At 64.9% G+C, this 55,035-nt stretch carries 59 protein-coding genes and 2 tRNA genes (2 of these 61 running past the window's edge); 31 read left to right on the top strand and 30 right to left on the bottom strand.

Annotated elements, in window-relative coordinates; all coding sequences use genetic code 11:
- Together FHS75_RS00845 and FHS75_RS00840 are read right to left on the bottom strand one after the other, a co-directional pair.
- Positions 1 to 1,367, bottom strand: the 5' portion of a protein-coding gene (locus FHS75_RS00845) for a M2 family metallopeptidase (protein ID WP_179405832.1). It extends 481 nt beyond the left edge of the window; the window shows 1,367 of its 1,848 coding nt (coding positions 1–1,367); the start codon lies at positions 1,365 to 1,367; the stop codon falls past the left edge of the window.
- Between the two features lie 64 nt (positions 1,368 to 1,431).
- Positions 1,432 to 2,187 carry an alpha/beta fold hydrolase gene (locus FHS75_RS00840; protein WP_179405831.1) on the bottom strand — a complete coding sequence of 252 codons (756 nt, stop codon included), beginning with the start codon at positions 2,185 to 2,187 and terminating at the stop codon, positions 1,432 to 1,434.
- Positions 2,188 to 2,303: 116 nt separating this feature from the next.
- On the opposite strand from FHS75_RS00840, the gene FHS75_RS00835 reads away from it, so the two are divergent.
- From FHS75_RS00835 to FHS75_RS00825, 3 genes are read left to right on the top strand one after another with little or no spacing between them, the layout of a single operon-like run.
- Positions 2,304 to 2,747 carry a MarR family winged helix-turn-helix transcriptional regulator gene (locus FHS75_RS00835; RefSeq protein ID WP_179405830.1) on the top strand — a complete coding sequence of 148 codons (444 nt, stop codon included), beginning with the start codon at positions 2,304 to 2,306 and terminating at the stop codon, positions 2,745 to 2,747.
- Positions 2,740 to 3,828, top strand: coding sequence for an HlyD family secretion protein (locus FHS75_RS00830; protein ID WP_179405829.1), 1,089 nt, complete (start codon positions 2,740 to 2,742; stop codon positions 3,826 to 3,828). The genes FHS75_RS00835 and FHS75_RS00830 overlap by 8 nt, the downstream gene beginning before the upstream one ends.
- Position 3,829: 1 nt before the next feature.
- Positions 3,830 to 5,398, top strand: a complete 1,569-nt coding sequence (locus tag FHS75_RS00825) for an MDR family MFS transporter (protein WP_179405828.1) — start codon at positions 3,830 to 3,832, stop codon at positions 5,396 to 5,398.
- Between the two features lie 13 nt (positions 5,399 to 5,411).
- Here the strand turns inward: FHS75_RS00825 and FHS75_RS00820 are convergent, their stop codons facing one another.
- From FHS75_RS00820 to FHS75_RS00765, 12 genes are all read right to left on the bottom strand, one after another.
- Positions 5,412 to 5,780 (bottom strand): carboxymuconolactone decarboxylase family protein, encoded by a 369-nt coding sequence (locus FHS75_RS00820; RefSeq protein WP_179405827.1) that lies wholly within the window; start codon positions 5,778 to 5,780, stop codon positions 5,412 to 5,414.
- A 65-nt stretch (positions 5,781 to 5,845) separates the two neighbouring features.
- On the bottom strand, positions 5,846 to 6,871 hold the full coding sequence (locus tag FHS75_RS00815) for an aspartate-semialdehyde dehydrogenase (protein WP_179405826.1): 1,026 nt from the start codon (positions 6,869 to 6,871) through the stop codon (positions 5,846 to 5,848).
- A gap of 195 nt (positions 6,872 to 7,066) precedes the next feature.
- The gene (gene rplS / locus FHS75_RS00810; RefSeq protein WP_179405825.1) at positions 7,067 to 7,441 is read right to left on the bottom strand and encodes a 50S ribosomal protein L19; all 375 of its coding nucleotides are present in this window, start codon (positions 7,439 to 7,441) and stop codon (positions 7,067 to 7,069) included.
- Complete coding sequence (gene trmD / locus FHS75_RS00805; protein WP_179405824.1) at positions 7,438 to 8,184, bottom strand: tRNA (guanosine(37)-N1)-methyltransferase TrmD; 747 nt, start codon at positions 8,182 to 8,184, stop codon at positions 7,438 to 7,440. Before trmD ends, rplS begins: the two co-directional genes overlap by 4 nt.
- Before the next feature lie 52 nt (positions 8,185 to 8,236).
- Positions 8,237 to 8,683 (bottom strand): hypothetical protein, encoded by a 447-nt coding sequence (locus FHS75_RS00800; protein ID WP_179405823.1) that lies wholly within the window; start codon positions 8,681 to 8,683, stop codon positions 8,237 to 8,239.
- A gap of 49 nt (positions 8,684 to 8,732) precedes the next feature.
- Complete coding sequence (locus tag FHS75_RS00795) at positions 8,733 to 9,170, bottom strand: hypothetical protein (RefSeq protein ID WP_179405822.1); 438 nt, start codon at positions 9,168 to 9,170, stop codon at positions 8,733 to 8,735.
- A 175-nt stretch (positions 9,171 to 9,345) separates the two neighbouring features.
- Positions 9,346 to 10,056, bottom strand: a complete 711-nt coding sequence (locus FHS75_RS00790) for a DUF5818 domain-containing protein (protein WP_179405821.1) — start codon at positions 10,054 to 10,056, stop codon at positions 9,346 to 9,348.
- Positions 10,057 to 10,111: 55 nt separating this feature from the next.
- Complete coding sequence (rimM, locus tag FHS75_RS00785; protein WP_179405820.1) at positions 10,112 to 10,603, bottom strand: ribosome maturation factor RimM; 492 nt, start codon at positions 10,601 to 10,603, stop codon at positions 10,112 to 10,114.
- A gap of 6 nt (positions 10,604 to 10,609) precedes the next feature.
- Positions 10,610 to 11,146: a 30S ribosomal protein S16 gene (rpsP, locus tag FHS75_RS00780; protein ID WP_179405819.1), complete on the bottom strand. Its 537-nt coding sequence runs from the start codon at positions 11,144 to 11,146 to the stop codon at positions 10,610 to 10,612.
- 34 nt (positions 11,147 to 11,180) lie between these two features.
- Positions 11,181 to 12,632 (bottom strand): signal recognition particle protein, encoded by a 1,452-nt coding sequence (gene ffh / locus FHS75_RS00775; RefSeq protein ID WP_179405818.1) that lies wholly within the window; start codon positions 12,630 to 12,632, stop codon positions 11,181 to 11,183.
- A gap of 132 nt (positions 12,633 to 12,764) precedes the next feature.
- Positions 12,765 to 12,840 (bottom strand) — tRNA-Ala (locus FHS75_RS00770).
- Positions 12,841 to 12,960: 120 nt separating this feature from the next.
- Positions 12,961 to 13,284 carry a TIGR02300 family protein gene (locus tag FHS75_RS00765; protein WP_179405817.1) on the bottom strand — a complete coding sequence of 108 codons (324 nt, stop codon included), beginning with the start codon at positions 13,282 to 13,284 and terminating at the stop codon, positions 12,961 to 12,963.
- A gap of 178 nt (positions 13,285 to 13,462) precedes the next feature.
- On the opposite strand from FHS75_RS00765, the gene aroA reads away from it, so the two are divergent.
- From aroA to gloB, 7 genes are all read left to right on the top strand, one after another.
- Entirely contained in the window at positions 13,463 to 14,806 is a 1,344-nt protein-coding gene (gene aroA, locus FHS75_RS00760) for a 3-phosphoshikimate 1-carboxyvinyltransferase (protein ID WP_179405816.1), read from the top strand.
- On the top strand, positions 14,803 to 15,063 hold the full coding sequence (locus FHS75_RS00755) for a CBU_0592 family membrane protein (protein WP_179405815.1): 261 nt from the start codon (positions 14,803 to 14,805) through the stop codon (positions 15,061 to 15,063). Before aroA ends, FHS75_RS00755 begins: the two co-directional genes overlap by 4 nt.
- Entirely contained in the window at positions 15,060 to 15,686 is a 627-nt protein-coding gene (gene cmk / locus FHS75_RS00750; RefSeq protein WP_179405814.1) for a (d)CMP kinase, read from the top strand. Before FHS75_RS00755 ends, cmk begins: the two co-directional genes overlap by 4 nt.
- A 7-nt stretch (positions 15,687 to 15,693) precedes the next feature.
- The gene (locus tag FHS75_RS00745) at positions 15,694 to 16,476 is read left to right on the top strand and encodes an SDR family NAD(P)-dependent oxidoreductase (protein ID WP_244958960.1); all 783 of its coding nucleotides are present in this window, start codon (positions 15,694 to 15,696) and stop codon (positions 16,474 to 16,476) included.
- 87 nt (positions 16,477 to 16,563) lie between these two features.
- Positions 16,564 to 17,292 carry a Crp/Fnr family transcriptional regulator gene (locus FHS75_RS00740; protein ID WP_179405812.1) on the top strand — a complete coding sequence of 243 codons (729 nt, stop codon included), beginning with the start codon at positions 16,564 to 16,566 and terminating at the stop codon, positions 17,290 to 17,292.
- Positions 17,293 to 17,571: 279 nt separating this feature from the next.
- On the top strand, positions 17,572 to 19,275 hold the full coding sequence (gene rpsA, locus FHS75_RS00735) for a 30S ribosomal protein S1 (protein WP_179405811.1): 1,704 nt from the start codon (positions 17,572 to 17,574) through the stop codon (positions 19,273 to 19,275).
- 122 nt (positions 19,276 to 19,397) lie between these two features.
- Entirely contained in the window at positions 19,398 to 20,156 is a 759-nt protein-coding gene (gloB, locus tag FHS75_RS00730; protein WP_179405810.1) for a hydroxyacylglutathione hydrolase, read from the top strand.
- 55 nt (positions 20,157 to 20,211) lie between these two features.
- Here gloB and FHS75_RS00725 read toward each other — a convergent pair whose 3' ends face one another.
- The 6 genes from FHS75_RS00725 to FHS75_RS00700 form a co-directional block, all read right to left on the bottom strand.
- Entirely contained in the window at positions 20,212 to 20,673 is a 462-nt protein-coding gene (locus tag FHS75_RS00725) for a nuclear transport factor 2 family protein (protein WP_179405809.1), read from the bottom strand.
- 152 nt (positions 20,674 to 20,825) lie between these two features.
- The gene (locus tag FHS75_RS00720) at positions 20,826 to 21,383 is read right to left on the bottom strand and encodes a F0F1 ATP synthase subunit B family protein (protein WP_229735450.1); all 558 of its coding nucleotides are present in this window, start codon (positions 21,381 to 21,383) and stop codon (positions 20,826 to 20,828) included.
- Entirely contained in the window at positions 21,376 to 21,867 is a 492-nt protein-coding gene (locus FHS75_RS00715; protein ID WP_179405808.1) for a F0F1 ATP synthase subunit B family protein, read from the bottom strand. Before FHS75_RS00715 ends, FHS75_RS00720 begins: the two co-directional genes overlap by 8 nt.
- A 98-nt stretch (positions 21,868 to 21,965) precedes the next feature.
- On the bottom strand, positions 21,966 to 22,193 hold the full coding sequence (locus tag FHS75_RS00710) for a F0F1 ATP synthase subunit C (RefSeq protein WP_021689211.1): 228 nt from the start codon (positions 22,191 to 22,193) through the stop codon (positions 21,966 to 21,968).
- Between the two features lie 46 nt (positions 22,194 to 22,239).
- Positions 22,240 to 23,028: a F0F1 ATP synthase subunit A gene (locus tag FHS75_RS00705; protein ID WP_179405807.1), complete on the bottom strand. Its 789-nt coding sequence runs from the start codon at positions 23,026 to 23,028 to the stop codon at positions 22,240 to 22,242.
- Between the two features lie 65 nt (positions 23,029 to 23,093).
- Positions 23,094 to 23,411 (bottom strand): AtpZ/AtpI family protein, encoded by a 318-nt coding sequence (locus FHS75_RS00700; protein WP_179405806.1) that lies wholly within the window; start codon positions 23,409 to 23,411, stop codon positions 23,094 to 23,096.
- A gap of 256 nt (positions 23,412 to 23,667) precedes the next feature.
- Here FHS75_RS00700 and FHS75_RS00695 point away from each other — a divergent pair, with 256 nt between their 5' ends.
- Complete coding sequence (locus tag FHS75_RS00695) at positions 23,668 to 24,711, top strand: acyltransferase family protein (RefSeq protein WP_179405805.1); 1,044 nt, start codon at positions 23,668 to 23,670, stop codon at positions 24,709 to 24,711.
- A gap of 10 nt (positions 24,712 to 24,721) precedes the next feature.
- Here the strand turns inward: FHS75_RS00695 and FHS75_RS00690 are convergent, their stop codons facing one another.
- The 3 genes from FHS75_RS00690 to FHS75_RS00680 are packed head-to-tail and all read right to left on the bottom strand — an operon-like array spanning position 24,722 to position 28,595.
- A complete protein-coding gene (locus tag FHS75_RS00690; protein WP_179405804.1) occupies positions 24,722 to 25,126 on the bottom strand; it encodes a YdbL family probable chaperone protein in 405 nt (134 codons plus the stop codon).
- Positions 25,126 to 25,347: a YnbE family lipoprotein gene (locus FHS75_RS00685; RefSeq protein ID WP_229735448.1), complete on the bottom strand. Its 222-nt coding sequence runs from the start codon at positions 25,345 to 25,347 to the stop codon at positions 25,126 to 25,128. Before FHS75_RS00685 ends, FHS75_RS00690 begins: the two co-directional genes overlap by 1 nt.
- 47 nt (positions 25,348 to 25,394) lie before the next feature.
- A complete protein-coding gene (locus FHS75_RS00680) occupies positions 25,395 to 28,595 on the bottom strand; it encodes an intermembrane phospholipid transport YdbH family protein (RefSeq protein ID WP_179405802.1) in 3,201 nt (1,066 codons plus the stop codon).
- Positions 28,596 to 28,646: 51 nt separating this feature from the next.
- Between FHS75_RS00680 and radC the strand changes: the two genes are divergently transcribed.
- From radC to FHS75_RS00625, 11 genes are all read left to right on the top strand, one after another.
- The gene (gene radC / locus FHS75_RS00675) at positions 28,647 to 29,366 is read left to right on the top strand and encodes a RadC family protein (protein WP_179405801.1); all 720 of its coding nucleotides are present in this window, start codon (positions 28,647 to 28,649) and stop codon (positions 29,364 to 29,366) included.
- Positions 29,366 to 30,106: an NRDE family protein gene (locus tag FHS75_RS00670; protein ID WP_179405800.1), complete on the top strand. Its 741-nt coding sequence runs from the start codon at positions 29,366 to 29,368 to the stop codon at positions 30,104 to 30,106. The genes radC and FHS75_RS00670 overlap by 1 nt, the downstream gene beginning before the upstream one ends.
- Positions 30,107 to 30,184: 78 nt before the next feature.
- The gene (locus FHS75_RS00665) at positions 30,185 to 30,925 is read left to right on the top strand and encodes a ParA family protein (protein ID WP_179405799.1); all 741 of its coding nucleotides are present in this window, start codon (positions 30,185 to 30,187) and stop codon (positions 30,923 to 30,925) included.
- A gap of 84 nt (positions 30,926 to 31,009) precedes the next feature.
- Entirely contained in the window at positions 31,010 to 32,326 is a 1,317-nt protein-coding gene (gene purB / locus FHS75_RS00660) for an adenylosuccinate lyase (protein WP_179405798.1), read from the top strand.
- A gap of 95 nt (positions 32,327 to 32,421) precedes the next feature.
- The gene (locus FHS75_RS00655; protein ID WP_179405797.1) at positions 32,422 to 32,748 is read left to right on the top strand and encodes a LapA family protein; all 327 of its coding nucleotides are present in this window, start codon (positions 32,422 to 32,424) and stop codon (positions 32,746 to 32,748) included.
- A gap of 1 nt (position 32,749) precedes the next feature.
- Positions 32,750 to 33,427: an orotidine-5'-phosphate decarboxylase gene (gene pyrF / locus FHS75_RS00650; RefSeq protein WP_179405796.1), complete on the top strand. Its 678-nt coding sequence runs from the start codon at positions 32,750 to 32,752 to the stop codon at positions 33,425 to 33,427.
- Positions 33,428 to 33,507: 80 nt separating this feature from the next.
- Positions 33,508 to 34,269 (top strand): SIMPL domain-containing protein, encoded by a 762-nt coding sequence (locus tag FHS75_RS00645; RefSeq protein ID WP_179405795.1) that lies wholly within the window; start codon positions 33,508 to 33,510, stop codon positions 34,267 to 34,269.
- 31 nt (positions 34,270 to 34,300) lie between these two features.
- Complete coding sequence (locus tag FHS75_RS00640; RefSeq protein WP_179405794.1) at positions 34,301 to 34,954, top strand: phosphoribosylanthranilate isomerase; 654 nt, start codon at positions 34,301 to 34,303, stop codon at positions 34,952 to 34,954.
- Positions 34,951 to 36,165 (top strand): tryptophan synthase subunit beta, encoded by a 1,215-nt coding sequence (gene trpB, locus FHS75_RS00635; protein ID WP_179405793.1) that lies wholly within the window; start codon positions 34,951 to 34,953, stop codon positions 36,163 to 36,165. The genes FHS75_RS00640 and trpB overlap by 4 nt, the downstream gene beginning before the upstream one ends.
- On the top strand, positions 36,162 to 36,950 hold the full coding sequence (gene trpA / locus FHS75_RS00630; RefSeq protein ID WP_179405792.1) for a tryptophan synthase subunit alpha: 789 nt from the start codon (positions 36,162 to 36,164) through the stop codon (positions 36,948 to 36,950). Before trpB ends, trpA begins: the two co-directional genes overlap by 4 nt.
- Before the next feature lie 3 nt (positions 36,951 to 36,953).
- Complete coding sequence (locus FHS75_RS00625) at positions 36,954 to 38,249, top strand: bifunctional folylpolyglutamate synthase/dihydrofolate synthase (protein ID WP_179405791.1); 1,296 nt, start codon at positions 36,954 to 36,956, stop codon at positions 38,247 to 38,249.
- Here the strand turns inward: FHS75_RS00625 and FHS75_RS00620 are convergent.
- On the bottom strand, positions 38,246 to 39,958 hold the full coding sequence (locus FHS75_RS00620) for an AmpG family muropeptide MFS transporter (protein WP_179405790.1): 1,713 nt from the start codon (positions 39,956 to 39,958) through the stop codon (positions 38,246 to 38,248). The two genes, FHS75_RS00625 and FHS75_RS00620, sit on opposite strands and share 4 nt — an antisense overlap.
- A gap of 103 nt (positions 39,959 to 40,061) precedes the next feature.
- On the opposite strand from FHS75_RS00620, the gene FHS75_RS00615 reads away from it, so the two are divergent.
- Together FHS75_RS00615 and rsmD are read left to right on the top strand one after the other, a co-directional pair.
- Complete coding sequence (locus FHS75_RS00615) at positions 40,062 to 40,838, top strand: pseudouridine synthase (protein WP_179405789.1); 777 nt, start codon at positions 40,062 to 40,064, stop codon at positions 40,836 to 40,838.
- Positions 40,835 to 41,386: a 16S rRNA (guanine(966)-N(2))-methyltransferase RsmD gene (gene rsmD, locus FHS75_RS00610; RefSeq protein WP_179405788.1), complete on the top strand. Its 552-nt coding sequence runs from the start codon at positions 40,835 to 40,837 to the stop codon at positions 41,384 to 41,386. Before FHS75_RS00615 ends, rsmD begins: the two co-directional genes overlap by 4 nt.
- A gap of 6 nt (positions 41,387 to 41,392) precedes the next feature.
- Here the strand turns inward: rsmD and FHS75_RS00605 are convergent, their stop codons facing one another.
- From FHS75_RS00605 to FHS75_RS00595, 3 genes are all read right to left on the bottom strand, one after another.
- Positions 41,393 to 41,671, bottom strand: a complete 279-nt coding sequence (locus FHS75_RS00605; RefSeq protein ID WP_179405787.1) for a hypothetical protein — start codon at positions 41,669 to 41,671, stop codon at positions 41,393 to 41,395.
- A gap of 16 nt (positions 41,672 to 41,687) precedes the next feature.
- Positions 41,688 to 42,950 carry an MFS transporter gene (locus FHS75_RS00600; protein ID WP_229735447.1) on the bottom strand — a complete coding sequence of 421 codons (1,263 nt, stop codon included), beginning with the start codon at positions 42,948 to 42,950 and terminating at the stop codon, positions 41,688 to 41,690.
- Between the two features lie 146 nt (positions 42,951 to 43,096).
- On the bottom strand, positions 43,097 to 43,720 hold the full coding sequence (locus FHS75_RS00595; RefSeq protein ID WP_179405785.1) for a hypothetical protein: 624 nt from the start codon (positions 43,718 to 43,720) through the stop codon (positions 43,097 to 43,099).
- Positions 43,721 to 43,833: 113 nt separating this feature from the next.
- Between FHS75_RS00595 and FHS75_RS00590 the strand changes: the two genes are divergently transcribed.
- Complete coding sequence (locus FHS75_RS00590) at positions 43,834 to 46,131, top strand: ATP-dependent helicase (protein WP_229735446.1); 2,298 nt, start codon at positions 43,834 to 43,836, stop codon at positions 46,129 to 46,131.
- Positions 46,132 to 46,149: 18 nt separating this feature from the next.
- Here FHS75_RS00590 and FHS75_RS00585 read toward each other — a convergent pair whose 3' ends face one another.
- Positions 46,150 to 47,505 carry a DEAD/DEAH box helicase gene (locus FHS75_RS00585; RefSeq protein WP_179405784.1) on the bottom strand — a complete coding sequence of 452 codons (1,356 nt, stop codon included), beginning with the start codon at positions 47,503 to 47,505 and terminating at the stop codon, positions 46,150 to 46,152.
- Between the two features lie 166 nt (positions 47,506 to 47,671).
- Positions 47,672 to 48,244 (bottom strand): hypothetical protein, encoded by a 573-nt coding sequence (locus FHS75_RS00580; RefSeq protein WP_179405783.1) that lies wholly within the window; start codon positions 48,242 to 48,244, stop codon positions 47,672 to 47,674.
- Positions 48,245 to 48,380: 136 nt separating this feature from the next.
- Between FHS75_RS00580 and FHS75_RS00575 the strand changes: the two genes are divergently transcribed.
- Positions 48,381 to 49,802, top strand: coding sequence for an FAD-binding oxidoreductase (locus FHS75_RS00575; protein ID WP_179405782.1), 1,422 nt, complete (start codon positions 48,381 to 48,383; stop codon positions 49,800 to 49,802).
- Positions 49,803 to 49,900: 98 nt separating this feature from the next.
- Positions 49,901 to 50,689: a SapC family protein gene (locus FHS75_RS00570; RefSeq protein ID WP_179405781.1), complete on the top strand. Its 789-nt coding sequence runs from the start codon at positions 49,901 to 49,903 to the stop codon at positions 50,687 to 50,689.
- Between the two features lie 222 nt (positions 50,690 to 50,911).
- Here FHS75_RS00570 and FHS75_RS00565 read toward each other — a convergent pair whose 3' ends face one another.
- Complete coding sequence (locus FHS75_RS00565; protein WP_308420067.1) at positions 50,912 to 51,814, bottom strand: N-formylglutamate amidohydrolase; 903 nt, start codon at positions 51,812 to 51,814, stop codon at positions 50,912 to 50,914.
- A gap of 198 nt (positions 51,815 to 52,012) precedes the next feature.
- On the opposite strand from FHS75_RS00565, the gene cpdR reads away from it, so the two are divergent.
- The 4 genes from cpdR to FHS75_RS00545 all read left to right on the top strand — a co-directional run.
- Positions 52,013 to 52,387 (top strand): cell cycle two-component system response regulator CpdR, encoded by a 375-nt coding sequence (gene cpdR, locus FHS75_RS00560; RefSeq protein ID WP_179405779.1) that lies wholly within the window; start codon positions 52,013 to 52,015, stop codon positions 52,385 to 52,387.
- A gap of 96 nt (positions 52,388 to 52,483) precedes the next feature.
- Positions 52,484 to 52,558, top strand: a tRNA-Val gene (locus FHS75_RS00555).
- Between the two features lie 163 nt (positions 52,559 to 52,721).
- The gene (locus FHS75_RS00550; protein WP_179405778.1) at positions 52,722 to 53,942 is read left to right on the top strand and encodes an NADP-dependent isocitrate dehydrogenase; all 1,221 of its coding nucleotides are present in this window, start codon (positions 52,722 to 52,724) and stop codon (positions 53,940 to 53,942) included.
- A 110-nt stretch (positions 53,943 to 54,052) separates the two neighbouring features.
- On the top strand, positions 54,053 to 55,035 hold the 5' portion of the coding sequence (locus FHS75_RS00545) for a cation:proton antiporter domain-containing protein (RefSeq protein WP_179405777.1). The gene runs 793 nt beyond the window's last position; the window shows 983 of its 1,776 coding nt (coding positions 1–983); it begins with the start codon at positions 54,053 to 54,055; its stop codon lies off the right edge, out of view.

The raw sequence follows: 55,035 nt of genomic DNA, 5'->3' as shown, positions 1-55,035 counted from the left end.
ACCTTGTCCATCGCCTGCCGCAGCAGCAGGCCGATGTCCTTGTCGGCGCTGGGTACCTGCGAGCGATCGAGCATGTCGATCTGCACGAGGTATTCGGGCGTGATCGACAGCGCGATCATGTCGCCTATCGCCTCGTGGAAACCGTCGTTCGCGCCATTCAGGTAGAGGTACGACTTGTCGTTGTAGGCGCGCTGGTAATAGTTGTGCCCAAGCTCGTGATGGATCGTGATGAAGTCATCGGCATTGGGCTTGATGCACATCTTGATGCGGATGTCGTCGACGTTGTCGATGTTCCATGCGCTGGCATGGCAGACGACTTCGCGATCGGCAGGCTTGGTGAAGAGGCTGCGCTGGTAGAAGGTCTCGGGCAGCGGCTCGAAGCCGAGCGAGGAGAAGAAATCCTCGCCCACTTTCACCATGTCGAGCGGGCCATGACCCTTCTGCGCGATCAGGTCTGTAAGATCGTAGCCGAGGTCGCCGGCACCTTCCGGCGCTACGAGCGGGTAGATGTTGCCCCATTCCTGCGCCCACATGTTGCCCAGCAGGTCGGCACGGATCGGCCCGTTGGCGGGCTGCACCTCGTCTCCGTACTTCTCGTTCAGCTTGCCGCGCACGTAGGTGTGCAGCGACATATAAAGCGGCTTCACTTCCTGCCACAGCCGTTCGGTTTCGGCGGAGAATTCCTCGGGCGTCATGTCGTAGCCCGATCGCCACATCGCGCCCACGTTGTCGAAGCCTAGCTCGCGCGCGCCTTCGTTGACGATTTCGACCATGCGGGCATAGTCGCCCTTCATCGGCGCGCCGACGTTGTCGTGCCAGCTCGCCCACATTTCCGAAAGTTCGGCGGGCGTGCGTTCGATGTTGCCCATCTCCGCCTCGATGTCGGAACCGGAAATCGGCTCACCGTTGAGCGTGCCCTTGCCCTTGCCGTAATCGGAGGAAAGCTTGGTCGCGATCTCGTTGAGCTCGGTCGCCGCGCCCGCCGTAGTCGGAGCGGGCAGCACGATCCCGTTGCGCAGGATGTCCAGCTTGCGCTTGACGTCGGGCGACAGGCCGGGGATCGCGGCGTAGCGGGCGGCCTGCACCGCGTACTTGACGCTCTTCTCGGTGCCGACCGCATTGATCTGCGCGGCAAGCCTGTCCGTGTCCTCGGTGATGTAGGTGAAGTTCACCCAGTTCACGCGGCTCGCTTCGACCGAATAGTCGAACAGGTCCTTTTCGGCTGCCGCGACGAACTGCGCCGCGCCTGCCGGAGTTAGCGGATATGCCGGTTCGCTGGCGGTCGCCTCATCGGCAGGCGCCTGCGCGGCGGCAGGAACCGCAAGGCCGATCGCAAGCGCGGCAAGTGCGGTCGATGCAAATTTCATGGGTGCGTCCTCGGGTATTTTAATTGTCGATACCGCGTATTTTTGCACTGCGAGAGTGCCCGAATCAACCAGAGAGAAATTGCGCGATGGCCTCTCCGAACTTGCGCTCCGTTACCGAAGACATGTGCGTTCCGGGAACTTCCGTATAACTGCCGTGCGGCAGAGCGTCCGCGAGCGCGGTGGGCGACCCGTTGTCGCGATCTTCCGCGCCGCACACGACGAGAGTCGGCATGGTCACCGCGTCCAGTGCATCGGGCGGCGTGTCGTCCACCGATTGCAGGAGTTGGCGCGCAGCGATGCGATCGACGTTCATCGTTTTCATGAAGGAGCGCGCGAAATAGGCCGGATCGCCGCGCCTGATCTCGTCGAAACGATCGATGGCATCGACGAAGAAGGCGCTGCGCCGCGCCCATCCGGCAAGACCCTCGAGCCCCATGCCGCCCAGGACGAGCTTGCGCGGTTTCAGTCCGGCCAGCACGGACCTCACCGCGGTGCGGGCTCCAAGCGAGAAACCAACGAGGTCGTAGTCGGTCAGCCCGAGCGCTTCGACGAGGGTTTCGACATCGCGGACCAGAACGTCCTCGGGATAGGCATCGGGATCGTGCGGCGCGTCGCTGGCGCCGTGCGCGCGCAAGTCCGGCATGATCGCCTCGAACCCGGCATCGGCGATCCGCGCGGCATGGCCGAACTTGATCCAGTTGACCTCCGCGCTCGAGAACAGTCCATGCAGCATCAGCACCGGGCGGCCCTGCCCCGTCCGGTGGACCGCCAGGCGCGCGTCGCCCCAGCCTTCAACCATGTCGGTCCCGATGTCAGCCATGCGCGTTCCTTCCGTCTGAGCCCCGCGTCGATAGGGGCGGCGGTCCCGGATGCCAAGGCGACCCTGACCTAATGTAGAGCTTGATATGATAAGTCTGCTTAATATATGCGCGCTTCATGGACAATCTCGGTTACCAGCTTGTCGATTGCTCGCGCCTTTTGCGCAGGCATTTCGACGACCTGATCCGGCCCTTCGGCCTTACCGGCCCGCAGGCCCGCATGCTCTTCACCGTCCAGCGGTCGGAGGGGCTGAACCAGAACGCCTACGCCGACTTGCTCGAGGTCGAACCGATCACGCTGTGCCGGATGGTCGACCGGATGGAGGAAGCCGGCCTCCTCGCGCGCGAACCCGATCCCAAGGACCGGCGTGCCCGGCGACTTATGCTCACATCACAGGGCAAGGAAGCCATCAACTCGCTGCGTCCCGTCATCGATGCGGTGATAGAGGACATTGCGGGCGCGCTCGACGAGAACGAGCGGTCCGCGATGGCATCCGGCCTCGACAAGCTGCGCGGGCGGCTCGGTTCGCTGCGCGAGGAAAGGCTGGCCGCCAATGGCTGAAGCCGATCCCCGGATAGACGAAAGCGAAACGACTGCCGCCACGGAAAAAGGGACACCTGAAGGCAGCGACACGAAGCAGGAAAAACGGCGCAAGCGCAAGAAGCTCGTCCTGATGATCCTGATGCCGCTGCTGATCCTTGCAGGGATCGGATGGTACTGGCTTTCGCTCCAGGGCAAGGTTTCGACCGACAACGCTTACGTGAAGCAGGATTCGGTTTCGATCACCGCCGAGATAACCGGCCCGATTGCCGAGGTTTTCGTCAAGGAGGGCGACCAGGTGAAGGCCGGCGACCCCCTGTTCCGCATCGATCCCGAACCCTATCGGATTGCCCTGGAGGACGCCAACGCAGCGCTTGCCGAAGCGCAGGCCAACGTCACCGCGCTCGCCAGCGATGCCGACCTGAGCGGTACCGACATCTCCGCCGCGCGTGAGGACATCGCGTTTGCCCAGTCCAGGTTCGAGCGTCAGCAGGCGCTTTGGGAACGCGGGTTCACCACCAAGGCCGACTACGATGCGGCGCGCCATTCGGTGCAGCAGGCACGGGAGTCGCTGAAAGCCGCGCAGGCCCGCCAGTCCGAAGCCAGGGCCAGGCTCGCGCAGGGCGCTGCGGCGCCCGGCAGGAACCCCCGCATCGCCGCAGCCGAGGCCCGGAAGGCGAAGGCCGAACTCGACCTGCGGCGGACGAGCATAACCGCTCCGCTCTCGGGACAGGTGGCGCAAGCGGCGCGGCTGCAAGTTGGGCAGATGGCGCTGACCGGCCTGCCGATGCTGGAAATCGTCGGCCAGGAAAGCACTTACGTCGAGGCGAATTTCAAGGAAACGCAGCTCGACGAACTGCAACCCGGCCAGCCCGTCAGGATCGGGTTCGATGCCTACCCCGGCCTCGAGCTCAAAGGACACGTCGTATCGATCGGAGCGGGAACGGGTTCCGAATTCTCCGTGCTCCCCGCGCAGAACGCGTCAGGCAACTGGGTGAAGGTGACCCAGCGCGTACCGGTGCGCATCGCGATCGACGAGGATTCGCCGCGCAAGCTGATTGCAGGTCAATCGGTCGAGGTAACCGTCCGGACGGAGGACTGACTTGGCCTCGCACGCGAAGTCCGGTGCACCCGGAGCCGCCGCTGCGGGATCCGGCTCGGCACCAGGGGACGTAGCCGAGGTTCCCTGCGACAACGTTCCGCTCGTCTACATCGGCGTCATGCTTGCCGCGCTTCTGCAGGTTCTCGACACGACCATCGCGAACGTTGCCCTCCCCCATATGCAGGCCGCGCTTGGAGCGACGACCGAGACCGTGACGTGGGTTCTCACCAGTTACATCGTCGCTTCGGCCATTGCTCTCCCGATCACCGGATGGCTCGCCGGGCGGATGGGCATGCGCGAGTTGTTCATCCTGTCGACCGCCGCCTTCGTGATCTTCTCGGCATTGTGCGGGCTGGCCACGAACCTGACGCAGATGGTGGCGTTCCGCGTCGGCCAGGGCGTGGCGGGGGCCTTCCTCATGCCGCTGAGTCAGGCCGTGCTGCTCGACGTCACGCGGCCCTCGCGTCACCCGCAGGCGATGGCCCTGTGGGGCATGGGCGTCATCATCGGCCCCATCGCCGGCCCGATCCTCGGGGGCTGGCTGACCGAGAATTTCGAATGGCGCTGGGTTTTTTTCGTCAACGTCCCCCTGGGTGCGATTTCGCTGTTCCTGATGATCACGCAGCTCCCGCGCTGGACCAAGGCCAAGGTTCGGCTCGATTTCCTCGGCTTCGCGCTTCTTGCGCTGTTCCTGGGCTCCCTGCAGCTCCTGCTCGATCGCGGGGAGCATATCGACTGGTTCGACTCGGCAGAGGCATGGGTCTATGCCGCCCTGGCTGCATCGTGCGGTTGGGGGGCGGTGGTCCACCTTGCAATGTCCCGAAATCCGCTTTTCGACCGCGCACTGTTCAAGGACCGCAATTTCGTCATCGCTCTGCTCGTGATGGTCGTGGTCGGGATCGCGGTGTTCGCCACGCTCGCGCTGCTGCCGCCCATGCTGCAGAACCTGCTGGGCTTCGATGTGCTCGATACCGGCTTCGTGCTTGCCCCGCGCGGCGTCGGAGTCCTCATATCGATGCAGCTCGCCGGCTTCCTGATCCGCAGGGGAGCGGACCCGCGCATCGTCATCGCCGCTGGTTTCGGCCTGACCGCCTATTCGATGTTCGAAATGTCCGCGTGGTCCCTCGAAGTGGATTCGTTTCACATTATCTGGACCGGCGTCGTTCAGGGGCTGGGACTCGGTCTGATCTTCATTCCGCTGAACGTGGCCGCGTTCGCCACGCTGGCGCCACGGCTGCGCACCGAGGCGTCCGCCATCCTCAACCTGACGCGGTCTGTCGGCGCGTCCGTCGGCATTTCGGTCGTTGTCTCGATCCTCGCGCGCAGCATCCAGATCAACCACGCCGAGCTGGGTGCGAATATCACCGCGACGACGCTTCCCATGATCGACATCGACCAGGCACGCATCGCCGGCCCGGTGGGCGAGGCCGCCTTCCGGATGATCGACATGGAGATCAACCGGCAGGCAGCCATGATCGGCTACCTGAACGATTTCTACCTGATGGGCTGGGCGTGCCTGCTTTCGCTGCCGCTCGCGTTCCTCGTTCGCATCAAGCGGCCGGGGGGCTAGGCGGCAGGGGCGATCAGCCCTCTCCCGCCTTGTCGCTCCACTGATCGAAGGCTTCCAGTGCCTGCGCGGCGTACATCGCCGAAGGGCCGGCGCCCATGTAGATTGCAAGTCCCACGGTTTCGGCGATCTCGTCGCGGCTGGCACCCGCCTTTCGCGCTGCGGCGACGTGATAGGTAATGCACGGATCGCAGCGCATCGCGACCGAGATCGCCACGGCCATGAGCTCCTTGCTCCGCGTGTCGAGCGCGCCCTCCTCCAGCGCTGCCGCACCCATCTCGCGGAATGCCTTCATCGCGCCCGGCGCGCTCTTGCCGAGTTCGCCGACTGCCGGGTTCATCGCCCTGGCCATCGCCGGCCAGTCCTTGAAGCTGCTTTTCGCCATATCGTCACCTCCTGTCGGCCCCGCTTTCGCCGGGCCGGTGCAAGGAGACCATGACGAGGATCAAATCAGCCCTTCTTGAGGTGCTTTCGTCCCAGCAGTTCGGCGATCTGCACGGCATTGAGCGCGGCGCCCTTGCGCAGGTTGTCCGAGACGCACCACAGCGCCAGGCCGTTTTCGACCGTGGGATCCTCGCGCACGCGGCTGATGTAGGTGGCGTATTCGCCGACGCACTCGACCGGCGTCACGTACCCGCCGTCCTCGCGCTTGTCGACGAGCATGCAGCCCGGTGCCTCGCGCAGGATTTCCTGCGCCTGCTCGGCGGAAATCTCTTCCTCGAACTCTAGGTTGAGCGATTCCGAGTGGCCCACGAACACGGGCACGCGCACGCAGGTCGCCACGACCTTCACCTTGGGGTCTAGGATCTTTTTGGTCTCGACGATCATCTTCCACTCTTCCTTGGTGGAGCCGTCGTCCATGAAGACGTCGATGTGCGGAATCACGTTGAAGGCGATCTGCTTGGTGAACTTTTCCGGCTCGACCTGGTCGCCGACGAAGATCGCGCGCGACTGGTTGAACAGCTCGTCCATGCCGGCCTTCCCCGCGCCGCTCGTCGACTGGTAGGTCGAGACGACGACGCGCCTGAGCTTCGCGGCATCGTGCAGCGGCTTGAGCGCGACGACCATCTGCGCGGTCGAGCAGTTCGGGTTGGCGATGATGTTCTTCTTGGTATAGCCGTCGATCGCGTCCGGGTTCACTTCGGGCACGATCAGCGGCACGTCCGGGTCCATGCGATAGAGCGACGAGTTGTCGATCACCACGCAGCCCTGGCTCGCCGCCTTCGGGGCATAGGTCTTGGTCGGGCCGGATCCGGCTGCGAACAGGGCGATGTCGTAGCCGGTGAAGTCGAAATGCTCGATGTTCTTGACCTTGAGCATCCTGCCGGTCTCGCCGAACTCGATCTCGCTGCCCGTCGAACGCGAGCTGGCAACGGCGGTTAGCTCGTCGCAGGGGAATTCCCGCTCGGCGAGAATGTTCAGCATCTCGCGACCGACATTGCCCGTCGCGCCGACCACGGCGACCCTGTATCCCATCGTATTCGTCCTCTGGCAGCGCCGGGTTGCGGCGCAAATGAAATCGGCGCGTTAAACGTGCCGCCGGATCATGGCAAGGTCACACGCCCCCTGTCAGATAGGCCAGCTTCGGGGCGTGTGACGTCACCCGGAAACAGCAAAAAGGCGGCCCGAAGCCGAGCCGCCTTTCGCTGAAACAAACCTTGCGGTCCGGGGTCAGCCTTCGGCGGACGCCCGGTTGTCGCGGCGTTCCGCGATCCGGGCGCGCTTGCCGGTGCGGCCGCGCAGGTAGTAGAGCTTGGCACGACGCACGACGCCGCGACGGACGACGGTGATGCTGTCGATGTTGGGCGAATAGAGCGGGAAAACGCGCTCGACGCCTTCGCCGAAGCTGATCTTGCGGACGGTGAAGTTCGAACCCATGCCGCGGTTCGACCGCGCGATGCACACGCCTTCGAAGTTCTGCACACGCTCGCGCGTGCCTTCGATGACCTTCACGCCGACGCGGACGGTGTCGCCCGGACGGAATTCGGGAATATCCTTGGCGGCCTTGGCGATTTCCTCGGCCTCGATCTGCTGAATCAGGTTCATGAGCCTGGTCCTTCGTTCTTTTGCCGCGCGCCAGAGGCAGACTGGGCCCGAGCGCCGACGTGGCGCTCCCAAAGGTCCGGCCTGCGTGACCGAGTGTCTTCTTCCGCCCTTTGCTTCCGCCAGGCGGCGATCTTCGCATGATCCCCCGATCGCAGCACTTCAGGGATCGTGCGCCCTTCCCATTCGACAGGTCGGGTATAATGCGGATATTCGAGGAGGCCGTTCTCGAACGATTCCTCGGTTCCGCTTGAAGCCGCGCCCATTACGCCGGGAAGCAGCCGAATGCAAGCGTCGAGAGCCATGATCGCCGCCGGCTCGCCGCCCGACAGCACGATGTCGCCGACCGACACTTCCTCGACGTCGCGCGCGGCGAAGATGCGCTCGTCGAACCCCTCGAAGCGCCCGCACACGACCGTGATCCCCGGACCTGCGGCGAGCTCGCGGACCCTTGCCTGCGAAAGTGGCTTTCCGCGCGGCGTCATGGCGAGCACCGGGCAACCGGGGCGAAGGGCGCGCGCATGGTCGATCGCGGCTGCCAGCACATCGGCCTTGAGCACCATCCCTGCCCCTCCGCCAGCTGGCGTATCGTCGACGGTGCGATGGCGGTCGGTCGCGAAGTCCCGGATCTGCACGGTGTCGAGCGACCACGTGCCCTGATTAAGCGCCCTGCCCGCCAGCGACACGCCGAGCGGCCCGGGAAACATTTCCGGATAGAGCGTGAGGACAGTGGCAGCAAACGTCATGGAGCGGGCTGATCCACGCGCCCGCCCGCCATGTCAACTTATCCGCACGGGGCTATCCGCTGATGCATAGCGAGCGCCTGACCAGCGCCGTCACGGGGGCCGGACACTGCGGGATGAGGTCGATCCTCGGAAATGCGTTCGGAAAAGCCTTGCCCGTATCCCAGTTCAGCACGGCAACGAGAAAGGCCGCCGGCCCGTTCCGTCCCTGGTAGTTGACCGAGCCCCTTGCGGTGCTGATCCACCCGTCCTGCATGGTTCCGCGCAGCCTCTCCCACTTGCGAACCGTGGCGATGAAATGCTCGTTCACCGTACCGACCGTGATCCTCTCGAAGTCCGGCTTGATCTCCCTCTCGATCACGCTGCAACTTGCTGCGCAACGCATCAGGAAAGTGACGAGGAACACGTCTTCCTGCCGGTTCGGACTGTTGTACCCTACGTTTGCGTCCGTGTTGAAGAATACCGGAAGCATCGTCGACTGCGTGATCTGGAATTTCGCCAAGCCGTCCTCCTCGATTTGGGGGCCTTCGATCCCTGATGATTGTCCCGTTTCAGATGCCGATGATGCCGCGCTTCACCAGCGACGTGATCTGACCCGGCGAGGGGACGTCGGGAATGCGGTCGATCCGCGGCCAAAGGTCCGGGTATCCGTCGCGAACCAGCTTGTTGAACGAAGCTATGAGGTAAACGCCGTTCCCGTACTGGCCTGATTGCGATGAGCGACTGATCCTACCGTCGGGAGAGAGCTTCAGGGAGTTCTGGAGAGCCTTGATGCTAGCGACGAATTCCGGCGTGCACGTCGAGGTGACCTTCGTTGCGGCGCAGACCTTCCTCGCTTCGGGAGACTTGGCCGCCTTCGCGGATAGCCTCATCAGGTAGGATGCCAGCGCGACATCCTCGGCATCGTTGACGCCGCCTTGCCCGACGGCCTTGCCGACGTTGAAAATGACGGGGACCTGCGGGTTGGTGGACTTCATGAAATCGGCCATATACTTCGCTCCTTCAAGAAAGGAATCAGTTTTGTTGTTGGCCAACCCGGTTTTAGTTCTCCTGTTTTCGGAGAAACGCAAGTAGAGATTTTTCAAGGTCAGTACGCGCGATCAATTACCCTTTTTAAACTATAAGCTTAGCGTAGCCACGACCGGAAACGCCGGCAGGTCGGACTCAGGCTGCGCACTTGACGAAGACAATTCCGTCGCCCTCAATCCTGTGGCCCGCCAGCATAACGGTCTGCCCGTCGCCGGGTGGCTTCACCGCAAGGCCATCGGGGCCGCGAGTCTCGATCGGGAGCGTCGGGAGCGGCTCATCCCATTGCAGGCCCGGTGTCGGTCCGACATCGACGACGCCGGTCTCCGGAAAGCCGTTGATTCGTGTCTCGATGATCGCCATTCCGCGCGAATTGACGGTGACATCGAAGTCGGGCTTTTCACAATCGGCGCCGATCCCTTTCGCGACCCAGCTTCCGCGGACGTATTCGATGGAGAGGGCGATGCCTCCGGCACGGGCGGGATCGCGGTCGTGTGCGGGCGGATCGATGGCCTCAAGGCGCGCTACGCGGATCGTTCCCTCGCCCTGCATGCATGTGCTTACATCGGCTTGGGACCCGGTAACCCGGACGTAATCGCCCGGACCGAAGTCGGCTTCGCCCAGCTCGAGCGCCCAGATTTCTCCATCGGGCGTTCGCAGGACCGGACATTCGACGCCATCGGCTATACGCCCTTCCCGGGACATTTCGTCGGGCACATCGAACGCGGATACAGCTGCCGAAGCACGGTCGCTCGGCGGTAGCTCGGGGGCCTCCGGTTCTCCGTTACAGGATGCGGCGGCGAGCGAGAGCGCGACCGCCGCAGCGATGGTCGATGCTCTGTTCCTCATGTGAAATGAAGGCGCGACGCGACCCAATGGTTCCTGTCCGATGCCTCCTGGAAGGTCAGTCCTCGGCGAAGGCCGCTGTCACGACGAGCCGGCGGTCGTCCCATTCGGGCACCGCAGGCTCGATCATCGGGACCATGAAGCGTTTTCCCGACGGCCTTAGGATCTCGAGGATGTCGCCTGCGCCGAAATTCTCGACTGCGACGACCGTGCCCAGCGCCTCGCCCGTGTCGGACACGGCTGGAAGGCCGACCAGGTCCGCATGGTAGTATTCACCGGCTTCGAGGTCCGGCAAGGCCGAGCGGGGCACGGTCAGTTCCACACCGCGCAGCGCCTCGGCGGCATTGCGGTCGGTCACTTCCGCGAAACGGGCGATGGCCCCGCCCTTGTTGTCCTCCCGGACTTTCGCAAGCGTCAGGCTGGAATCGTTGAAGGCGCGGAAGCGCTTGAGCGCCGCCACGCCTTCTCCGAACAGCTTGATGCGAACCTCGCCCGTCACGCCGTGCGCGCCGGTTACGACGGCGAGCGTGACGGTGCGGTCGCCCGGCAAGGCAGGTTAGCCCTCTGCCTTCTCTTCGCCGGCGGCCTCTTCGGCTCCGTCCGCAGTCTCGGCGGCCTCGGCGGCGGCGCCTTCACCTTCCGCGGGCGCATCCTCGGCGGCTGCATCTTCGGAGGGCGCTTCGTCAGCGGCTGCTTCCTCGGTCGGAGCTTCCTCGGCGGGCGCTTCGGCTGCTGCCTTGGCGGCTTCCTCGGCCTCGGCTGCCTTGGAGGCGCGTTCTTCGGCGCGTTCCTTGGCCTTCTCGCCCGGCTCGGCCTTCTGCGGGTTGTTGCGGGCCGCACGCTCCTGGATGCCGGCGGCATCGAGGAAGCGGGCAACGCGGTCGGACGGCTGCGCGCCGACACCGACCCAGTAGCGCGCGCGATCTTCGTTGAGCTTCACGCGGTCGGGATCGTCCTTGCCGAGCAGCGGATTGTAGGTGCCGATCTGCTCAAGGTACTTGCCGTCGCGCGGAGCGCGCTCGTCGGCAACGACGATCTTGTAGTAGGGCCGCTTCTTCGCGCCGCCGCGCGACAAACGCATTGCAATTGCCATTAGTTCTTACCTTTCAAAATCAAACGGTTGAAATCTATTTCTTCAAGAAATTCGAAAGATCGGGAGGTCCACCGGGGCCGCCAAGGCCAGGCATCGAGCCGCCCTGCCCCGGTCCGCCCAGGCCCGGCATGGCGGCATCCATGCCGCCCTTGCCGAAAAGCTGGCCGAGCCCCTTCAGGCCGCCCATCTTCTTGATCTGCTTCATCGCCTTGGTCATTTCCTGGTGCATCTTCAGGAGCTTGTTCACGTCCTGCACCTGCGTGCCCGAACCAGAGGCGATGCGCCGCTTGCGCTTGGCATTGAGCAGCGCCGGATTGCCGCGCTCCTTCGGCGTCATCGATCCGATGATCGCGTCCATGCGCAGCAGCACCCGGTCATCCATGCCCGACGACTGCATCGCCTGCTTGGCCTTCTTCATCCCGGGCATCATTCCGGCCAGCACGCCAAGGCCGCCCATCTTCTGCATCTGGCGAAGCTGGCTGCGCAGGTCGTTCATGTCGAACTGCCCCTTGGCCATTCGCTCGGCCATGCGTTCGGCTTCCTCGGCCTCGACCGTCTCCGCCGCCTTCTCGACGATCGAGACGATATCGCCCATGCCGAGGATGCGTCCCGCGACGCGCTTGGGATGGAACGGCTCGATCGCGTCGATCTTCTCGCCGGTACCGGCAAACTTGATCGGCTTGCCGGTGACCGCGCGCATCGAGAGCGCCGCGCCGCCGCGCGCATCGCCGTCCATGCGGGTCAGCACGACGCCGGTCAGGTCGATCTCGCCCGAGAAGCTCTGGGCCACGTTGACCGCGTCCTGTCCGGTCAGCGAGTCGACCACTAGCAGCGTTTCGGTCGGCTCGGAAATTTCCGAAACCGCCTTCATCTCGTCCATGAGCTGCTGGTCGACATGGAGGCGGCCGGCGGTGTCGAGCAGCAGAACGTCGATCGCCTGCAGCTTCGCGGCCTGCAAGGCGCGCCTGGCGATGTCGACGGGCTGCTGTCCCTGGATGATCGGCAGCGTCGCGACGCCGGTCTGCTCGCCGAGCACCGCAAGCTGCTCCTGCGCGGCCGGACGATTGACGTCTAGCGAGGCCATCATCGGCTTCTTGCCGTGCTTCTCGCGAATTAGCCTGGCGAGCTTGCCGGTGGTGGTCGTCTTGCCCGAGCCCTGAAGACCGACCATCATGATGACGACGGGCGGCCTGGCATCGAGGGTAAGGCCGACGGTTTCCTCGCCGCCCAGCATCTCGACCAGTGCGTCGTTGACGATCTTCACGACCTGCTGGCCGGGAGTCACCGATTTCAGAACCGACTGCCCGACCGCCTTTTCGGTCACCTGATCCACGAACCGGCGAACAACGGGAAGCGCGACATCGGCTTCGAGAAGCGCGATGCGCACCTCGCGCATGGCGTCGCGAACGTCCTGTTCCTTGAGCGCGCCGCGCCCGCGCAGCTTATCGAAGACGCCGCCGAGGCGATCTGACAGGCTGTCGAACATATCCGCGCACTCCTAACCGGCGATCCGCACGAGGCCGATCACGCCAAAAACGCCGGCGGACGAAACCTCGTCAGCCAGCGTGTAACCCGTATTCCCATACCACGTTCCGAACCGTGGCGTAATCCCTGCGAATGGTGGAGCCGAGGGGGATCGAACCCCTGACCTCTACAATGCCATTGTAGCGCTCTCCCAGCTGAGCTACGGCCCCGATCCATTTCGCTGCGGCCCGTCCTGGGTGGCGAAACCGCATTTCCCGCGCCTGTGGCCCGGGACGCCGCCCTCTAGTGACGCGCCCCGGCCTTGGCAAGGGTATTTTGCAGCAGGGCGATCAGGTTTCTTCGTCGTCGTCGTCGCTGCCCTTGCTGACGCCGAGATCGTCGTCGCCGCCCAGATCGACGTCGTTGTCGGGCGAATCGTCGTCCTCGTCGATGTCGAGATCGTCATCGGCGAGATCGGAGTCTTCTTCCTTCTTTTTCTTCTCGTCCTTCTGAGCCTCCTCGAAAGGAATCGGCTGCTTGGACTTCAGCACCGGCTCGGGCGTCCACTCGTGCCCGCACTCGATGCAGGTCACGGGATCGTCCTTGCCCAGGTCGTAGAAACGGGTGCCGCATTTCGGGCAACCATGCTTGGCGCCCCATTCTGGCTTAACCATCAACAATCCTCACGATGTCGCCACCCGTCGCAGGGCAGTTCGAAAATTCCGTACTTGATGGGAATGCCGGCCTTGCAAATCAAGCCACGGCACGCATCAGGGCGCGCGCCTTGCCATAGAGCCTTCGCGCTGTCAAAAGCCGCGCGCCCCTGAAAGCCCGCCAGACGAAAGCGCCGACGTGACATCTGCCGAGAACAGCCTGCCACGCCCGCGCCGTTTCGCCCCGGCAGGTCCGCTTCGCGGCACGGTCCGCGTGCCCGGCGACAAGTCGATCAGCCACCGTGCATTGATGCTGTCCGCGCTCGCCGTTGGCCGGAGCCGGATCTCCGGCCTGCTCGAGGGGGAAGACGTGCTGGCCACGGCCGCGGCGATGCGTGCGCTGGGAGCCAGGCTCGAACGCACCTCGCCGGGCGAGTGGCAAGTCAGCGGCGTCGGCGTCGGCTCGCTGCTGCAACCCGAAGGCGCGCTCGACATGGGCAACTCGGGCACTTCGACGCGCCTTCTGATGGGCTTGCTCGCGAGCCATCCGCTGACCGTCGCGTTCACCGGGGATGCCAGTCTTTCGAAGCGTCCGATGGGCCGGGTGATCGAGCCGCTGTCGCTGGTGGGGGCCGACTTCACCGCCAGCCCCGGCGGCACGCTGCCGCTTATGATGCGCGGCGCGTCGCCACCCGTTCCCGTCGAGTATCGCCTCCCGGTCGCCTCGGCGCAGGTCAAGAGCGCCATCCTGCTTGCGGGCCTGAACACGCCGGGGATCACCACGGTCGTCGAGCCGGTGCCGACGCGCGATCATTCCGAGCGCATGCTCGCAGGCTTCGGTGCGGACCTGAAGGTCGAAGCAGGCCCCGCTGGCGAGCGGGTCATCTCGATCGCCGGGGAGGCCGACCTGCGACCGCAGGATATCGTGGTTCCCGGCGATCCCTCTTCCGCCGCGTTCTTCATCGTGGCCGCGCTGCTCGTTCCCGACAGCGAGGTCCGCGTCGAGAACGTGGGCATGAACCCCACGCGGGCCGGGCTGGTAGAGGTGCTGCGCATGATGGGCGGCGACATCGAGGAGGATGGGGTGCGCGAAGTCGGCGGCGAGCCGGTCGCGGACCTGGTCGTGCGCCACTCCCCCTTGCGCGGCATCGAAATAGACCCCGCCCTTGCTCCGAGCATGATCGACGAGTTCCCCGCCCTGTTCGTGGCTGCCGCGATGGCGGGCGGGACGACGACGACGACCGGCCTCGACGAACTGCGCGTGAAGGAATCGGATCGCCTGCGTGTCATGGCCGAGGCGCTTACCGATGCCGGCGCCGAGGTCGACGAGCGCGAGGACGGGCTGATCATTCGCGGGACCGGCGGCGAAGCGCTGCACGGGACCGACGGGGTGGCGATCGCCACGCATCTCGACCACCGCATCGCGATGTCGATGGCGGTCGCGGGCCTTGCCAGCGAGCGCGGCGTCGAGATCGACGACACCCGCCCCATCGCCACGAGTTTCCCGAACTTCGAAGCGTTGCTCGACGGCCTGGCGCAATGAGCGACGACGTTGCCAACTACATCGGTTTTATCGGCACGGCCTGCATCATCTTCGCGTACTGGTACATCACCGCCGTCGAGCAGCCCAACCGCTTCATCCAGCATGGCGTCAACCTTGCGGGCGCCGCGCTGCTCGCGATCTCGCTGACCGTCCACATCAACCTGGCCTCGCTGGTGCTCGAAGCATTCTGGGCAGCCATCGCGATCTGGGGACTTGCCAAGGCCATCGTCGCGCGGCGGCGGGAACGCGGGGCATGATCGTCGCGGTCGACGGGCCCACCGCATCGGGCAAGGGCACGATAGCAAAGGCGATTGCCGCTCGTTTCGGGCTGCCGCACCTCGATACCGGCCTGCTCTATCGCGCGGTCGGCCATCAGGTTGCATTACGCGGCCTCGATCCGGACGACGAACGCGATGCCCTGTCAGCCTGCGATTTCCCCGACGCGATGCTGTCCGACCCCGAACTGCGGTCCGAGGCGACGGGCGGCCTCGCAAGCCGGGTGTCGGTGCATCATGCCGTGAGGCAGGCCCTGCTCGAACGTCAGCGCAGCTTCGCAACGCAGCCGGGCGGCGCGGTGCTGGACGGGCGCGACATCGGCACGGTGATCGCACCGGATGCCGAGGTGAAACTCTTCGTGACCGCCAGTGTCGATGCCCGCGCAAGACGTCGCTTCGAGGAGATGCGGCAAAGCGGGCGCGACACGACTCTCGCCGACATATCGGCCGATCTCGAACGCCGCGACGAGCGTGACCGCAACCGGACCGAGGCCCCGCTCAAGCCCGCGCGCGATGCCATCGTGCTCGACACATCCGTACTCGGTCGCGAAGAGGCGATTGCAGAGGCCATCCGTATCGTGGAAACCGCGCGTCATGGCAGGTGAGACTAAATTGACGGGGCAGCTAGCCGCGAAGAGGTGCGTCATAACCGGGGCCGCGCGCGGCATCGGGCGCGCCATCGCGGAACGGTTCGCCGCGGAAGGCGCAACCGTCATCGCGACCGATATCGACGAGACCGAAGGCAGAGCCACCGCCGACGCGATAGGCTGCCGCTTCGAGCGGCTCGACGTGGGGAGCGAGGACGACTGGTCGGCCTTCGCCGAAAAGGTCCCGCAAGCCGATGTCGTCGTCAACAATGCCGGGATTACCGGCTTCGAGGACGGCCCTGCCCGGCACGATCCCGAGTACGCATCCCTCGCCGAGTGGCACAAGGTGCACAGGGTGAACCTGGACGGCACGTTCCTCGGCTGCCGCTACGCGATCGGTGCGATGAAGGCGCGCGGAACAGGCTCGATCGTCAACATCTCGTCCCGTTCGGGTCTCGTCGGCATTCCGGGCGCGGCAGCCTACGCATCGTCGAAGGCCGCGATCCGCAACCACACCAAGACCGTGGCGCTCTACTGCGCGCAGCAGGGATGGAAGATCCGCTGCAATTTGATCCATCCCGCCGCGATCCTGACGCCGATCTGGGAGCCGATGCTGGGCGACGGGCCGGATCGCGAAGAGAAGATGCAGGCGCTCGTTTCCGACACTCCTCTGAGGCGTTTCGGAACACCCGAAGAAGTCGCGGCCATTGCGCTCATGCTGGCGGGGGACGAGGCGACCTATGTCACCGGCACCGAAATAAACGTCGATGGGGGGTTGCTGGCCGGGTCGGCAGCATCTCCCGGCTGAAAATTGTTATGGCACTAAACTATGTTAGCAAGGTTGTACCTGCTGGCTGCTAGTGTGCTTTTTCACACAGAGGAGGCTGCCGAGGCAATGTCCAATCCGCTATCCCGGAAGCTCTCGAACATCGCTTCGCTCACCGATGAGGAATCGCAATCGATTTCGGACCTCTGCGAAAGGATCGAGGTGGTCCCGGCGAAAACCGACATCATCTCGGAAGGGGACCGGCCCGATTACGTCCACCTCGTTCTCGAAGGCTGGGCGGCGCGCAGCAAGGTTCTCGAAAGCGGAAAGCGCCAGTTCACCGCCTTCCTGATTCGCGGCGATTTCTGCGACCTGCACGTGACCATACTCGCGCGTATGGACCACGCGATCACCGCAGTAACGAATTGCAAAGTCGCCTACATCCCCAGTCCGGAACTCGAGAGGCTGACGCTCGGCAATGCGAAACTCACCCGCGCGCTGTGGTGGAGCACGCTCGTCGACGAGGCGGTGCTTCGCGAGTGGATCGTCAACACCGGCCTGCGATCGGCCTATGAGGCGGTCGCGCATCTCATCTGCGAGATGCATTTTCGCTCGCAGATGGTCGGCATCGTCGATGGCGATACGTTCGACCTCCCGCTGACCCAGGAGGAACTCGGCGCGGCCACGGGGCACACACCGGTGCACATCAACAGGGTGCTTCAGAAATTGCGCGCGGCCGGTCTGATCGATTTCCGGGGCGGTCGCCTGACGGTGCGTGACCTCGACGGACTAGAGGAAGCCGCAGGGTTCGAGTCCGAGTATTTCCATATCCGCTCCGGCAGTCCGCTGACCAGCTGACCCGACATCGCGCGAGGCTGGCGAGAAGCCGGCAGCGTTTTCCTTCCGCGCCCGGCACCAACGCATACTCCCGCATTCTCCTTGCGTTTCCGGCGATTCTCGCATAAGCGCGCGCCCGTCTTCCCGTTCCGCAAGGTTCGCAAGGCGCCGTGGACGGCATTCGGCCCCCACGGCAGTTCGGCCCTTTGTCCCGTCGTCGCAATCGTGCGGCAGGCGGAGAAAGACCGGCGGATCCAACCGCCTGGCCGGAAAAATCGTTAGTCAGGAAACTTCTTCAACATGGCAACTTCCGCCAATCCCACGCGCGACGATTTCGCCGCGCTCCTCGACGAACAGCTTGGCACGGAGGCCGAGGGCGGCTTCGAAGGCCGCGTCGTCAAGGGCACCGTTACCGCAATCGAGAACGACAAGGCCGTCATCGACGTCGGCCTCAAGAGCGAAGGCCGCGTCTCGCTGCGCGAATTCGCTCGCGGCGATGACGCCAGCACCGTCAAGGTCGGCGACGAGGTCGAGGTCTACGTCGACCGCGTCGAGAACGCCGATGGCGAAGCGATGCTCAGCCGCGACCGTGCCCGCCGCGAAGCCGCGTGGGACAAGCTCGAATCCGAATTCGGCGAAGGCAAGCGCGTCGAAGGCGTGATCTTCGGCCGCGTGAAAGGCGGCTTCACGGTCGACCTCGACGGTGCCGTCGCCTTCCTTCCCGGCAGCCAGGTCGACATCCGCCCCGTGCGCGACGTCACCCCGCTGATGGACGTCCCCCAGCCCTTCCAGATCCTCAAGATGGATCGCCGCCGCGGCAACATCGTCGTCTCGCGCCGCGCCGTGCTCGAGGAAACGCGCGCCGAACAGCGCAGCGAACTGATCGACAAGCTGACCGAAGGCCAGGTGATCGACGGCGTGGTCAAGAACATCACCGACTACGGCGCGTTCGTGGACCTCGGCGGCATCGACGGCCTGCTCCACGTCACCGACATGAGCTACAAGCGGGTCAACCACCCGAGCGAGATCGTCAACATCGGCGATACCGCGACGGTCCAGATCATCCGCATCAATGCCGATACGCAGCGCATCTCGCTGGGCATGAAGCAGCTTGAAAGCGATCCGTGGGAAGGCGCCGGCGCCAAGTATCCGGTCGGCATCAAGATGTCCGGCACGGTGACGAACATCACCGAGTACGGTGCGTTCGTCGAGCTCGAGCCGGGCATCGAAGGCCTCGTCCACGTCTCCGAGATGAGCTGGACCAAGAAGAACGTCCACCCGGGCAAGATCGTCTCGACCTCGCAGGAAGTCGAAGTGATGGTGCTCGAGGTCGATTCCGAGAAGCGTCGCATCTCGCTCGGCCTCAAGCAGGCGCAGCGCAACCCGTGGGAAGAGTTCGCCGACAAGCATCCGGTCGGCTCGACCGTCACCGGCGAAGTCAAGAACGCGACCGAGTTCGGCCTGTTCGTCGGCCTCGACGGCGACGTCGACGGCATGGTCCACATGTCCGACATCGCGTGGGGCATCTCGGGCGAGGACGCGCTGGCGCTGCACCGCAAGGGTGAGCAGGTCGAAGCCGTCGTTCTCGATGTCGATGTCGACAAGGAGCGCATCAGCCTCGGCATGAAGCAGCTCGAGAAGGGTGCGCCCGCCGTCGGCGGCGCGACGACTTCGGGCCTGCGTCGTGGCGAAGTCGTCACCGTCACCGTCCTCGAAGTCCGCGATGGCGGCCTCGAGGTCCAGGTCGGCGAAGACGGCGCAACCGGCTTCGTCAAGCGCTCGGACCTCGGTCGCGACCGCGACGAGCAGCGTCCCGACCGATTCCAGACCGGCCAGAAGGTCGATGCGATGGTCACCGGCTTCGACCGTTCGAAGAAGCCCAACTTCTCGATCAAGGCCCGCCAGCTGGCCGAAGAGAAGGAAGCCGTGGCGCAGTACGGTTCGTCCGATTCGGGCGCATCGCTCGGCGACATCCTCGGCGAGGCGCTGAAGGGCAAGTCGTAAAGCGGAACCTTCGCGCACCCGCCGACGCGCGGGCGCCGATCGGAACAGGCCCGTCCGGATCGCTCCGGACGGGCCTTTTCTATGCCCTCCATCGCGCCTAGATTGAAAGCGAGGAGAGATCGATGCTCGAAATCCACCAGTTTCCCTGCCTGTCGGACAATTACGGCTATCTGCTCCACGATCCCGAAAGCCAGGAAACCGTCTGCATCGACACACCCGATGCGGACGAATACCTCAGGCAGGCCGGGCGCAAGGGCTGGCAGATCACGCAGATCTGGAACACGCACTGGCATCCCGACCACGCAGGGGGCAACGCGGCGATCCAGGCCGTGACCGGCTGCAGGATCGTGGCGCCGCGCGAGGAAACAGGCAAGATCCCGGACATCGACGAAGCCGTAGGTCAGGGCGACATCGTATCGATCGGCGACTGGGAGGCCCACGTCATCGACGTCGGCGGCCACACCAGCGGCCACATCGCCTACCACCTGCCCGGGCGACACGTCGCGTTCGTCGGCGATGCGGTCTTCGCGCTCGGGTGCGGACGGATGTTCGAGGGAACCCCGGAGCAGTTCTGGGACAGCCTCCTGCGCATCAGGGCGCTGCCGTCCGAGACGATGCTCTATTGCGCACACGAGTACACCCAGGCGAATGCGCGGTTTGCCCTGCACGCAGATCCGGATAACGAGGCGCTCCGCGCCTACGCGGCGGAAGTGGACGAACGGCGGGCACAAGGTCAGCCTACCGTGCCCATGAAGCTCCAGCGCGAGCTGGAAACCAACCCGTTCCTGCGCGCCGACGTTCCGGCGATCCGGGAACGCTGGGGCGGGAACTCCCCGCCAGAGACCTTCGCGGCGCTGCGGAGCGGCAAGGACAACTTCTGATCCAGGTGAAGCGACGCCCGGTCCCTCGTCCGGAGGCCCGGACGCCGCTTTCAGGTCAGTCGTCGTCGCCCGAGGTCTTGGTCTCGCACAGCCAGCCCAGGAAACGCCAGCTGCCGCCTCGCTTGATCATGGTATCGGCACACCTTTCGAACATGGTCTCGCGCTCGCCCTTGTAGTTCGTCTCGACCACGTTGGCGTAGTAGTAGGCGATGGCGGTATCGCCGTTCACCGCGATCTTCACAGGGTCGAGCTGGTAATAGAGCACCTTCCCCTCCGGTCCGAAAACCGAGGCGCGCGATGCCATCTGGCTACGCGAGGTGGGGACGGGATAGTTGGTGTTCCAACCATACCCCGCCGGATCGAGCATCTCCGCCCAGGTACCCGCGTCTACGTGCTTTTCCCACGCCGCCGACACCTGCGTCCAGACTTCGCCCTGCGCGGGCGACCATTCCTGCGCGGAAGCTGGCTGGAAGGCAAAACCCAGAGCGAGCGCAAACGGTATTGCTATGCTTTTCATGATGCAGTCTCCCACAACGACCGGTGACCGTCACCGGTTCTCGTTGCCGGGAATCGCGCGACCCTTCCCCGATGGGCCGACCCCCTGTCGGGAAACTTCTGGGCTTGCGGCGCGCCCGTGTCAAACGACGCGGATAGCGCGCGGGATTTTCATCAGAGGTTGGAAATCGCCTCGTTGACGAGCGCGTCATCGGCTGCTGCCGAGTGTCGCTGGCGAATGATGTCGCGCGATGCCGCCGTCGCGGCGGATGCAGCCTTGGCGCGAAGGTCGGCCACGGCGGCACGCTCGGCGGCGCCGATCTTGTCGTCGGCCATCTTTTCGCGGCGGGCGATCATCTGCGTCGTGTCCGCTTCGGCCTTTGCAACGATCGCGTCCGCCTCGTGGCGGGCATGGTCGAGCATCGCGGCGGCGTCCTTCTCCGCATTCGCGATCTTGTCCGAATATTCCTTGCGCAGCGCCTCTGCCTCGGCGCGAAGCTCCTTGGCCTCGTCTAGCTGCTTGCGGATTTCCGCGATGCTCTTGTCGAGCGAACCCGCGATCATCGCCGGAACCTTCTTCCAGAGCATCACGAGGATCAGGACGAGCATCGCGAGAGCGACCCAGACGCCCGGCGTCAGGATGCCGAAGGCCGCGGGCTCGACATGCTCGCCGCCGCGTTCGACGACCTCGGTATGAGCGCCGGTTTCTGCAGTGACTGCTGCCTCAGCCATGGAGCGCCTCCTTGACCGCGGCGCGCGCAGTCGGCTCGTCGACGTTTACCCCGGCGACGCGCATGACTATGTCGTTCGCCGCCTCGGTCGCCACCGTTTCGATCTCGGTCATCGCGTTCGCACGCGCTTCGGCGATCTTCGCCTCGGCGGCGGTCACGCGATCATCGACCTTTGCGTTGGCAGCGGCGAGGCGGGCCTCGGTTTCCTTGCCGGCCTTGGCCTTCGCCTCGGCGATGATCGCCTGCGCTTCCTCGCGCCGGCGGTTTTCCTGGACCCGCCAGGCTTCTTCTTCCTCGTCGGCCTGCTTGCGCGCCGCCTCGGCGGCGGCAAGGTCGGTGGCGATCTGCTTGTCGCGCGCCTCCACGGTCGCCATCACCTTGGGCACCATGCCGCGGCCGATGACGAAGAAGACAAACCCGAAGATGAGCAGGATCCAGAAGATCTGGCTCGCATAGGTTTCGGCGAGTTGCGCGATTTGAGGCATTCGATCGTTCCCGAGCCCGTGAGGTTACGAAGCGTTTCCGGCCGGTTGGCCCCGCAAAGCGAAGGCCGCCCGGCCGGTAAGGTCAGGAGTTGTGGTCGTCAGGCGACGAAGATCAGGATCATCGCGACGACGAACGAGAGCAGGCCGAGAAGTTCGGCGGCGGCGAAGCCGATGAACAGGCGGCCCTGCTGGCCGTCGGCGGCACCCGGGTTGCGAAGCGCGCTCTCGAGGAACGAGCCGAAGACGTTACCGACGCCGATCGCGGCCATGCCCGCGCCGATGGCGGCGAGACCGGCACCGATGAGCTTTGCTGCTTCCTGGTCCATTTGAAAACTCCTTTACCCTTGCAATTCCAGTGAGTGGTTCGAAAAATCAGTGAAGGTTCTCGGCGTCGTTGAGATACAGCGAGCTCAACAGCGCGAAGACGTAGGCCTGGATCGCGGCGACGAGCAGCTCGAGCGCGCAGATCGCGATCATCAGCACAAAGCTGAGGATGCTGACCACGGGGCCGATCGCAACGCCCGCATTGATCCCGTTGATGACGAAGCTGGACAGCACCTCGAGAAGGACGTGCCCCGCCATCATCGCGACGAACAGTCGCAGGCCGAGGCTGAACGGGCGCACCAGGAAGCTCACCAGCTCGATCAGGAAGATCAGCGGGATCATCGGGAGCGGCGTTCCGTGCGGCACGAACAGCGAAAAGAAGTGGAAACCGTGCTTCGCGAACCCGACAACGAGCACGATAGCGAACGAGATGATCGCCAGCACGCCGGTCGCGGTGAAATGGCTGGTGAACGTGAACGGATGCAGGCCGATGAGCGCTAGCGGCAGGAGGCCGAGGAGGTTCGCGAACAGGATGAACATGAACAGCGAGAAGATGTACGGCACGTACTTCTTGCCCGCGGGGCCGATGTTGGCCGCAAGCATCCCGTCGATGAAGCCGGTGAAGCTTTCCACTGCCATCTGCCAGCGACCGGGCACCAGCTGGCGCTTCATGCCGCCTGCGACGAACAGCAGCAGCACCGCGGCGGAAATCAGCATCCACAGCGCGGAATTCGTGAAGGCGATGTTGTAGCCCGCGATTTCCCAGCCCTCGGTCCCCAGCAGGGGCTCGATGGCGAACTGGTGCATCGGATCGACCTTGCCCTCTTCGGCTGCCACGTCTCTTGCGCCTCTTTCGCTACCTTGATGAACGACAGCGCCCCTATCGCCCCGCGCGGCGGGGATCAATCGGGACGCCGGTTCGAAATCCGGATTATGTTCCTGAAGGCGACGATTATTCCGAGGAACAGCATCACCAACAGACCCCAGGGCGACGTCCCGGCGGCAAGATCGAAGACCCAGCCGACAAGCGCGCCTCCGAGAGGCCCGCCGATAAGATGACCGAGCACCTGATGGCCGAGACGCTCGTTCGCGTCGGCCCCCTTGATACTCGGCCTGTTGCGCACCTCTTCCCGCTCGCGCGCCTCCTTGAGGCGCCTTTCGAGCGCGTCGATCCGCGCATCTTCACCGACAGGTTCTCGTGCAGGTTGCTCGTCGTCCATGCCAGTTCCTTTAGGGGAACTTTCGACACGCGCAACGGCCTCCCGCCGAGGGCGCCGCCCCCTTAGGCGGGGGGTGGTGGCGAGTCAACCGCGCCTTCGCTGCACTGCGGGATAAAGCCCACCTTGCCACACCCGCTTGCAAAGCGTGCATAGCGCGCTCGACGCCGCCTCCCGGTCGGGCTAGCGAAACGGGCGTGCCGAAAGGGAGGGACGGCTGCCTGACATCAAACTCGATTTTCGGCCGCAACTGGAAACCGTGCGGGCAATCGCGATCCTCTGCGTTCTCCACAGCCATTACTGGACCATGGATACCAGACTCGGGACGTGGGGCGTTCGTCTGTTCTTCGTTCTCAGCGGCTTCCTGATCACCGGCATACTGCTCGGCCAGCGCGACCAATACAGCGCCTCCGGATCCTCGTTCGGACGAGCCTTCGCCATCTTCTACGCGCGCCGGGCCTTGCGGCTCTGGTCGCTCTACTTCATCGTTCTGACACTTGCCGTGATCGTCGACCTTCGCGGGGTCCGGGACGTAGCGATCTGGCACTACCTGTTTGCCTCGAACTTCCTCTTCGTCATCGAGGATGCCTGGATTCCACCGTTCACGGCTGCTTTCTGGACGCTTGCCGTCGAGGAGCAATTCTACCTAGTATGGCCGTTGTTCGTCCTTCTGTTGCCAGCGCGCGTGCTTCCGGCAGTCACGGCCGTGGCAATAGCGACTGGAACCACTTTCCAGTTCGCGGCGGCCAGCGCGACGGGTGATATTCCCTACATGTACCTTTTGCCTCCAACGCAGTTCGATGCGCTTGGAGCAGGCGCGATGATGGCGATCTGGTTCCGGCAGACTGGCCGTTTTCCCCAAGCCCTGTATGCTGCGGGAGCCCTGGCGATCCCTGCCTACTGGCTGACGGCGATGGTCGGTGGGGGACGCGCGGTCCTGGAAACGATCACCGTACTGCCCATGGTGGCCATCGTCGCAGCCGGAACCATTGGGGTAGGAGGCAGAGCCGGCAAGGCCCTTGAATGGGCACCTTTGCGGTTCGTGGGGAGAATCAGCTACGGGATTTACGTCCTGCACCTCATCGCCGGACTGATCGTGACGCGTATTCTCGCAGAATTCGATGTCGCAATGGAACGCGGTCCGCTCTATTTTCTTGTCGGCAGCGTGGCCAGCATCGCTGCGGCGGGCATATCGTGGGTGCTGCTTGAAAAGCCGGTCAATGGCCTGAAGCGGTACCTGCCCTACGATCCGTCCACAACCGCAGGCCGTTCAAACGTCATCCCGCCACTAAACGGGCACTAGGCGGGCCCCGTCAAGGGCAGCGCGGATCGCGTTCGGGCGCTCCCGAACCGCGGGTCTTCCAGCTTCCGTCGGGTGCCTGGTACTTTTCGCCGGGGGAGGTCTGGGCGATCAGGAGACAGCCCGAAGTGAAGGCATATTCCTCGACCGTGGCGTGCTGGGCCTTGGCCTTTTCGGCGTAGACGGCCTTGCGCTTGATGTTGATGTCGTCGACGAGGCGGCGCAGCTCGGGCGAGCCGGAGCCTACTATTCCGATGTAGCCGTCCATCTTCTCGCCCACCTGCCCGCTCGACTTCGCGGCGGCATAGGCAGGGTCGCGGGCCGCTGCGGGCGCGGCAAGAGCGCCAAGGACGAGCGATGCCGCCCCGACCGCCGCAAGGGCGCGGAAAGCGAGTGTGGACTTGGTCGAAACGGTCATCAGAAAATATCCTCGTTTTCCTCGATCGTATTCTCGGCATCGGCTGCGAGCCGGTAGATCACTTCCTGCTTGATGTTGATGTTGAGCTCGATGACGATGGGCTCGTCCGGCGCATTCACCGAAATACAGCCCGCCAGCATCGACGCTCCTGCCAACACCACCGCCATGGCGCACCATGCGCCGTGGCCCGACCGGCCATCGTTCCGCTTGCTCCCTGTCATGCAGGCGCTTGTGGCAAGCGGACGAAGTCCGGTCAATCTCGGCATGATCATGGCATTTCCTCGCTTTCGGGAGGCTGAATGAAGGGATCGGTTGGCTCGCGCTCCGACGGCGCGACGCGGTTGCCGTCGGTGTCCAGCAACCCAAGCTCGCGCGGGTCGCGGACGTAGGCGGGATCGTAAAGCGACTTGAACGAGCTGATCAGGTTGAAGAACGGCGCGCGGACGTTGACGTTGAACTGCAACGGCAGGTTGGCGACCCGCCGGGTGATGAAGTTGCGCCGCGCGCCCTCGCCCTGCGACACGCCGTAGAAACGCACGCGCGTCACGATCTCGCCTTCGAGAGATCCGTCCATCCCGATGGTCATCTCGCGGTAGTCGAGCGACTTGAGAGCGTCGAAGGCGAAATTTGCCATCGTCGACAGATCCTCGTAGCTCAGCTCGCCGACGTAGGAGACGTTGCCGCCCGGCGGCCGCGAGCGAAGCTGGCCGTTGTCGATCCGTCCGCCGTCCTCGTCGAAAACCAGCGGCATGACACCGTCGAAAGTGCCGGTTGCCGAGAGATTCGCAAGCTCCATCCGATCGACGAACTTCGCGGCGTTCAGCCCTTCTATGACAAGGGTGTAGCGGCGCGTTTCGGCAACACCCAGCTTCATGGTGACCGGCTGGAGCGTCAGCTTGCCGTCCAGAAAGGGCCACGCTCCTTCGACGACCTGGAGAACGTAGTCCGGTTGCAACTCGAACCGGAAGATGCCGTCGTTGACCTCGATGCCCGGGTTGATCGCCGCGACATGCAGGACCTGGTCGGGTGCGGTCACGAGGCCAAGCAGATCGGTGAAGCGCACCGTCCCCGAAAGCCCCTCGACAGGCCCGAAGGCGGCGGCGAGATCGAGCGACTGGGTGGAGAAACGCCCAAGGCTCTCCACGCCGTCCTCGTCCCAGCGAATGCCGCCCCTCCCCGTGACGACCCCGTCGACGTTGGCGACGACCCCGAGCGCAAGGCGCGTGATCGTGTCGGGCTGGAGATCCTCGTCGAAAAGAATGCCGTCGACGATGAGGTCGGCATTGCCGCGGCCGGTCGCGAGATCGTGCAAGATTTTCGTCCGGACGATCTCCCGCATCGAGGTCGGCTCGCGCAGGACAGCATCGGCAGCGATCTCGTTGTCCGCCAGCACGAGGGTCGCATCCTGCGAGATCAACGGCTGGAAACGCGCATCGCTTTCGCGGTCCTTCAACGTGAAGGCCGCGTCGGCGATACGCAGGACATCGCCTTCGTACGTCCAGGCCCCCCGTGCCTCCAGGATGTCGAGCGGGACGGCATCAATGAGAATGTCCGCGTCCTCGAACGTTCCCGAGATCGAGCTGCCGAGGTCGGCCTGCAGGTTTTCGATATCGAAGCGTGTCGCCGTTCCCTCCGGCCCGATCGCTACCCTCAGCGAACGCGCGGACACCAGGCCCGGATAGGCAACGCCGAGCGGTCCGCTGGCGATCCGGATCGGCGTCTCGCCGAGCATTCCCGCCAGTTCCAGCGAGGGCGCGCCGGCAGCAATTCTCAGGCCTTCCGGCCCCGACCGGACGATTGCCCGACCCCGTGCGGGGCACAATTCGACACTGCGCCTGCCGAACGACACGTCGCCCAGGGCAAGCCGGTCGAACTGCACGTCAACGCAGCGCCGCCACAGCGAAAGGCCGCTTCGCCCGGACCAGTTGCCGTCGACGGGCAGCGAAAGCCCCTGCGCCGTTCCGCCGGGGATAGCCCCGCTGGCCGTCAGCCGGCCGGCGAACCCGATCCCGCCACCGTCGGACTGGACGATCAGCAGGCTCGGTATCGAAAGGCTCGCTCCCTCGCTCTCGTACGGGGCCATACGGATGCGCATGGCGATGCCGTTGCCCGTGCGCCGCTCCATGCGCCCGGCGATATCGGGCAAGCCTCGCCCGCCCGTCGAGAAATTGCCGGAAAGGCGCGGCACGCCCGAGCCGCCCTGTGTCATCTGGAACCGTGACAGCGCGAACAGCGTCTCTCCGCTCCCGCCCCGCAAGGTGGCACGCGGCACCACGACATTGGTTACCTGTCCGGTCCTGCGAACGAGATAGCTGCCCGAAAGCGAGCTGTCGGGCTGTTCGCGCTGCAATGCTGTCCGCATCCGCGACAGCAACGGGTCGAGAAGCGTTTCGCCGACGCTTTCCTGCAACCCGGAAAGCGCCCCGTCGATCGTATCGCCCAGCGCCAGCCCTTCTCCCGTGACAGTGCCCTCGCTTTCGACACGCGCGAAATCTCTTGCTGCACGCACGACCCCGTCGGCGGATAGTGCGCGGGCGCCGATCTGCGCAGCGCGCACTCCCGAAGCCTCGACATCGAAGTTCGCGGTCAGGGCGTCGTCGCGATACGTGAAGCGTGTTTCTCCTTTGATCCGTGCCAACCGGTTGCTGCCGTAGCCGGCCTTAGTCGCGTCGAGCCCGGCCTGGCCCTCCGCTCCGTCGAGCGCGCGGTCGAAGGTCGTGTCGACCTGGATCGCGACCTGCGCAAGGCTGAGTGCCTCGTCGGGACAGGTCATGTCCGCAAGGCGCACCGGACCTGCGAAGCGCGGCCTTTCGCCCGACACGTGCACCCTGCCGTAAAGCGTCGCCCGGCCCGCCTCGCATCCGGCGACGGCCAGATCGGGCGCGAAGACGGCGACGATACCTGCAAAGCCGTCGCGAAGTTCGCCCTGCCCTTCCGCCTTGACGCCGAGGCGCCCGAATTCGGTTTCCAGAAGCGCCCGCCCGTCCTCTATGGCGATGTCGAGGTCCGGCAGGCGGAAAGGTTCGTCGCTGCCGGTGTAGATCAGCGGATCGACGCTGCCGAAGCTCAGCCTGCTGTCGGCCATCGATCCGTAGAGCCGGGGCCGGACAAGCCTGATGCGACCGATGCGCGGCCCGGAAAATCCGGCCGACACGGCAACTTCCACTCGATCGATGGTCAGGTCTGGACGGTCCGGGTCGCCGAAGATGACATTTTCCAGGACTTGCCGTCCGGCGCCTATCGAGACGATCTCGTATTGCGCCGGGACATCCAGCTTTTCGAGTTCGCCGGAAATGATGTCGTTCGCTATGCGCTCGCGCGAGAACCAGGCGAAGACGACCGCCCCGGACAGAAGGACGACGAAGGCGATGAAAAGGTAGCGCCACCGGAACCGCCGCGAACGCGCGGTATCGGCAGGCGCGTGGGCATCCTCCTGATCTGCCAGCAATTCGTCATCGGCCTGCGACATTCACCCTCACTTGCGCCGGTGCCCCGGGAAAGGCAATGCTGACTAGAGAACATGGCAGATGAACACGGCCTTTTCGCCGGCGACGAAGCCGCAAGGGCGGGGCACGATGCATCGGGCCACCGCGCGCGGCTGCGCAAGCGGCTCCTCGCAGGGGGAAGCGAAGCGCTGGGCGACCACGAGGTTGTCGAATACCTCCTGATGACCGCGATCCCGCGCAGGGACGTCAAACCTCTCGCCCGCATGCTTCTCCAGCGGTTCGGTTCGCTTGCGGGGGTCCTGAACGCAGACCCGGGCGCGCTCGCCAAGCTGCCGGGAATGGGAGAGACGAGCGCCGCCGCGCTGAAGATCGTCGCTCTGGCGGCCCGGCGGATGGCGCGGTCCGAGGTGCAGGAAAAGCCCGTGCTCGGCAGCTGGCAGGCGCTGATCGATTACCTGACCATCGACATGGCGCACCTGACGGTCGAACGCGTGCGCGTGCTCTATCTCGATGTGAAAAACAGGCTGATGCTCGACCATCACGTCGGGGACGGGTCGATCGACGAGGCGGCGATTCACCCCCGGGAAGTCGTCAGGAAGGCGCTCGACCTTGGCGCGAGCGCGCTGATCCTGGTGCACAACCACCCGTCCGGTTCGCCCGAACCGAGCCGGGCCGACATCCAGATCACCAACCGCATCGCCGAAGCCGGCAGGCTGCTCGGTATCACGGTGCACGATCACGTCATCGTCGGGCGCGAAGGGCATGTCAGCCTGCGGGCAAAGGGGCTGATCTGATGTGCGTGGCGGCGATCGCCTGGCGCGCGCATCCCGACTGGCACCTCGTCGCGATCGGCAACCGCGACGAGTTTCACGACCGACCCGCCGCAGCCATCGAGCGCTGGCCGGACGATAGCGGAATCATCGCGGGTCGCGATCTGCGCTCGGGCGGAACATGGCTCGGCGTTACCGGACAAGGGCGTTTCGCACTTGTCACGAACCTGCGCGGCTTCGGGCTGCCCAAGCATGACAAGGTTTCGCGCGGCGCGCTCGTCACCGACACGTTGCTTGCGCGGGAACCTGCCGATCTGGATGCCTACAATCCGTTCAATCTTTTTGTCGTCGATACCGACCGTGCCGATTATGTCAGCAATCGGCCCGAAGCAGTCCGCGCGCACCTCGCTCCCGGCATCTACGGCCTTTCCAACGGCCCGTTCGACGAACCCTGGCCCAAGGCGCTTTTCCTTAAGGCGCGGCTGCTCGGCTGGCTGCAGTCTCCGGACAACGACACCGCGCCGCTCATGGAGGCGCTTGCGAGCGAGGCTCTCCCCGAAGTCGGCCTTCCGGCGGACAAGCCATCCGACGTGCCGGAACCGCGCGACACGCCGCCGTTCATCCGCTCGCCGGAATACGGCACGCGGTGCAGCACGGTCGTGACCGTCGACAGCCGGGGCAAAGGCACGATACGCGAACGGCGCTTCGATGCCACGGCGACCGTTTCGGGAGAGACAGTCCTGTCGTTTTCGTGGCAACTATGACAATCGGCCCCGTTCGCTTGCATAACGACATCAAACTGTAACAAACACGCCCCCTGCAATTTCGGGGAGGCATGGCGAATGGCGGAATACATCGCGGTATACAGCATGAAGGGCGGCGTCGGTAAGACCACGCTGGCGGTCAACCTCGCTTACTGCGCTGCTGTCTATTCCGGCCATCGGACGCTCCTGTGGGATCTCGATGCGCAGGGCGGCGCGGGCTACCTGCTCGGCGTCGATCCGCACAAGAAGGACGCGTCGCTGCTGTTTTCGCAAGACGTGAAGCCCGGCAAGCTTGTCCAGAAAACGAAATGGAAAGGGCTCGACGTTCTTTCAGCCGATCTCTCGCTGCGACATCTCGACCGGGACCTTGCGGAAGCGGAGAAGCCGAAACTGCTTCGCAAGCTACTCAAGGATCTCGGCGCCGACTATGACCGCATCGTCCTCGATTGCCCGCCCGGGCTCGGCGAGATTTCCGAGCAGATCATCCGGGCGGTGAAATACATCGTCGCGCCCGTCGAACCGACGCCGCTCGCGGTCCGCACGCTCGAGATCGTGGAAGAGCATCTTGCCGAAAAGGCGAAGAAGAAGATCAGGCTGATGCCCGTCCTGTCGATGGTCGACCGGCGCAAGAGCCTGCACCGCGACTTGCTGGAAAGTCATCCCGACTGGCCGGTCATCCCCCAGGCAAGCGCCGTCGAGCGTATGGCCGTCGAGCGCGCACCGGTCGTCGCCTATGCGCGCAGTTCGCCCGGCGGTCGCGCAATCGGCAACCTGTGGGCCGATATCGACCGCAAGCTGCGCGCCCGCGAGCGCGGCTGAGGGCTGCCTCCGGCTTCGGCGCCCTTGCCATGACACGCCCCGCCCCCTAGCGGCTCCGCATCCTGCAACTGACGGAGTCGAGACATGGTCCCCCGCTACGCCCGCCCCGCGATGACCGCGATCTGGGAACCGGAAGCGCGCTATCGCATCTGGTTCGAGATCGAGGCCCACGCGACCGAACGACTGGGCCAGCTGGGTGTCGTGCCGGAAAGCGCGGCGAAGGCGCTGTGGGACTGGTGGAAGACCGAACCCGTGATCGACGTCGCCGCCATCGACGCGATCGAGGCTGTGACCAAGCACGATGTCATCGCCTTTCTGACCTGGGTCGCCGAGCAAGTCGGCGACGAGGCGCGGTTCATGCACCAGGGCATGACCAGCTCGGACGTTCTCGACACGACGCTGGCGGTCCAGCTCGCCCGCGCGACCGACATCCTGCTCGACGATCTCGACGCGCTGCTCGCCGCCATCGAGCGCCGGGCGATGGAACACAAGTACACCCCCACCATCGGTCGCAGCCACGGCATCCACGCCGAGCCGACGACCTTCGGCCTCAAGATGGCGCAGGCCTATGCGGAATTCGCCCGTTGCCGCGAGCGCCTCGTCTCCGCCCGTGCCGAGATCGCGACCTGCGCGGTCTCGGGGGCCGTCGGCACATTCGCGAACATCGACCCCTCGGTCGAGGAATACGTCGCCGAAAAGCTGGGCCTGACGCCCGAGCCGGTTTCGACGCAGGTGATCCCGCGCGACCGTCACGCGATGTACTTCGCCACGCTGGCGGTCATCGCGAGCTCGATCGAGCGGCTGGCTGTCGAGGTCCGACACCTGCAGCGCACCGAAGTCCTCGAGGCCGAGGAGTATTTCTCGCCCGGCCAGAAGGGATCGAGCGCGATGCCGCACAAGCGCAACCCGGTCCTGACCGAGAACCTGACCGGGCAGGCGCGCATGATCCGCGCCTACGCCCTGCCCGCGCTCGAGAACGTGGCGCTCTGGCACGAGCGCGACATCTCGCACTCGTCGGTCGAGCGGTTCATCGGGCCCGACGCGACGATCACGCTCGACTTCTCGCTCGCTCGCCTGACGGGTGTGGTCGACAAGCTGCTGGTCTATCCCGAACGCATGCAGAAGAACCTCGACCGGATGGGCGGGCTCGTCCATTCGCAGCGCGTCCTCCTTGCGCTAACGCAAGCCGGCGTGAGTCGCGAGGACGCCTACCGGCTCGTGCAGCGCAATGCGATGAAGGTTTGGGAATCTGACGGCACCCTGTCGCTGCTCGAACTGCTCAAGTCCGACCCGGAAGTTTCGGCGGCGCTGTCCGACAAGGAGATCGAGGAACGCTTCGACCTCGATTACCACTTCAAGTCGGTCGACCGCATCTTCGATCGCGTGTTCGGCAAGGCCTGACGGGCAGCGGGCGCGAAGCTTGCCCGCAGTGGCCTTTCCTTGACCGGAATTCGCGCCTAGCATCCCCGTCAGGGGAAAGAAGAGGAGGCAAACCCGTGCAAATCGTTCGCACTGTCCTGTGGATCGCAATAACCGCCATCCTCGTCGCATTCATCGCCATGAACTGGGTCAAGGCGCCGGTAAACATCTGGCCGCTCGAGGACGGTTACCTGCATTTCGAATGGCCGGTGGGCGTGATCGCGCTGGTGTTCTTCCTGCTTGGTTTCGTGCCCCTGTGGCTGCTCCATCGCGCCTCGATGTGGCGCATGCAACGACGGGTGCATTCGCTCGAAAACAGCGTCCGGGCCGCATCGACACCATCGGCGGCTCCGATGGCCACAACCGAGGATGTTGCCACCGAGGAACGGGAGCAAGGTATCTGACATGACCCACAACCCCGTTTTTCTCGCCGTCGACGTTCCGCGCCTCGAGACTGCCATCGACCTGGTACAGAAGGTTTCCGGGCACATCGGAGGCCTGAAGCTCGGGCTCGAATTCTTCTGCGCACACGGCCATCACGGGGTGCACGAGATGGCGAAGATCGGCCTTCCGATCTTCCTCGACCTGAAGCTGCACGACATCCCGAACACGGTCGCGGCCGCGATGCAATCGATCCACGTCCTCGAACCAGCAATCGTGACGGTCCACGCGTCGGGCGGTCGGGCGATGATGGAGGACGCCAAGGCCGCGGCGGGCGAAAACACGAAGGTCGTCGGGGTCACGGTGCTCACCAGTTTCGACGACAAGGACCTTTCGGGCGTTGGAATCGATCACAGCCCCTACGAACAGGCGATGCGCCTTGCCGAACTCTCGAAAGCCTCCGGCCTCGACGGAATCGTCTGCTCGGGTCACGAGGTCGGCGCGATCCACAAGCAGTGGAAGGACGGTTTCTTCGTCGTTCCGGGTCTCCGCCCCGCCAAGGGCAAGGCCGGCGACCAGAAACGCACCGTCACCCCGCGCGAAGCCCGCGACGCCGGTGCAAGCGTCCTTGTCATCGGGCGTCCCATCAGCCGTGCCGAGAATCCTCTCGCGGCCGCGCGCTCGATCGAGGCAACGCTCTAGCCCTATCGTGCGTTAAGCGAGCCGCAAGCCGGGTATCGCCACACTCAGGCCCGGATACGGACAAGAGGAGAATGCCTTCCATGCTGCGCTCGATCCTTACCGCCGCTGCGCTCGCCGGCTCTGCAGCCCTTCCCCTGTCGGCAATGGCGCAACAGTCACCCCCTGTGGTCGTTTCGCCCGGCAACACCCTGCTGACCGTGAGCGCCGAGGGCGAAGTCATGCGCGAGCCGGACATCGCCGTGTTTTCCGCAGGCGTCGTCACCACCGGCAAGACAGCGCGCGAGGCATTGTCAGCCAATTCGACTGCGATGACGCGGGTGATCGCGGCGCTCAAGCGCAGCGGTATCGCCGACCGCGACATCCAGACGAGCAACCTCTCGGTCACGCCGGTCTACGCGAACCGGCCCCGCCAGCCCGGCGACTCGCTGGAACAGCAGGTTCCGCCGATCATCGGCTATCGCGCCAACAACAGCGTCAGCGTCCGCCACCGCAATCTCGATGAGTACGGTCGCGTGATCGACACCCTGATCGAGGCGGGCGCGAACAACGTGAACGGACCGGACTTCCAGCTCGACGATCCGGACACGGCGCTCGACGAGGCGCGCGTCCGTGCGGTGCGCAAGGCTCGTGAACGGGCCGAACTCTATGCTCGCGCCGCGGGCCTCAGGGTCTCGCGCATCCTTTCGATCAGCGAAAGCGGTTTCAACTACGGACCGCCGCCGGTGATGTACGCGCGCATGGCATCCGACGAGGCGATGCCCGCCCCGCCCCCCGCACCGATGCAGCCCGGCGAGATGCGGATGACCACGAACGTGACGATCCAGTACGAACTTGCTCCTTGACCGGCGCGCGGGGAAGCTTACCCGCCGCTGGATGACCGGACCCGCCATCAAGATCTGCGGCATCTCGACTGCGCAGGCGCTCGACGCCGCCATCGGCGCGCGCGCCGACCATGCAGGCTTCGTCTTCTTCCCGCGCTCTCCGCGCAACGTCTCGATGCAGGAGGCTGCCGCTCTGGGATCGAGGGCGGAGGGACGCATCGGGCGCGTCGGCCTGTTCGTCGATCCCGACGACACGCTGCTTGCCGAAGCGATGTCGGCAGGCAGGCTCGACGCGATCCAGCTTCACGGGAGCGAGACGCCCGAGCGAGCGGCCCAGGTACGCGCCCGCTTCGGCAAGCCGGTCTGGAAAGCTCTCCCCGTCGCGTCTCGGGACGACATTGCGTGGGCGGAAGCCTATGCCGGAGCGGCAGACCTGATCCTGTTCGACGCCAAAACGCCGAAGGGCGCGCTGCCGGGCGGAATGGGCCTCGCCTTCGACTGGTCGCTGCTCGCCGATTGGAAAGGCCCGGTCGCATGGGGTCTCGCCGGCGGCCTCTCCGCCCAGAACGTGGCCGAAGCGATACGCACAACGGGCGCGCCGCTGGTCGATACCTCGTCCGGCGTCGAGAGCGCACCCGGCGTCAAGGACGTGGACAAGATCGCGGCCTTCGCCTACGCGGCGCGAAACTCCGGGACAGACCGATGAACGCAAACCAGCCCAACAGCTTCCGCAACCAGCCCGACGAATTCGGCCATTTCGGCCAGTTCGGCGGTCGCTACGTCGCCGAAACCCTGATGCCGCTGATCCTCGAACTGCAGCGCGAATACGAAAAGGCGAAGACCGACCCGACGTTCAGGGACGAGTTCGAAAGCCTGCTCGAGCACTACGTCGGCAGGCCGAGCCCGCTCTATTTCGCGCCGCGACTGACCGAGGAACTGGGCGGTGCACAGGTCTGGTTCAAGCGCGACGAGCTCAACCACACCGGCGCGCACAAGATCAACAATTGCATCGGTCAAATCCTGCTCGCAATCCGCATGGGCAAGACCCGGATCATCGCCGAGACCGGCGCCGGCCAGCACGGCGTCGCCACCGCGACTGTCGCCGCGCGCTTCGGGTTGCCCTGTGTCATCTACATGGGCGCAAAGGACGTCGAGCGGCAGCAGCCCAACGTGTTCCGGATGCGGTTGCTGGGTGCCGAGGTCGTGCCGGTCGAAAGCGGAGCGCGCACGCTCAAGGACGCGATGAACGATGCGCTGCGCGACTGGGTCGCGAACGTCCACGACACCTTCTACATTATCGGCACGGCGGCCGGTCCGCATCCCTATCCGGAGCTTGTCCGCGATTTCCAGAGCGTCATCGGCCGCGAGGCGCGCCAGCAGATGCTCGACCGCACGGGCAAGCTGCCCGACCTGCTCGTCGCGGCGATCGGCGGCGGGTCGAACGCCATCGGCCTGTTCCACCCGTTCCTCGACGATCCGGACGTAAAGATGCTGGGTATCGAGGCAGCCGGCCACGGGCTCGACAAGGAGCATGCCGCCTCGCTCGCGGGCGGGCGGCCGGGCATCCTCCACGGCAACAAGACCTACCTCCTCCAGGACGAGGACGGCCAGATCGCCGAAGCGCACTCGATCAGCGCCGGCCTCGACTATCCCGGAATCGGCCCCGAACATTCGTGGCTGAAGGACATCGGACGCGTCGAATACGACAGCGTGACCGACGACGAGGCGCTCGAGGCCTTCCAGCTCCTGTGCCGGACCGAGGGCATCATCCCCGCGCTCGAGCCGAGCCACGCCATCGCCGCCGTGGCCAGGGTCGCACCGCGCATGGGCAAGGACGAGATCATCCTCGCCAACCTCTGCGGCCGGGGCGACAAGGACATCTTCACCGTCGCCGATGCGCTGGGAGTGAAGCTTTGAGCAGGCTTGCGGCTGCGTTCGCAAAGGATCGCCCCGCGCTCGTCACGTTCGTCACGGCAGGCGATCCGACGCCCGACGCAACGCCCGCGATCCTCGACGCACTGGTCGAGGGGGGCGCAGACGTGATCGAGCTGGGCATGCCCTTTACCGACCCGATGGCAGATGGCCCCGCGATCCAGGCGGCAAACCTGCGCTCGCTGGGCGCGGGAACGCGCACCGCCGACATCCTCCGGATCGCCGGAGACTTCCGGTCGCGCCATCCCGACGTGCCGCTCGTTCTGATGGGCTACGCCAATCCGATGACCATTCGCGGCGCCGACTGGTTCGCGTCCGAATGCGCGCAGGCCGGTGTCGACGGCGTGATCTGCGTGGACATCCCGCCCGAGGAGGACGGCGAGATCGGCCCGGCCCTGCGCGACTGCGGCATCTCGCTCATCCGCCTCGCCACCCCGACGACCGATGCCATGCGCCTTCCGACGGTCCTGAACGGCTCGTCCGGGTTTCTCTACTACGTTTCCGTTGCGGGCATTACCGGCACGCAGCAGGCGGCGCTCGATACGATCGAAGATGCGGTCGGGCGCCTGAAGAGCGCTACCGACATACCGGTGGCGGTCGGCTTCGGCGTGCGGACGCCCGAGCAGGCGAGCGACATCGCGAAAGTCGCCGACGGCGTCGTCGTGGGTTCGGCCCTTGTCGAACTCGTCGCAAGGCACGGGGCCGACGCCGCCGGACCGGTTCGCGACCTCACCGGCATGCTGGCGGAAGCCGTTCACGCGGCGCGCTAGCCGGTGCGCGACTTCGCGGTCTCCGACGACCCGCGCGTCCAGGCGCAACTCGACAGGCTCGGTGCGCTTTCGCTGCCCCAAGGGCGGTTCGGTCTTGAGACCATCCGGGAACTGCTTGCCCGCCTCGGCGACCCGCAGACGCGCCTGCCACCCGCGTTCCACGTTGCCGGGACCAACGGGAAGGGCTCGGTCTGCGCCTTTCTTCGCGCCATGCTCGAAGCCGGGGGGCTTGCGGTGCATGTCGCCGCGAAGCCGCACCTCGTCCGCTACAACGAACGGATCAGGCTGGCCGGCAAGCTGGTGTCCGACGACATGCTCGCCGACCTGCTTGCCGAGGTCCTTGACGTCGGAGAGGACCTGGGGCCGAGCTTTTTCGAAGTGACCACCGCGGCGACGTTTCTCGCGTTCGCCCGTGTCACTGCCGATGTTTGCGTGATCGAGGTCGGCCTCGGCGGCAGGTTCGATGCGACGAACGTGCTCGAAAGGCCCGCCGCATGTGGGATCGCCTCGCTCGGCATGGACCATGAGGCGTTCCTGCTGCGCCCCGAGGAAGGGACGCCGTCCGACCCGATCGCACGCATCGCGTTCGAGAAGGCGGGGATCGTCCACCCCGGCTCGCCGCTGGTCACGCAAGGATATCCGCTCGCGGCAGAACTCGAAATCGAGCGGGCCGCTCTGGTAGCGGGCGCGCCGTTGCACATGCGCGGCAAGGACTGGCATGCGACTGCCGGGGACGCGCTCGAATACCGGGACAGGCACGGCTCGCTCACCCTGCCGCTGCCGAACCTTCCCGGCGCGCATCAGGCAGACAACGCCGCGCTCGCCGTCGCCATGCTGAGGCATCAGGATTTCGTCGCGGTATCGCCGCAAGCCATGGCACGGGGAATCAGGGAAGCCTGCTGGCCCGCGCGGCTGCAAAGGCTGCGTTCCGGTCCACTCGCGGACCTCGCCGGAAAGCGCGACGTCTGGCTCGACGGCGGCCACAATCCCGACGCGGGGCAGGCCATCGCGCGGCACTTCGCGGGTCGGCGGATGCATCTCGTCGTCGGCATGCTGGCGAACAAGGCGCCCGGTGCCATCGTCGAGCCCTTGCGCGACGCCGCACGCTCCGTCCAGGCAGTCCCCGTACCCAGCCACGACAGCCATCCGGCCGAAGCCTTCGGACCCGAAGCGCGGGCACGGGCGGACGTCGCAAGAGCACTCTCCGCCCTGCCCGATGACGGCATTCCCGTGCTGATAGCAGGGTCGCTCTACCTCGCCGGAGAGGTCCTCGAGGCCAACGACGAAATTCCGAACTAGGCGTTGGCGAGCGCAGTCTCGTCCATTCCGCTGCGCCTGCCCTGCCGCGAAATCCGCCACCACTCGACAAGGCACAGACCCACGGCGAACAGGCCGATCAGCGTCGTCAGGATGAATACGTCGTAGTAGCCGCGCTCCTCGATCATCTGGCCCAGCGCCCCGCGCCCGAGCGTGCCGACAAGCAAGGTCAGCGACGACAGCAGCGCATACTGGACCGCGCTGTAGCCCTTCGCGACGATGGACGAGAGATAGGCGACGAAGGCCGCCCCGGCGATCCCGACCGCGATGTTCTCGCCAGCGATGGTCAGCATCAGCTTTGCAAGCCGGGCGTCGCCACCCAGATGAGAGACCAGCCAGGAGAAACCGATCGCATCGCTGACCGCCGCCATGCGCACCCCGCCGACTGCCAGGTCGGCGTAGAGCAGGTTGGTGAGCGCCGCGATGAGCGCGCCGAAGGTCAGCGTCGCCATGCGCCCGATGACGGTGAGCAAGGTGCCACCCACGGCCAGTCCGACCATGAGGGCACCGACGCCGAAGAACTTCGACGCGACCGCTACCTCGTCCTTCGTGTACTCGAGCTCGCCGAGGTAGAACGGGTAGGCGAAGCTGCCCCAGATGGCATCGGTAATGCGGTAGGTCAGCACCAGCCCGATGACGATGACGACAGCCCAGCCCAGACGGCCGACGAAGTCCGTCAACGGCAGGATCAGCGCCCGGTAGCCGTGGTCGATCGCCCGGTCGAACGCGCCGCTGGCGGGTTCGTCGCTGGTCAGCAGATGGTTGCCCTGCCGCTTCTGGAACACGAGCCAGGCCGCGATGATCGCCGGGAGGACGACGGTGGCGATGACGACGAGCGGTCCCTGAGTCGAGATGAACTCGACCGAATCGGGGCGCGTGTCGGGATCGCTGCCCAGCGACCGGACCATGAACACGCCGACGCTGACGAGCGCCCAGGCCCACAACGCTCCGATGATCAGAAGCGCCCACTTGCGCACGCCCGGCACGATCTCTCCGGGACGCCGCAGCGCCGCCAGGTCTTCCGCGTCGGCGCCGAGCTTCGCGGTCGTCTGCTCCGCATCGGGCGCGAAAAGCCCGGCAATGCCGACAACCGCCATGATCGCGCCCATCGTCGCGTAGACGGTCGGCCAGCTCGTCCGTTCGGCCAGGAAAAGCGCCAGCGCCCCGCCGACGAGCGCCGCGATGCGGTAGCCCATCTGGTAGACGGTGGAGAGAATGTCGATCGTCGCCTTCTCGTCCGCGACATCGACGCGCCAGGCATCGACCACCACGTCCTGCGTCGCGGAGGCGAATGCGCCGATTCCCGCAAGGAGCGAGAACCATCCAAGCGAGGTCAGTGGATCGAGCGTCGAAAGCACCAGCAGGATCACGCCGAGCAGCAACTGGGCCGTCACGATCCACTGCTTGCGCTTTCCAAGTCGTTTCAGCGCCGGAAGATCGATCCGGTCGAGCAGCGGCGACCACAGGAACTTGAACGCATAGGCAAGGCCGATGAGCGAGAACACGCCCATCGTTTCGAGGTCTACTTCGGCATCGGACAGCCAGGCGTAGAGCGTCCCGAGCAGCAATGCGTACGGCAGGCCCGCCGCGAAGCCGAAAAGCAGCATGAATGCGGTCTTGCGGTTGCCGAGCGCCACGGCCAGCTTGCGCCAGTCGCGCTTTTTCGCCTTACCGGTATCGGCATCGGCCATTTCGATCGTTCTCCTTCGCTCGGCGTCGCCCGAGGGAATACGCAGCGCGATGGACTATGGGAAGGCTGGATGAACCCGCGCTCAACAGCTAAGGGCGCAACGCATGGCGAAAGATGACAGGCCCGACGGCGACCGTATCGCGAAACTGCTTTCGCGGGCCGGGGTCGCCAGCCGCAGGGAAGCGGAACGGATGATCGCGGACGGCCGCGTCAGGATCGGCGACGCCGTGGTCGAGACGCCGGCGACGATCCTGAAGGACCTCACCGGCGTGACGGTCGACGGCAAACCGGTGAAGGCGCCAGAGGCTCCTCGCCTGTTCGCCTTCCACAAGCCGACGGGGCTGATCACGGCGGAGCGCGACCCCCGCGGACGGCGCACGATCTACGATGCGCTCGCGCAGGCGCTGCCGAAGGGAACGCCCCGGCTCATGCCTGTCGGCAGGCTCGACCTCAATACCGAGGGCCTGCTGCTCCTTACCAACGACGGCGGGTTGAAGCGGGCGATGGAATTGCCCTCCTCCGGCATTCCGCGCACTTACCGGGCGCGGGCATTCGGAGATATCTCGCAGGACCGCCTCGAGGACCTGATCGAGGGGATCGAGATCGACGGCATCCGCTACGGTAGGATCGACGCCAACCTCGAGCGTCGGACCGGTCGCAACCAGTGGATCGAGATGACGCTTACCGAAGGCAAGAATCGCGAGGTCCGGCGCGTGCTCGAACATCTCGGCCTTACGGTCAGCAGGCTGCTTCGCGTTGCGTACGGACCGTTCGTCCTTGGGGACTTGCCGAGGGGGAGCGCGGGCGAAATCAGGCAGGCGGACGTTGAACGGTTTCGCAAGTCGCTGGCCAACGAGGCGGCGCGGAAGTCCCGCAAGTGAGAGTCATTTCCGGCGAATGGCGCGGGCGCAAGCTGTTCGCACCGGAAGGCGGGCAAACTCGCCCGACCGCCGATCGTACCCGAGAAACCCTGTTCTCGATGCTGGCAAGCAGGCTCGGCTCGTTCGAGGACCTCAGGGTAGCGGACCTGTTCGCCGGTTCGGGAGCGCTCGGGCTCGAGGCCTTGTCTCGCGGCGCCGCGCACTGCCTGTTCGCCGAGCAGGACGCGGCGGCGATCCGCGCGCTCCGGCGCAATATTGCCAACCTGCACGCGCAATCGCGCAGCGACGTACGAGCGACATCGGTCATGGCGCTCGGCTCGTCGAAATCACCGCTCGACCTCGTCGTAATGGACCCGCCCTACGGCACGGGCGCGGGACAGGTCGCTCTCGACAAGCTCAACCGCCTTGGCTGGATAGGGCCTGCAACCTGGGTAAGCATCGAAACCGGACGCGACGAGGATGTCTCTGTCAGGGGCTTCGAAAGGGAAGCGCAACGCGATGTCGGCAAGGCGAGGCTTTCGATCCTGCGCCCCGCCGACCGCGATTGAGCCGTCTCACATCTCGCTGGAGGGCTTGCCCGGCCAGTGATCGAGCGGGCGATTGCCCCACTTCAGACCGGCAGCGCGCGGATTGATGCAGCCATCCTTGTCGTCGCCCATGCACACATCGTAGACCTTGCCTTCGATGCGCACTTTCGTCGCCTGACCGCGCGAATTGCGCTCGACGATCTCGGGCGACTTGGCGTTGTTGCCGTGATTGTCGGCTAGTGCCGGAGACGTGAATCCAGCCGCGCTCAGCGAAGCGACCGCGGCGAACAACAGTGTCTTTTTCATCTGATGCCCCTTTCGATCAAACGGAGGACGAGACCGAAACCGCCATGTCGCGTTCCGGTTCCCCCGCCCGACAGGAGCGCGCGAAGCCTACGCCTGCAAGGGTGGCCAATCCGGCGAGGCTCAGGAAAAGGCCCACGAGCGACGCCCCGCCCCCAGCGCTCAGCAGCTGCGCGGCGACCGGCGCGAGCGCACCGCCGACAATGCCGCCGGCGTTGAAGGCCACCGATATGCCGCTGTAGCGAACCTGCACGGGAAAGAGCGTCGGCAGCCACCCACCCAGCGGACCGTAGACGAAACCCATCACGAAAAGGGCCGACGCCAGGGTCAGGAAAACGATCACGAGCGAGCCGGAGGCGACTCCCGGCCCGAATGCCACGCCGAGCAGGATCGTGGCGACGGCGCCCCACATGAGTACGCGGCGCGAACTGGTTGCATCCGAACGGACTGCCGCCACAACGATCCCGGCGGCCAGGAAACAATTGGCGGCAAGCTGCACCGCCAGGAACGTCTCTCGGGCAAAGCCCTGCGCCGTCGTGCCGTAGGCGAGCGCGTAAGCCGTCGAGAGATAGAAGATCGCAAAGCAAGCGATCACACCGGCGCTACCGGCCAGGACCGCAGCCCAGTGGTGCTTCAGCAGTCGAGCCAGCGGGACCGTGGGCGGCGCTTCCCTTTCCATCGCCTCGCGGAAGGCCGGCGTTTCTCCGATGCGAAGCCGCACCCACAGGCCCAGTCCGACAAGGATGGCGCTTGCCAGGAACGGCACACGCCATCCCCAGCTCATGAACTGCTCGTCGCTGAGGCCAAGGCCGAGGAGGAGAAACAGGCCGTTGGCGGCGAGGAAACCGACCGGCGCTCCGATCTGCGGCGCCGCACCGAACCGCGCTTCCCACCCTGGCGGTGCGTTCTCGACGGCGAGCAAGGCCGCGCCGCCCCATTCGCCGCCAAGCCCGAAACCCTGCCCGAAGCGCAGGATGCAAAGCAGCAGCGGCGCGATCCATCCGACCATCGCGTAAGTCGGCAGGAACGCGATCAGCAGCGTCGAGGCGCCCATCAGCATGAGCGATGCGACAAGCGTCGACTTGCGACCGATCCGGTCGCCGAAATGACCGAACGCGATGGCGCCCACCGGCCTCGCGACGAAAGCGATGCCAAAGCTCATCAGCGCGAACAGCGTCTGCGCCGTGGCGGATTCGGAAGGGAAGAACAACGGCCCGAAAACCAGCGCCGCCGCCGTGGCGTAGATGTAGAAGTCGTAGAATTCGACGGAGGTACCCACCATGGCGGCGGTCAGGACGCGCGAATGACGTCTTATGTGATTTGGTTCCCCCATGCCCCGGCGTTTCCCGAGCCAGGCTTCCGCGTCAAGCCCGAACGCGAAAAGGGCGCGAAATTCGCGCCCTCTCCATCATCGTTGTTTTCGGTCAGTTACTGGCCGCCCGAACTCGCGGGCTTGCCCGGCCAGTAGCTCAGCGGCTTGTCGACGCCCGGGCCGCGCTTGCCGGCAGCCCATGCGTTGATGCAGCTGTCGTCACTGTCGCTCTTGCAGATCGGATATTCCGATGGCTGCTTGGCGGTTGCCGACATGTTGCCCTGTACCATTTCGTTGTTCGCATAGTTGACGTTCGACGGCGCGGCTGTTCGCGTCGCGGTCTGCGTCGAATTCATCGTGCCGGAGTTCATGGCCTGCGCATTCGCGCTCTGGGCACCCATCTGGGTCATCACCGAATTCCACGCCTGCTGCTGCTGGGCTTCGGTCATGTTGTAGATCTGGGTTCGCTGCTCGGGCGTAAGAGCCCAGTAGCCGGTCCGATAGTTTGGATCGAGATCCCAGTAATAGACCTGATATTCGCTAGGCCACGTATCGTAATCCATACGACGTTCATCGGGCCAGCTGTCGTAATCGGCCTTCTGGGTGGCATCCATTTCAAAGTCGCCGCGCTTGTCATCGACAGAATTGACAGATCCCGGGACGGTGGACTGGGCACTCGCGATTGCCGGGACCATGCTCATACTGAGAGCGACGGCACTTGCACACAGGATATTCTTCATAACGGTCTCCATTGCTTGCTGTTACTTGATTCACGCATTAGAAGGCCATTTGGTTCCGAGACTGCGACGAAGCGCCCTTGCGCAGCGATGCCGCGTTCCCTAGCTGTTCGCATGTGGTCCAGCCCCCCGCCCCGCTCTCCCCGGATATCGACGATCCCCTGCTGGGCGGATTGAACGAACCCCAGCGCGAAGCCGTCATGACGACGGAGGGTCCCGTCCTGATGCTGGCAGGAGCAGGTACGGGAAAGACCGCAGCGCTTACCGCGCGCCTTGCCCACCTGGTGCGATCGCGACTTGCCTGGCCGTCCGAGATCCTGTGCGTGACCTTCACCAACAAGGCCGCGCGCGAGATGCGGGAGCGGGTGGGACAGCTCATCGGTCCGGCCGTCGAGGGCATGCCCTGGCTCGGCACGTTCCATTCCATCGCCGCGCGAATGCTGCGCCGACATGCCGAACTGGTCGGATTGCAGGCGAACTACACAATCATCGACACCGACGATCAGCTCCGGCTGCTCAAGCAACTGATCCAGGCGAACGACCTGGACGAGAAGCGCTGGCCGGCGCGCCAGCTTGCGGGCCTGATCGATCGCTGGAAGAACCGCGGGCTGAACCCGGACGATCTCGATGCCGCCGAGAACGAGGCTTATGCCAACGGTCGCGGGCAGCAGTTCTACCAGCTCTATCAGGATCGCCTGAAAACGCTCAACGCCTGCGACTTCGGCGACCTGCTGCTGCACATGCTCAACATCTTCCGCAGCCACCGGGACGTGCTCGAGCAATATCAGCAGCGCTTCAAGTACGTGCTCGTCGACGAGTACCAGGACACCAACCAGGTCCAGTATCTCTGGCTGCGGCTGATCGCGCAGGTGCGCAAGAACATCTGCGTGGTGGGTGACGACGACCAGTCGATCTATTCATGGCGCGGTGCAGAAGTCGCCAATATCCTCCGGTTCGACAAGGATTTTCCGGGTAGCAAGGTCATCAAGCTCGAACAGAACTATCGTTCGACGCCGCAGATCCTCGCCGCCGCGTCCGGCCTCATAAAATCGAACAGCCAGCGCCTCGGCAAGACGCTCTGGACCGAACGCCACCCGGGCGACCGGTTGCGCGTGATCGGCGTCTGGGACGGACCGGAAGAAGCCCGCCGGGTGGGCGAGGAAATCGAGCGGCTGGAGCGCGAAGGCGCTCCGCTGGAGCAGGTGGCGATCCTCGTGCGGGCGCAATTCCAGACCCGCGAATTCGAAGACCGCTTCATAACCATCGGCCTCAACTATCGGATTATCGGCGGTTTTCGATTTTATGAACGTGCCGAGATCCGAGATGCGCTCGCCTACCTTCGGGTGATCGCACAGCCTGCGGACGACCTTGCCTTCGAGCGGATCTACAACACGCCCAAGCGCGGGCTCGGCGACAAGACTCTGGAAAAGCTGCACCGGCATGCGCGCAGCCGCGACATGCCGCTGGCCGCCGCCGCTCTCGACATCGCCGATACCGACGAGCTTCCGGCGCGGGCGCGCAACACCATCGTCGCCCTGATGCGCGACTTCGCGCGCTGGCGCGACATGGAAAAGACGCTCAGCCCGGCTGAACTCGCGCGCACCGTGCTCAACGAATCGGGCTACACCGATGCGCTTCAGGCCCAGAAGACGGCGGAGGCTGCAGGCAGGCTGGAAAACCTTTCCGAACTGGCGCGCGCGATGGAGGACTACGAAACGCTCGGAGACTTCCTCGAGCACGTCAGCCTCGTCATGGAGAACGAGGCTGCGGGCGATTCAGAGAAGGTCACGATCATGACCATGCATGCTGCGAAGGGACTGGAATTCGATCACGTGTTCCTTCCCGGATGGGAAGAAGGCGTCTTCCCTTCGCAACGCGCGATCGACGAAGGCGGCCTCGCCAGTCTCGAGGAAGAACGCCGCCTGGCGTACGTTGCGATCACACGGGCGCGGCGGCGATGCACGATCCTCCACGCCGCCAACCGGCGCATCTACGGTCAGTGGACAAGCTCGATACCCTCCCGCTTCGTAGGCGAACTGCCCGAAGAGCATGTCGAGCAGGAAACGACGCTGACCGGCGGAGCGTCGCTATGGCGTGCACAATGGTCGGAACAGGCCGATCCCTTCGCGGACGTCGCCCGCGCCCAGCCTTCCAGGGTGAAGACGCGCGGACCGGGCTGGCAGCGCGCGGCCTCGCAGGATTTCGATGCCACTCCCCGGCGGATTTCCGAGAACAAGCGGAGCGCGGCGAGTTTCGCGGCGAAACCGCGCGCCGACATCGGGATCGGCGCGCGCGTCTTCCACGACAAGTTCGGCTACGGCACCGTGGCCGCGCAGGAGGGCAACAAGCTCGAGATCGATTTCGAGAGCGGCAGCCGCAAGCGGCTCATCGACACGTTCGTCAAGCTGGCCTGAGCCGGCCGCCGGCGCCCCTCAAAGTGCCGAGACGTGGAGGAACCCGGGGACCGGGCCGTTCCACTCGTCGTCGGCAGGTGCCTGGCTGCCCGGCTGCGGCCTTGCTTTGGGCGAGGCGGGCTTGTCTTCCTTTTCAGGAGCCGGTGCGGGCTTGCGGGAACGCGACGCGGATTTGCCGGCGCTCGCCCTCGACGTGCGGCTCTTCGCCGGGCGCGGGGTGGCTTCGGCTTCTTCGGGCGTATCGTCCGGTTCGGCAGCCTTGCCCTCCACGAAGGCGGGGATCGCCATGCCCGTCAGCTTCTCGACGTTCGCGATCGCCTCTGCATCGGCTTCTGTGACGAACGTGAATGCGCGGCCCGAAGCCCCGGCCCGTCCGGTACGGCCGATACGGTGGACGTAATCGTCCGGATGCCACGGCGTGTCGTAGTTGAAGACGTGGCTGACACCCTTGATGTCGAGGCCGCGCGCAGCGACGTCGCTGGCGACAAGGATGTTGATCTCGCCGTTCTTGAACCGGTCGAGCTCGGCAATGCGCGCCGGCTGTTCCATGTCGCCATGAATCTCGCCGGTTGCGAAGCCGCTCTGTTTCAGGCTCTTGTTGAGTTCGCGCACGGTCGTCTTGCGGTTGCAGAAGACGATGGCGGTGCGAACGTCGTCGGTCTCGAGCAGGTGGCGCAGCTTCGCGCGCTTCTGGCGCGGGCTGACCGCCACCTTGTGCTGGGCGATGTTGACGTTCGCGGTGGCCGGTCTCGCGACTTCGACCTTCTTGGGATTCGACAGGAACTTGTCGGCCAGCTTCTCGATCGGCGGCGGCATCGTCGCCGAAAACAGCAGGGTCTGTCGCTGCGCGGGCAACTTGGTGCAAATGTTCTCGATATCCGGGATGAAACCCATATCGAGCATTCGGTCGGCCTCGTCGATGACCAGAAGGTTGCAGCCTGTAAGAAGGATCTTCCCGCGTTCGAACAGGTCCATGAGCCTGCCCGGGGTCGCGATCAGGACGTCGACACCTTCCGAAAGCGCCTTGATCTGCTCGCCCATCTGAACGCCGCCGATCAGCAGCGCCATCTTGAGATCGCTGTTCTTGCCGTACTTCTCGAAGTTCTCCGCAACCTGCGCGGCCAGTTCGCGCGTCGGCTCAAGGATGAGCGAGCGCGGCATGAGCGCGCGGCGGCGTCCATGCGCAAGGATATCGATCATCGGAAGCACGAAGCCCGCGGTCTTGCCGGTGCCGGTCTGTGCGATCCCGATGATGTCGCGCATCATCAGCACGGACGGGATGGCCTGCGCCTGGATCGGCGTCGGCTCGTCATAGCCGGCCGCTTCCACGGCTTGCAGCAATTCGTCAGACAGGCCGAGGTCGGCAAATTTCATAAGCGTTGTGCGTTTCCGGAAAATAAATTCACACGAGAGCGGCCGCGCCGCCCCGCCATTCCAATGCCGAATGCATCAGCAGGGGAGTGGGCCGGCCCCTATGCTGAATGGCAAGTAAAAGTCAAGGAAACGCGCGGCAGGACGGGCGCGGAAAGCCGCAAGCCGATCAGCTGTCGGCCTCGATCAACTGGCGGATACGGGTAAGCTTGCAATTCGCCCCGCTGCGCGAAAGGAGCGTATCGCGGCCGGCGCAAAGCATTCCGTCGTCGCTGCGGGACAGATAGAAACCCGAATAGAAGTCGCGGGATGTACAGGTCTTGTCGAGTTCGGCGCTGATCATGCGCTGGTCTTCCATGAAGAGCAGGAGACGGCTCTGGCCGCGCGGCTGAACGCCTGCGATGCTCGATACCGACAGGCATTTTCCGATCTTGCGCTCGACGAACCGGGGGCCGATCTCGCGGTTGGGCAGGGCCATCAGCATGCTCGGGCGAACCGGCGACGGACGCGGCGAAATCCTGATGGTGACGCGCCGCTCCATGCGGACCTGGTTCGCGGCACGCGGCCTTACCCCGTAAAAGAGATCGAACCTCGACCAGGACTCGGGAGCGACGCGCGCAATGTCGGCCGGTGCGCTGTTCGCTTTGGCAAGCACCCCCGCATGCTGTTCCGGCTTTTCGCCGGCACCCGCCATCGGCATAAGCACCATTAGCGGCGCCAGAACGAATGCGCTGATACTCATAAGTCGAACAGGCTCAAAACAACGTCCCGGGGCAGCTTTTTCGTTACGGTATCCTAACGGCTGTGTTTGAACCATCGCTTAACCCCGAAACCCGCCCGGTATGCAAGCCGGGACCGCATGTGTCATAAAGGCGGCCATGGATAGTTCCGAAAGCTTTCTGGCCGACGCCGAGCAGTGTCTCGGCCCGCGCGGCCTGACCCGAGACCATGAATTGATGGAGCCGTGGCTTACCGACTGGCGCGGTCGCTACAGCGGTCGCGCGTGCGCGATGGCCTCGCCGGGAACGACGGAAGAAGTGGCCGAACTCGTCAAAATCTGCGCCCGGCACGGCGTGCCGATCGTACCGCAGGGCGGCAACAGCGGCATGGTGGGCGGCGCCACCCCGGACGAAAGCGGCACCGCGTTGCTCCTTTCGCTTCGCCGGATGAACGCGATCCGGAAAATCGACGCGAACGCGCGCACCGCTACCTGCGAGGCCGGCGTGATACTGCAGACCTTTCACGATGCGGTGGCCGAGGAACGAATGCGATTCCCGCTGACACTGGGCGGAAAGGGATCCGCCACGATCGGTGGTCTGATCTCGACCAATGCCGGCGGCACCCAGGTTCTCCGGCACGGTTCGATGCGAGCGCAGGTTCTGGGGCTGGAAGCCGTGCTGGCCGATGGCAGCATCTTTTCGGCGCTCACGCCGCTGAAGAAGGACAATCGCGGATTCGACCTCAAGCAATTGATGATCGGATCGGAAGGCACGCTGGGGATCGTGACTGCGGCGACCTTGCGCATCGTGCCCGAAATCACGGACCGGATCGTGATATGGGCTGGTCTGGGATCGATCGCCAGTGCCCGCGAGCTGCTGTTGCACTGCGAGACCTCGGCAGGCGACGCTCTCGAGGGGTTCGAGGTCATGCCGCGCCAGTGCCTTGAAGCGGTGCTGGATCACCTGCCCGACGCGCGTGCGCCGTTGGCGGGCGATCACGAATGGCACGCCCTGATCGAGGTGGTGGGCGACCGCGCCGAAGACGACGATTTGCGCGAGCGGGCCGAGACGATGATGGCCGAGGCCTTCGAGGACGAGTTGCTCGACGATGCGGTGCTCGCCGCAAACGAAACGCAGGCGGAAACGTTCTGGCTCATGCGCGACTCTATTGCTCCTGCCGAGCGCGAGCGCGGCCCCGCGATGCAGCACGACATCTCGGTCTCCGTGGAGCGCATGCCCGCCTTTGTCGATGCCGCCGTCGACCGGATCGAGGCGGACTGGCCGGGAACCACTGCGGTCGCATTCGGACACCTTGGCGACGGCAACGTGCATTTCCATGTCATCGCGCCTTCCGGCTCGACCCCGGGAGTGTGGGAGGATTCGGACGGCAGGAAAATCAGCGCACAGATCTACGAAATGGTCTGCGAATGGGGCGGTTCGATCTCCGCGGAACACGGTATCGGCCAGAACAAGCGGGCGGAGCTCGAGCGGCTTGGCGATCCCGTCGCGCTTGCCCTCATGCGCAGGGTGAAGCAGGCGCTCGATCCGGAAGGGATCCTCAACCCCGGCAAGCTCGTCTGACCAACGGGCGGGCGAAAACGCCCGCTGCAAAGCTTGCGCCGCAGGCACGCAGCGCCTATGGGCCGGCCTTTCAAAATTTCCGAAGCGGAGAAGATCGAATGGCGAGCGCCGCACAGCCCGTTGCAATGCCCCTGTTTTACAAAGACCTGGTTCCCCTCAACCGCGGTGACCACGGCAATTACCGCACGCGCACGACCAAGAAGGCGAACTGGCTGGTGGACACCCATGCCATTCCGCTGACGGTCGAGGAATTCCCGATCGCGCAGCGCCACTTCCCGATCGTGTTCTCGGCCGGGAACGAGCCGGTTCCCCTCGCCCTCATGGGCATGAACGAAGGCGTGAACGTGTTCGTTGACCAGGACGGGACGGTCAATTCGCCGATCTACATGCCGGCCTATGTCCGCCGCTATCCGTTCATGCTCGCCAAGCTCAAGCCCGATGCGCAGGAACTGTCGCTGTGCTTCGATCCGACGAGCGACCTTGTCGGCGAGTACGACGACGGCCAGCCGCTGTTCACCGACGGCGAACCGAGCGAGACCTGCCAGAACACGCTGAAGTTCTGCGAAAACTTCGAGCTTGCCGGCAAGAAGACGGCAAACTTCCTGCAGGAAATCCAGAAGCAGGAACTGCTCATCGATGGCGAGCTGAAGATGCAGATGGAAGGCCGCGAAGAGCCTTTCGTCTATCGCGGCTTCAAGATCATTGACGAGAAGAAGATGCGCGACCTGCGCGGCGACGTGCTGCGTGGCTGGAGCCAGAGCGGCCTCCTGCCCCTCATCTACGCGCACCTGTTCTCGCTCGACCTCGTCCGCGAGATCTTCGCCAAGCAGGTGAAGATCGGCAAGGGCCCCATGCACGACGCGAAGACCGAAGAAACGGCCGTCTGAGGACGATTATTCTCTTCATTCCTCGTCCCGCGCGGGCATTGTCCTGCGCGGGATGAATTCTATTTGCATGTTGCGGGGTTGCAACATGTCCAACCGTGGCTTATCTTGCCAAGGTTCCGGTGTGACTACCCTCATGGTCCATCGGAATTGGTGCACTTCGTGCACCTCCTCCCTGAACCTTGGCCACCTCGCGTATTACGCGGGGTGGTTTTTTTAGTGCTGCTATTCGGCGGCTTCGGGCCAGCGCGAAGTATCCTGCGCCCGTCCCAGCTCCGCCGTTTCGCTTGCCAGTCGCCGGACCAGACCGCTCACGAGGCGCGCCAGACCGGGTAGCCCCGGACCCGGACCGACCAGTGTCTCATCCAGGTAGCTGGCCCGATCGATCTCAAGCTGCATGGCGTGAATGCCGTCGGCAGGGCTCGCGTGCCGTTCGAGCACGTATCCGCCAGCATAGGGTCGATTGTGCGCGGCAAGCCGTCCCCGCTCTCCCAGATAGCCGAAGGCGTTCGCGACGAGGCTGCCTGCACACGAAGCACCGAACCTGTCGCCGAGCACGAATTCGCACGCGGCCGACGAGCCGTGAAGCGCCAGCGGCGGCATCGAATGCACGTCCACCAGCAACGCCGCTCCCCAGCGCGCACGCAACCTATGCAGCACGTCCGAAAGGCACTGGTGATAGGTTTCGTGGACGCCGGAAATGCGCGCGCGCAGTTCGTCCTCGCTCAGGCGACGCTTCCAGATCTCGCCGAGGCCGGGCAAGCGCCGTGGCACGAGGCCGAGCCCGCTGCGCGCCCGCCTGCTCGGCGTGTAGCACGGTTCGTCGGACGGGGTTTTCCTGCCGAGCATGTCCCAGTCGATATCGTCGGGCGCGCGGTTGAGATCGATCATCGCCCGCGGAGCTTCGGCGACAAGCAGCATCGCGCCCGTTTCATGGGCGACGAGTTCGGCAACCTTGTCGACGAGCCTGTCCTCGAGACGGACGCCCGACGTGTCGGGATGGCGCATGCGGGCTATCAGGTCCTGCGGGTAGGCACGCCCGGCATGCGGTACGGCGAGCACCACGGGGATCGGAGACGGCTCGGGCCCGGAAAGCACGAATGCATGGCGACCGCTTGCCCCGGGCAACCGTCCTCCCGTCCTGCGATTCGAATCGCTCTTGTCGCCGGTCGCCCGCATGAGCACCTTGCTGGCGCGTTGTCGCAACTGTGTCAAAGCCGGTCATGCGGTCAGCGTCCGCACAAATTTAACGGGTTGGGCGCTATAGGGTCGCCAGAGCCCAGCGCCGCCCGCCGGCCTGAACCACAACGCAGCCGGACGACTGTCATGATTCGAATCCTCCTTGCAGAAGACGAAGAAGCCATGCGCACCTATCTTGCGCGCGCGCTGGAAAACGCCGGTTACTCGGTGGTCGCCGTCGATCGCGGGACCGAGGCGCTGCCGCATCTCGAGCGGGAGCATTTCGATCTGCTCCTGTCCGACATCGTCATGCCCGAAATGGACGGCATCGAACTGGCGCAGCGCTGCTCGGAAATCTCTCCGCGAACGAAGGTCATGTTCATCACCGGATTCGCCGCTGTCACTCTCAAGGCGAGCCGCGAGGCACCGCAGGCAAGGGTGCTTTCCAAGCCCTTCCACCTGCGCGATCTGGTGCTCGAGGTGCAGCGCGTATTCGGCCAGTCGGCGCAAGCCAACGTTTAACGAGAGAAGCGCGACGAAGCCGCTTGCATCGGACGCGGGCCGTCGCTAAATGGCCTTCCCGCCGGCGGCACAGCCACCGGCGTTGCCGATTGGATCGGGCGTATAGCTCAGTGGTAGAGCACTGTGTTGACATCGCAGGGGTCGGAAGTTCAACTCTTCCTACGCCCACCATCGGAAAGCAGGACCCGCCGCTAGCCGGCGGGTTTTTCTTTTGCCGGGTCGCGGGCGGCAGGCCAGGCTCGATTCCGGTTCGAAGCCTGCTTGCCTTGCCAAGCGTAATGCCTTTGCTAAGAGGCGCGCGACTTTCCAATTTCCGCGCGGAGAATCCAGGCACATGGCGAAGATAAACGTGAAAAACCCCGTCGTCGAACTCGATGGCGACGAAATGACGCGGATTATCTGGGAATGGATTCGCGAGCGGCTGATCCTCCCCTACCTCGACGTCGACCTGAAGTATTACGACCTTTCGGTCGAGAAGCGCGACGAAACCGACGACCAGATCACCATCGATGCCGCCAACGCGATCAAGGAGCATGGCGTCGGCGTTAAATGCGCGACGATCACGCCCGACGAAGCGCGTGTGGAGGAATTCGATCTCAAGAAGATGTGGCGCTCGCCCAACGGGACGATCCGCAACATCCTGGGAGGCGTCGTCTTCCGCGAGCCGATCGTGATCCAGAACGTTCCGCGCCTGGTCCCCGGCTGGACCGACCCGATCGTGGTCGGCCGTCACGCTTTCGGAGACCAGTACCGCGCCACCGACACGCTGATCCCCGGCCCGGGCACCCTGCGCCTCGTCTTCGATGGCGACAACGGCGAATCGATGGACCTCGAGGTCTTCAAGTTCCCCTCCTCGGGCGTCGCGATGGCGATGTACAACCTCGACGATTCGATCCGCGACTTCGCGCGCGCGTCGATGAACTACGGCCTCAATCTCGGCTGGCCGGTCTATCTGTCGACCAAGAACACGATCATGAAAGCCTACGACGGGCGCTTCAAGGACCTGTTCCAGGAAGTCTACGACGCGGAGTTCAAGGACAGGTTCGAGAAGGCCGGCATCAGCTACGAACACCGCCTGATCGACGACATGGTCGCCTCGGCGCTCAAGTGGTCGGGCAAGTTCGTCTGGGCCTGCAAGAATTACGACGGCGACGTTCAGTCCGATACGGTCGCGCAAGGGTTCGGCTCGCTCGGCCTGATGACCTCCGTGCTGATGACGCCCGACGGCAAGACGGTGGAGGCCGAAGCGGCGCACGGCACGGTGACGCGCCACTACCGCCAGCACCAGCAGGGCAAGGCGACCTCGACCAACCCGATCGCCTCGATCTTCGCATGGACGCGCGGCCTGTCCTATCGCGGCAAGTTCGACGAGACGCCCGACGTGACGCGCTTCGCCGAAACGCTCGAGCGCGTCTGCATCGAGACTGTCGAGGACGGCAACATGACCAAGGACCTCGCCCTGCTCATCGGCCCCGACCAGAACTGGATGACCACCGAACAGTTCTTCGAGGCGATCGTGCAGAACCTCGAGAAGGAAATGGGCAACTGGCAGTAAGCCGGCAAACCGCCGTTATCGAAGGGCCGCCCCTCCAACGGGCGGCCCTTTTTCGTTCGGGGCCCGAAGGCCCGTGACATTCGCCCCCCGGATGCCATAGTTGGCGGTGCATGGCGTCCACCGAACTCTACTCCCCCGTCCTTTCCGACGCGCTCGTCATCCTCGGCTCCGCGGGTCTCGTGATCCCGATCTTCAACCGGTTCCGCATCACGCCGGTCATCGGCTTCATCCTGGTGGGCCTGCTGGTAGGGCCGTACGGTCTCGGCAGGCTGGTATTCGACTACCCGTGGCTGGCCCATATAACGATCACCGATCCGGACGGGCTCGACGTCTTTGCCGAGTTCGGGATCATATTGCTGCTGTTCTCGATCGGGCTCGAGCTCTCCTTCGACCGCCTGTGGCAGATGCGGCGCCTCGTCTTCGGGCTCGGCTCGCTCGAACTGGTCGTGCTCGGCGCATCGCTCACCTTCATTCTCGCAGCGATCGGGCAGCCGCTGGTAGGTGCGATGGCGCTGGGACTGGCGCTGGCGCTCTCCTCGACCGCGCTCGTGCTCAAGATCACGAACACGAACACGCCTGTCGGGAAGGCGGCGCTGGCGATGCTCCTGTTCGAGGACATCGCCATCGTCCCGATCATCTTCCTGCTGGGCGCCCTTGCCCCCCATGCGGCCGAGGAGGGTGTGGGGAGCTTCCTGCAGACCTTGCTTTATGGTCTTGCGGTCGTGCTGGCGCTGCTCGTGTTCGGACGCTTCGCCCTGCCCCGCCTGTTCGCGCAGGCCGCCCGGACCAAGAGCCCGGAACTCTTCCTGGCTGCCAGCCTGCTGGTCGTGATCGTCGCCGCGCTGGCAACCGCGGCGGTCGGGCTGTCGCCGATCGTCGGCGCGCTGATCGCGGGGCTACTGATCGCGGAGACCGAATACCACGGCGAGGTCGAGAACATCACCGAGCCGTTCAAGGGCCTCGCGCTCGGGGTATTCCTGATCACAATCGGCATGAGCATCGACCTTCAGGTCGTCTGGCAGAACCTGACGCCGATCCTCACGGCGGTCGTGGGCGTGCTGCTGCTCAAGGCGGCCGTCACCGGGCTACTCCT

The organism is Novosphingobium marinum (assembly GCF_013408095.1).
In the GTDB taxonomy this organism is placed as follows: Bacteria; Pseudomonadota; Alphaproteobacteria; order Sphingomonadales; family Sphingomonadaceae; genus Novosphingobium; species Novosphingobium marinum.
Note: the sequence above shows the minus strand (reverse complement) of the source record. Positions and strands in the feature narration are given on the sequence as shown.

Bases quoted from the DNA above. Each gene is read 5' to 3' on its own strand.
- FHS75_RS00840 (WP_179405831.1), bottom strand. From the start codon at position 2,187: ATGGCTGACATCGGGACCGACATGGTTGAAGGCTGGGGCGACGCGCGC.
- FHS75_RS00835 (WP_179405830.1), top strand. From the start codon at position 2,304: ATGGACAATCTCGGTTACCAGCTTGTCGATTGCTCGCGCCTTTTGCGC.
- FHS75_RS00830 (WP_179405829.1), top strand. From the start codon at position 2,740: ATGGCTGAAGCCGATCCCCGGATAGACGAAAGCGAAACGACTGCCGCC.
- FHS75_RS00820 (WP_179405827.1), bottom strand. From the start codon at position 5,780: ATGGCGAAAAGCAGCTTCAAGGACTGGCCGGCGATGGCCAGGGCGATG.
- FHS75_RS00815 (WP_179405826.1), bottom strand. From the start codon at position 6,871: ATGGGATACAGGGTCGCCGTGGTCGGCGCGACGGGCAATGTCGGTCGC.
- rplS (WP_179405825.1), bottom strand. From the start codon at position 7,441: ATGAACCTGATTCAGCAGATCGAGGCCGAGGAAATCGCCAAGGCCGCC.
- trmD (WP_179405824.1), bottom strand. From the start codon at position 8,184: ATGACGTTTGCTGCCACTGTCCTCACGCTCTATCCGGAAATGTTTCCC.
- FHS75_RS00795 (WP_179405822.1), bottom strand. From the start codon at position 9,170: ATGGCCGATTTCATGAAGTCCACCAACCCGCAGGTCCCCGTCATTTTC.
- FHS75_RS00790 (WP_179405821.1), bottom strand. From the start codon at position 10,056: ATGAGGAACAGAGCATCGACCATCGCTGCGGCGGTCGCGCTCTCGCTC.
- rpsP (WP_179405819.1), bottom strand. From the start codon at position 11,146: ATGGCAATTGCAATGCGTTTGTCGCGCGGCGGCGCGAAGAAGCGGCCC.
- ffh (WP_179405818.1), bottom strand. From the start codon at position 12,632: ATGTTCGACAGCCTGTCAGATCGCCTCGGCGGCGTCTTCGATAAGCTG.
- FHS75_RS00765 (WP_179405817.1), bottom strand. From the start codon at position 13,284: ATGGTTAAGCCAGAATGGGGCGCCAAGCATGGTTGCCCGAAATGCGGC.
- FHS75_RS00755 (WP_179405815.1), top strand. From the start codon at position 14,803: ATGAGCGACGACGTTGCCAACTACATCGGTTTTATCGGCACGGCCTGC.
- cmk (WP_179405814.1), top strand. From the start codon at position 15,060: ATGATCGTCGCGGTCGACGGGCCCACCGCATCGGGCAAGGGCACGATA.
- FHS75_RS00740 (WP_179405812.1), top strand. From the start codon at position 16,564: ATGTCCAATCCGCTATCCCGGAAGCTCTCGAACATCGCTTCGCTCACC.
- rpsA (WP_179405811.1), top strand. From the start codon at position 17,572: ATGGCAACTTCCGCCAATCCCACGCGCGACGATTTCGCCGCGCTCCTC.
- gloB (WP_179405810.1), top strand. From the start codon at position 19,398: ATGCTCGAAATCCACCAGTTTCCCTGCCTGTCGGACAATTACGGCTAT.
- FHS75_RS00725 (WP_179405809.1), bottom strand. From the start codon at position 20,673: ATGAAAAGCATAGCAATACCGTTTGCGCTCGCTCTGGGTTTTGCCTTC.
- FHS75_RS00720 (WP_229735450.1), bottom strand. From the start codon at position 21,383: ATGGCTGAGGCAGCAGTCACTGCAGAAACCGGCGCTCATACCGAGGTC.
- FHS75_RS00715 (WP_179405808.1), bottom strand. From the start codon at position 21,867: ATGCCTCAAATCGCGCAACTCGCCGAAACCTATGCGAGCCAGATCTTC.
- FHS75_RS00710 (WP_021689211.1), bottom strand. From the start codon at position 22,193: ATGGACCAGGAAGCAGCAAAGCTCATCGGTGCCGGTCTCGCCGCCATC.
- FHS75_RS00700 (WP_179405806.1), bottom strand. From the start codon at position 23,411: ATGGACGACGAGCAACCTGCACGAGAACCTGTCGGTGAAGATGCGCGG.
- FHS75_RS00690 (WP_179405804.1), bottom strand. From the start codon at position 25,126: ATGACCGTTTCGACCAAGTCCACACTCGCTTTCCGCGCCCTTGCGGCG.
- FHS75_RS00685 (WP_229735448.1), bottom strand. From the start codon at position 25,347: ATGACAGGGAGCAAGCGGAACGATGGCCGGTCGGGCCACGGCGCATGG.
- FHS75_RS00680 (WP_179405802.1), bottom strand. From the start codon at position 28,595: ATGTCGCAGGCCGATGACGAATTGCTGGCAGATCAGGAGGATGCCCAC.
- radC (WP_179405801.1), top strand. From the start codon at position 28,647: ATGGCAGATGAACACGGCCTTTTCGCCGGCGACGAAGCCGCAAGGGCG.
- FHS75_RS00670 (WP_179405800.1), top strand. From the start codon at position 29,366: ATGTGCGTGGCGGCGATCGCCTGGCGCGCGCATCCCGACTGGCACCTC.
- FHS75_RS00665 (WP_179405799.1), top strand. From the start codon at position 30,185: ATGGCGGAATACATCGCGGTATACAGCATGAAGGGCGGCGTCGGTAAG.
- purB (WP_179405798.1), top strand. From the start codon at position 31,010: ATGGTCCCCCGCTACGCCCGCCCCGCGATGACCGCGATCTGGGAACCG.
- pyrF (WP_179405796.1), top strand. From the start codon at position 32,750: ATGACCCACAACCCCGTTTTTCTCGCCGTCGACGTTCCGCGCCTCGAG.
- FHS75_RS00645 (WP_179405795.1), top strand. From the start codon at position 33,508: ATGCTGCGCTCGATCCTTACCGCCGCTGCGCTCGCCGGCTCTGCAGCC.
- FHS75_RS00640 (WP_179405794.1), top strand. From the start codon at position 34,301: ATGACCGGACCCGCCATCAAGATCTGCGGCATCTCGACTGCGCAGGCG.
- trpB (WP_179405793.1), top strand. From the start codon at position 34,951: ATGAACGCAAACCAGCCCAACAGCTTCCGCAACCAGCCCGACGAATTC.
- FHS75_RS00620 (WP_179405790.1), bottom strand. From the start codon at position 39,958: ATGGCCGATGCCGATACCGGTAAGGCGAAAAAGCGCGACTGGCGCAAG.
- FHS75_RS00615 (WP_179405789.1), top strand. From the start codon at position 40,062: ATGGCGAAAGATGACAGGCCCGACGGCGACCGTATCGCGAAACTGCTT.
- FHS75_RS00605 (WP_179405787.1), bottom strand. From the start codon at position 41,671: ATGAAAAAGACACTGTTGTTCGCCGCGGTCGCTTCGCTGAGCGCGGCT.
- FHS75_RS00600 (WP_229735447.1), bottom strand. From the start codon at position 42,950: ATGGTGGGTACCTCCGTCGAATTCTACGACTTCTACATCTACGCCACG.
- FHS75_RS00595 (WP_179405785.1), bottom strand. From the start codon at position 43,720: ATGAAGAATATCCTGTGTGCAAGTGCCGTCGCTCTCAGTATGAGCATG.
- FHS75_RS00585 (WP_179405784.1), bottom strand. From the start codon at position 47,505: ATGAAATTTGCCGACCTCGGCCTGTCTGACGAATTGCTGCAAGCCGTG.
- FHS75_RS00580 (WP_179405783.1), bottom strand. From the start codon at position 48,244: ATGAGTATCAGCGCATTCGTTCTGGCGCCGCTAATGGTGCTTATGCCG.
- FHS75_RS00575 (WP_179405782.1), top strand. From the start codon at position 48,381: ATGGATAGTTCCGAAAGCTTTCTGGCCGACGCCGAGCAGTGTCTCGGC.
- FHS75_RS00570 (WP_179405781.1), top strand. From the start codon at position 49,901: ATGGCGAGCGCCGCACAGCCCGTTGCAATGCCCCTGTTTTACAAAGAC.
- cpdR (WP_179405779.1), top strand. From the start codon at position 52,013: ATGATTCGAATCCTCCTTGCAGAAGACGAAGAAGCCATGCGCACCTAT.
- FHS75_RS00550 (WP_179405778.1), top strand. From the start codon at position 52,722: ATGGCGAAGATAAACGTGAAAAACCCCGTCGTCGAACTCGATGGCGAC.